We start from the raw sequence: 55,516 nt of genomic DNA on the forward strand, positions 1-55,516 counted from the left end.
AATACTGAGTGCGTTCAGTTGATTGATGGGCCAGCCTGGCTGGCCTCATCGCGGGGCAAGCCCGCTCCCACGATAGCGCACAGTAGCGCTGCCAAGTTGGCGCTAGATACAGATTGGCGTGGGAGGTGGCGGTGTGCCGACGTTCTGCCTGACTGAGTTTTCGCTGAGCGAATACTGAGTGCGTTCAGTTGATTGATGGGCCAGCCTGGCTGGCCTCATCGCGGGGCAAGCCCGCTCCCACGATAGCGCACCGTAGCGCTGCCAAGTTCGCGCTAGACACAGATTGGCGTGGGAGCGGGCTTGCCCCGCGATGAGGCCCTATCAAACGCCAGAGATCAGCGCCCGCCCGGCGAAACGATGATCTTCACATTCTCCTCCTTGTTGTTGACCAACTCCTCGAACCCCAGCTCGACAATCTGCTCCAGGCCAATGCGCCCCGTCACCAGCGGGCGAATATCCAGCCGCCCATCGGCAATGAAGGCAATCACATCGGCGAATTCGCCGTTGTAGGCCAACGCCCCAAGCACCTGTTTCTCGGTCGAGACCAGATCGAAGAAGTTGAACGCACTGGGCTCCTCGAAGATCCCCACCAGCACGCACTTGCCCGCTTTGCGAATGGCATCGATGGCAAGCTTGGCGGTGTGCTTGTTGCCGATACACTCAAAACTCACATCCGCGCCCAGCCCCGCCGTTAGCCCGCGGATCTCGGCCAGGGCGTCGCATTGGCTGGGGTCGAGCACGGCACTGGCGCCCACTTGCAGGGCCTTGGCCTTACGTGCCGAGGACATTTCCAGGGCGATCACCTGCGCCGCGCCCGCCGCCTTGGCGCACATGATGGTACACAGGCCGATGGTGCCCGCACCGACCACCACCACGTTCTGCCCCAGCAGGCTGCCGGCCTTTTTCACCGCATGCATGCCCACCGCCAACGGCTCGATCAACGCCCCCGCCTCACGCGGGAAACCTTCTGGCAAGCGGTACAGCAGATTGGCCGGTACATTCACTCGCTCGGCAAAGGCGCCGTTGTTCATCAGCCCGGTAAAAGCCAGCTGTTCGCAGATGTTGTACAAGCCATGGGTGCAGTAATAGCAGCTGCCGCAATGCTGGCAGGCATCGGCGGCCACCGCATCGCCGACGGCGTAGCCGCTAACCCCCTCGCCGAGCTTGGCGATCTCGCCGCAAAACTCATGACCCAGGATGCATTGCCCCTGGATCCCGGTCAGCGGATGCGGCGCCTCGACCGGTATGAACACCGGGCCTGCGACGTATTCGTGCAGGTCCGAGCCGCAGATCCCGCACCAATCCACCTTGATCTGCACCCAGCCAGGCGGCGGATCGTCCGGCAGTGGTACCTGTTCGACGCGAATATCATGGCGGCCATGCCAAACGGCGGCGCGCATATGGGTGTGGCTCAGGTCGTTCATTATTGTTGTCTCCAGGCTCACGTAAGTGACTCAGTGTTTGCGCAGGAACGCCTGCAAGGCTTGGTTGACCTGCTCGGCAGCCTCCATCTGCACCATGTGCCCAACCCCGTCGATCAGCAGCAATTCGGCTTCTACGCCTTGGCTGTGGCTGGCGGGGATGATCGCGTCCTGACTGCCCCAAACCACCAGGGCCGGATGCTGCCCAAGCACCCCGCGCAAGTCGTGACGCTGGCGATCGCCCTCGGCGATGCTCGCCGCCAGTTGCCGCAGGGCGCTGTCGACGCCTTCCAGGCGCTTGAACTTGAGCATGTCCTCGAGCATCTGCCGGGTCACCAGGCCCTGATCGGCAAACAGCTTGCTCATGTGTGGCTTGAGCGCATTGCGATTGCCCGCCTCGACGAAGCCCTGCAGGTACTGGCCATTGATCTGCGCGCCTAAGCCGGCGCTGGCGATCAGGCTCAGGCTGGCCACCCGCTGGGGTGCCAGGCGCGCCAGGTTGAGGCTGACCGCGCCGCCCATCGAGTGCCCTGCCAGGTGGGCGCGGGGAATGTCGAGGTGATCGAGCAGCGCCAGCAGCGCGTCACTCAATTCATCCAGATCGCCCCGTTGCAGGGCCTTGGCCGACTCACCATGGCCGGGCAGATCGAGCGCGATGACCCGACGCTCGGCCGCCAGCGCCGGGTGGTTGAACAGCCAGTTGTTCAGATCGCCAGCAAAGCCATGCACCAGCACCAGCGGCGTGCCGCCCTCGCCCAGCTCGAACCAGCGCAACAGCCGGCCGCCGACCTCGGCCTTCTGCGGCGTCGGCCCCTGGGCTTGATCGGCGCCGCCGTCGGCCACGAACTCGGCCTGAAAGCGTTGTACCACCGCATCGATCTCAGCCTCCTGCGCCTCGCCTTCGACCACCACCGCCAGCAGCGCACCGACCGGCAAGGTCTCGTCAGGCTTGGCTACTTGCCGGCGCAGCACGCCACTGAATGGCGCCTCGACGCTGCTGCTGATCTTGTCGGTCTCGACATCCAGCACTTCATCGCCTTTGTTGATCTGCTCGCCTTCCTGCTTGAGCCAGGTGTCGACCCGGCCCTCGGTCATCGACAGGCCCCATTTGGGCATGGTCAGGGTATGGATCTGGCTCATGCGGCGCTCCTTGCAGCTTCGATGACCTTGCGCACGGCAGCCTCGATCTTCGCCGCAGTGGGGATGTACAGGTCTTCCAACGCATCGGAGAACGGCACCGGGGTGTGCGGCGCGGTGACCATCTCGATCGGCCCCTTGAGCGATGAGAAGGCTTTCTGTGCCACCAGCGCGCTGATGTCGGTGGCCATCGAGCAGCGCGGGTTGGCCTCGTCGATCACCACCAGCCGACCGGTTTTTTCCACACTTTCCAGGATGCTGTCTTCATCCAGCGGGCTGGTGGTGCGCAGGTCCAGCACTTCGCAGTCGATGCCCTGGCGCGCGAGGTTGTTGGCCGCCTCCATGGCCAGGTGGACCATGCGCCCATAGGTCACCAGGGTCACGTCGTCGCCGTCGCGCAGGTAGTTGGCTTCTCCGAAGGGTACGGTGTAGAGCTCCTCGGGGACCTCGCCTTGCATGCTGTAGAGCAGTTTGTGCTCGCAGAAGATGACCGGGTCGTTGTCGCGAATCGCCTGGATCAGCAAGCCCTTGGCGTCATACGGCGAAGAGGGGCAGACCACTTTCAGGCCGGGGATGTGGGTCCACAACGAGGTGAGCATCTGCGAGTGCTGGGCGGCGGCGCGCAGGCCGGCGCCGACCATGGTGCGCATCACCAGCGGGGTCACCGCCTTGCCGCCGAACATGTAGCGAAACTTGGCCGCCTGGTTGAGGATCTGGTCCAGGCAGCAGCCCGCGAAGTCGACGAACATCAGTTCGCACACCGGACGCAGGCCCTGGGTGGCCGCGCCCACTGCAGCCCCGACGTAGCCGATCTCCGACAGCGGCGCATCCAGCACCCGACCGGGGAACTGGTGGTAAAGACCCTTGGTCACCCCCAGCACACCGCCCCAGGCATCGTCCTCGCCCGGCGCGCCGGCCCCGCCAGCCACGTCTTCACCAATGATGAACACGTTCGTGTCGCGGCGCATTTCCTGGGCCAGGGCCTCGTTGATGGCCTGCTGGTAGCTGATCTTTCTTGCCATGATGATTCTCCTGTCGTTGTTGTTGTGCCGGAGTCAGGGATAGGCGACGTAGACGTCGGTGAGCAGGTCGGCCGGTTGCGGCTTGGGGTCGGTTTTGGCGCGGCGCACGGCGTCCTCGATCAGGTCTTCGACCTGGGCATCGATGGCATCGAGTTGCTCGGCGCTGAGCACGCCGCTACGGGTGGTCTTGTTACGGAACTGCAGCAGGCAGTCACGGGTTTCGCGCAGGTTCTTCACTTCATCCGGGGCGCGGTAAGTTTGTGCATCGCCCTCGAAGTGGCCGTAATAGCGGGTCAGCTTGACCTCGATCAGCGAAGGGCCTTGGCCGGCACGGGCGCGCTCGATGGCAGCGCCAGCGGCTTCATGCACAGCGAAGAAGTCGAAGCCATCGATGGTGACCCCGGGCATGCCAAAGCCTGCCGCGCGGTCGGCGATATGGTCACAGGCCACCGACCAGTTCGACGCGGTAGCCTCGGCGTAGCCGTTGTTTTCGGCAACGAAGATGCACGGCAGGTTCATGATCGAGGCCATGTTCATCGCCTCGAACACCGCGCCCTCGTTGGAGCCGCCATCGCCGAAGAACGCCACCGAAACGTCATCGCGGCCCTTGAGCTTGGCCGCCAGGGCAGCGCCCGCGACCAGGGGCGCACCGGCCCCGACGATGCCATTGGCGCCGAGCATGCCCTTCTCCAGGTCAGCGATGTGCATCGAGCCGCCCTTGCCGCCGCACACGCCGGTCTTCTTGCCGTAGATTTCGGCCATCATCCCGTACACATCGACGCCCTTGGCGATGCAATGGCCGTGGCCGCGGTGGTTGGAGGCAATACAGTCGGAGTCGCGCAGGTGCGCCATGACGCCGGCCGCCGACGCTTCTTCGCCGGCGTACAGATGAACGAAACCGGGGATTTCGCCGGTGGCAAACTCCACATGCAGACGCTCTTCGAAGGCACGGATCGTGCGCATCACTTGATAGGCGTGGAGCAATTGCTCGGAACTGAGGTGAGTGGACATCTTGTTGTTCTCCAGGGTTGTCTCAACACAGGTTTGCAGGGAGCTGCCGGTGACCGCGCGGTACCGCCAGCAGGTGATGACGGGCGGCATGCGCCAGCACGGCCTCGACGTCGATGGTCAGCGGGCCTTGATGGTCGAGGGTGATGGTGGGGGTGTCGTGTTCGGCGAACTCGATCTCGCGTTCGCCATCCAGGGCCAGGGTGCCGCTGGATAGGCTCAATGAGTAGGCGACGCCGGGCGTGAGTGCGCCGCTGGCGGTGATCCCGCAGCCTTGCAGCAGGCCGGGGGCCAGCGGCGCCAACAGGGCCTGCTCAGCGCCGGGATGCAGGCGCACCCAGGCGCCTTCAGCGGCCTGGCGCGACACCGGGCACCACAGCCCGCAGAGCGCCGACAGGCCAATCGCGTGGGGTTCGGCGAAGCAGGCGAACACTTCTGCCAAGTCTTCGCTGCGGCTCAATGCGCGCGCGCCGACGAAACGTTGTGGGGAGACGGCCACTTCGACCAAGGCCCATTCGCACAGGCCTTGCTCGGGCACGCGCACCAGCAGGCGCTTGTTGCGACGTAGGCCGATGCTGGAGGGAATGCGACCACTGGCCACCAGGCCACCCGCAAGGCCGGCGCTGGTCGCCTCGCGCAGCTCCGGGAAGGCATTGTTGGTGCCGGTGGAAAGGGTCAACAGCGGCACGTCACCGGCCTCGGCTGCCACCGCCTTATGCGTGCCATCGCCGCCCAGTACCGCGATCAGGCTGGCGCCGCGCTCGACCATCCAGCGCGTGGCCAGACGGGTATCGGCGACCGTCTGGGTCAGTGGCAGATCGAGCACCTGCAGCGCCGGCCAATGCTGGTCGCGGGCAACTGGGCCGCCGCTGGCCTTGAGCACAGCGGCGGCGATCCCGGTCATATCGGTTGGCAACAGCACCTGGGCGATACCGGTGGCGCCGAAGGCTGCGAGCAGACGCTGGATGGCCGAAGCCTTGTCGGTACTGGAATAGAGCCCTGCGTTAGCGGTCAGGCGACGCAGGTCGCGGCCCGAAGCTGGGTTGGCAATGATCCCGACGATTGGCGCGGGTTGCGGCATGGCGCACCTCATTTTCTTGTTTGCCAGGGCTAGAGCAAGTGCGGTGCCAGCTTTGCAACTACACGCGCCAGATGCCGAGCCAGAGCGCTTCCAGCGCGACAAGACCCGCCCCTGCGCCAGCCGCTGCGAGACGCTGCGTACCGGTCAGGCCAGGCGCTGGGCGAGACGCTGAGACGCAGCGTCTCAGCGCCACCGGCAAGCACGTGGCGCTTGTCGCCGCTCGCCCACAAGCGCTTAATGGCCGCATAACGACAAGAACACGAGAACCGGAGGCCCCAATGCTTGCCGCGAACTCCCGAGCCCATGTCGACTGTGTCAGCCGGGTAGTGAAGAACGCCGATCGCCTGCCCCAGGCGCCGGTGCCTGCGCTGATCCTCGACTCCTGGCGTCGGTCCATGGACCTGTACCGTCTCGACCCCGGCTCCCAGCAAGGGCCACGCATCCTTTCGCAGAACCTGCTCAACGAATGCCGCGAGCGCGCCGAACTGTTCCTGCGTATCGCCAGCGACGCGGTAGCGCGCTTGCATGGCCGGGTGAGCGGTGCCGACTATTGCGTACTGCTCACCGACGCCCAAGGGCGGACCATCGACTACCGGGTGGAAGCGGCGATTCGCAACGACTGCCGCAAGGCCGGGCTGTACCTGGGCACCTGCTGGTCGGAAGGCGAGGAAGGCACCTGCGGGGTAGCGGCAGTGCTGACCAACAAGGCACCGGTCACCGTGCACAAGCGCGATCACTTTCGCGCCGCCTTCATTGGCCTGACCTGCACCGCAGCACCGGTTTTCGACCCACAGGGCGAGTTGCTCGGGGTGGTCGATGTGTCGGCCCTGCAATCGCCAGATGACCGCCGCAGCCAACATCTGATTCGCCAATTGGTGGAGCAGACCGCGCGGGAGATCGAAAACGCCTTTTTCATGCACAGCAGCCAGGGCCACTGGGTGATGCGCGCCCATGGCACGCCCGGCTATGTCGAGAGCCAGCCAGACTACCTGCTGGCCTGGGATGGCGATGGCCGCCTGCAGGCGCTCAACAGCCTGGCACGCCAGCACTTGCTCGAGCGCCACGGGCGGTTGCCGGAACATATCGGCGAGCTATTCGACCTCGATCAGCTACGTCGCGCCAGTGACGCCAGTGCCCAGCGCCTGCCCGGCTGGCAACTGTATGGCCGGGTCAGTGCGCCGCGCTGCCTGCGTCCACGCGCCCAGGCGCCGCAACACACCCAGGACCCCCGCATCGAGCAGCACCTGCGCCTGGCCACTCGGGTCAAGGACTGCAACCTGGCGGTGCTGGTGCAAGGAGAGACCGGCGCCGGCAAGGAGGTGTTTGCCCGCCAGCTACATGGACAAAGCCAACGCCGCACAGGCCCCTTCGTCACCCTCAACTGCGCAGCGATTCCGGAAAGCCTGATCGAAAGCGAGCTGTTCGGTTATGTCGCTGGCGCCTTCACCGGGGCATCGAGCAAAGGCATGCAAGGGCTGCTGCAGCAGGCCGATGGCGGCACGCTGTTTCTCGACGAGATTGGTGATATGCCGCTGAGCCTGCAGACTCGCCTGCTGCGCGTACTGGCCGAAGGCGAAGTCGCGCCCCTGGGTGCGGCGCGGCGTGAGCGGGTGGATATCCAGGTGATTTGCGCCACCCACCGGGATTTGGCGGCGATGGTCAGCGAGGGGCGCTTTCGCGAGGACCTGTACTTTCGCCTGGCCAATGCCCGCTTCGAGCTGCCGCCCCTGCGTGAGCGGGCTGATCGGCTCGGGCTGATTCATCGCATGCTGGCTGAGGAGGCGCAGGCTTGCGGCGTTGAAGTGATGTTGGCCGATGCCGCGTTGGAAGCGCTGCTGACCTATCGTTGGCCGGGTAATCTCAGGCAATTGCGCCAGGTCCTGCGCTATGCCTGTGCGGTGTGTGATGGCGGCCAACTGCGGCTTGAGGATTTACCGCAAGAGGTGCGTGGAGAGGTCGAACCTGCTGCCCAGGCCAGTGCTTCCAGCCCGGCGCGACAGGTGCTGCTCGATGCGTTGATTCGCCATCGCTGGAAGCCGGCGGAGGCGGCCCGGGCATTGGGGATTTCCCGGGCGACCCTGTATCGGCGGGTGCATGAGCACCGGATCGAGATGCCACGGATGAAGGTTTGACGGGTGTCAGTTACGGCCTCTTCGCGGGCAAGCCCGCTCCCACAGGGATTGCACAAAGCTCAAGGTCTGCGCGGTGCCTGTGGGAAATCACTCGACGCCCAGCCCACAGACACAGCGCAAAGCTAAAGGTCTATGCGTTACCTGTGGGAGCGGGCTTGCCCGCGAAGAGGCCGCTACAGCCTCACAGCGAAATCGGCCGACGCCCAGCGAAGGCATGGGCCAAGGTGCCGCCATCCACCAGCTCCAGCTCGCCGCCCAGCGGCACGCCATGGGCGATCCGCGAGGCCACCAGGCCCTTCTCATTGAGCAACTGGGCGATGTAGTGCGCGGTCGCCTCGCCCTCCACCGTCGGGTTGGTCGCCAGGATCACTTCACTGAAACTACCCTGTTCCTCGATCCGCGCCATCAACTGCGGAATGCCGATCGCCTCCGGCCCCAAGCCATCGAGCGGCGACAGATGCCCCTTCAACACGAAGTAACGCCCGCGATAGCCCGTCTGCTCGACCGCGTAGACATCCATCGGCCCTTCCACCACGCACAACTGGGTATCGTCGCGGCGCGGGTCGGCGCACTGCGGGCACAGCTCCTGCTCGGTCAGGGTCCGGCATTGGCGGCAATGGCCAACGCCTTCCATCGCCTGGGTCAGGCTCTGGGCCAGGCGCAGGCCGCCGCTGCGGTCGCGCTCGAGCAACTGCAAGGCCATACGCTGGGCAGTTTTCTGACCAACGCCCGGCAGAATGCGCAGGGCGTCGATCAGTTGGCGGATGAGGGGGCTGAAACTCATGGGAAAGGCCTGACAGTTCAATGAGAGGCGGTTTATACCGGCCAAGGCAGGCAGCGTCAAATCAGCTACAGCGCAGCGGCAACTGTCCTACCTGCTGTTGCAATTGACACTGGCTGCCCGGCCCGCGTTCACGCCAGGCCGGGCCTTTTCCACCGGCCGTCACTCAGGCCGACTTGACCGCCCCACGCAGGGCTGGGTCTTGGTCGTCGCGCTTGGGTGAGCGCACGGCCAGCACCGCAATCAGCGCGATAGTGACAGTGCCCAACAGATACAGGGCCACCGGTTGCCAGTCACCGTTGTAGCGGCTGAGCAGGTAGGTGGCGATCAACGGTGCGGTGCCGCCAGCCAGTGCTGCGCCCAACTGGTAGCCGAGGGTGATGCCGGTGTAACGCACGCGGGTGGAGAAGATCTCCGAGCTCATGGTGCCCAACACCGCAGTAATCGGCGCCCAGAGCACGCCGAAGGCGATGATCGTAGCGACCATCAGGCCCCAGGTGCTGCGCGTATCGAGCAGTTTGAAGTACGGCACGATGAACGCCGCCATCAGCAAGATGCCACCGATGTAGACGGCCTTGCGCCCGACCTTGTCCGACAGCCAGCCCATTAGCGGAATCATCAGCGAAGCCACGGCCGCGGCGATCATCACCGCATTCAGGGTGCTGACCTTGTCATAGCCCAGGGTACTTACCGCGTAGCTGACCACGAAGGTCGAGAAGATATAGAAAGGTGCCGTTTCCACCACCTTCAGGCCAGCGGCGATCAGCACTTCACGCCAGTGGTTGCGCAGGGTTTCCACCAGGGGCATCTTGGCGACGTTGCCCGACTCCTTGGCCTTCTTGAAGTCCGGTGTTTCATCCAGGCCGTGACGAATCCACAAGCCGAGGAACACCAGGCCAGCGCTAAGCACGAACGGCACTCGCCAGCCCCAGCTGAGGAACTGCTCTTCAGGCAACATGGCCATCAGGCTGACCGCCATGGTCGCCAGCAGCATGCCGACGGTAACCCCCACCTGCGGCACGCTGCCGAACAGGCCTTTACGCTTGGCCGGAGCGTATTCGTAGGCCAACAGCAGCGCCCCGCCCCACTCCCCGCCGATGCCCAAGCCCTGTACCACCCGCAGAGCGATCAGCAGGATCGGCGCCCAGACGCCGATGTGCTCGTAGGTCGGCAAGCAGCCGATCAGCACCGTGGCGCCACCCATCAAAGACAGGGTGATGACCAGGGTTTTCTTGCGACCGATACGGTCGCCGATGTGGGCGAAAATCACTCCGCCGATGGGCCGTACGAAAAAAGTCAGAGAAAACGACAGGTAAGCCAGCAACAACCCGACCACCGGATCGAAGTTGGGGAAGAACAGCTTGTTGAATACCAGCGCGGCGGCGGTGCCGTAGAGGAAGTAGTCGAACCATTCGATGGAACTGCCGGTAAGGCTGGCGACCAAAGCGCGGCCGCGCCCCTGGGTCGCGGTGGGGGTTGCACTGGACGGCGTCATGCGAGTCTCCGTTTTTTTGATGTTATGTCGGCGAGCACAGGGTGGAGCAAGGCAAAGAGCAACCAGGTTGCACCCATGCCAGCGGATCTTAGTGAAAGTTCTAAAAAAGGTACAACCCAGATTAAACGTTTAACCCGCAATTATTTTCAGAAGACAGTGGAAATGCGCTGTTTTGGTTCAAGTTTTACAGCGGAAATTGCGTATAGCGCCATAGCGGTGCGCACGACTGCGCAGTCACCGAGTTGCCAAAACCTCAACACTTTTTTGTTTTTGCTTTTTGTGGTTGCACCCAGTTGCACCCATATTTAAAAAGCCCTTACTCTGAAAAGACATCACAACAACAACCAAGGGGACTTGCCGGTGAAAACGCTGTTTATTGGGTATGGCCGCATGGGCGCTGCATTGGGCGATGCGTGGCTGGCCACAGGCTTGATCGAGCAGTTGAGCATCGTCGATCCGGGGCTAACTGGCGCTGGCGGCGACGGTCGTTATACGCGTCTGGCCGATGTGCCCGACGAGGCATTCGAGCTGATCGTGCTGGCCGTCAAACCGGCTTATGCCAGTGAGGCCCTGGCAGGGCTCAGCGATCGGCAATGTGCGCAAGCCTGCGTGATTTCGGTGGCTGCCGGGGTCACCCAGGCGACCTTGAGTGCAGCCCTGGGGCAGCGCTGCCCGGTGGTGCGAGCCATGCCTAATACTCCAGTGCTGGCCGGAGCCGGTTGCACCGGGCTGTATGCAGGCGATGAGCTTGAGGCGAGTCAGCGCGCCAGGATCGGCCAGTTGTTCGAGGCGGTTGGCTTGGCATCCTGGGTCACGACAGAGAGCCAGCTCGATGCGGTTACAGCCATCAGCGGCAGTGGCCCGGCGTATTATCACTTGTTAAGCGAGGCACTGGCGCAAGCAGGGGTCAAACTTGGACTTACTGCTGAATTAGCAGGCGCCCTGGCGGCACAAACTGCGTTTGGCGCAGCAACTTTGCAACAGCAGCGGCATGCCGATTTCACCGAACTTCGTCTGGCGGTTACTTCGCCAAATGGCACGACGGCGGCGGCGATTGAAGTGTTTGAGAATGGGGAGAAGTTGCGCGACTTGGTCGAAGCGGCAACTGCAGCGGCCTATCGACGATCCGTGGAGTTGTCGCAAAACAGCTGAAGTCAGTTTATTAACTAACCGTTCAAGTTAAAAACGTGCTGCGTTATCTTTTACGGGCACGTTGAGCGTGGCATCGTTGTTGGACGTTGTGACCCTATCGCGGGGCAAGCCCGCTCCTACAGAAATTGTGCAAACGTGTAGGAGCGGGCCTGCCCCGCGATGAGGTCAGATCAAACAGCGCATTTGCGCAACGCTGGATCAGAACGGCATCTTGAAGCCTGGCGGCAACTGCATGCCAGCAGTCATGCCACCCATTTTCTCCTGGCTGTTCTGCTCGACCTTGCGTACCGCGTCGTTGACGGCGGCTGCGATCAGGTCTTCGAGCACTTCCTTGTCTTCCTGCATCAGGCTGTCATCGATGCTGATGCGCTTGACGTCATGACGACCGGTCATCACCACGCTGACCAGGCCCGCGCCCGATTGCCCGGTCACTTCAGCGTTGGCCAGCTCTTCCTGCATCTTGGCCATTTTTTCTTGCATCTGCTGCGCCTGCTTCATCAGGCCGGCCATGCCACCTTTCATCATGGGGTACACCTCGATTGGGTCATGTGATGCGGCCAAGCACGCTGCCGGCCGCACGGATATCGGTTCAATCGCCCTGGCTGACCAGGGCCTCTACAGGCTCAATAGTATCCTGACGCACGGTCGCGCCGAACTGCCGGATCATCTGCTGGATGAGCGGATCACGCTCGATCGACACTTCAGCCTCATGCTGACGCTCCGAGCGCTTGCGCGCCGCAGCTTGCGCCGGGGTTTCCTGCTCGGGGCGGATCAGCTCGATGCGCAGCTGCAAGGTGCGGCCCAGGTGCTGGTTGAGCGCCTCGTTGAGTCGCCGCTGCTGGGTCGAGTTGAACAGTGCGCCCTGGGCTGGGTCCAGGTGCAGCAGCCAGTCATCGCCGTCGGCAGCGATCAGGGTACAGTTTGCCGCGATGTTGCCTGTCATGCCGGACACAGGCAACTGCGGGAATAATGCCAGCCATTGCAGCGCAAGACCGGTGGCCGGCTTGGAGGCTGGCAGAGGCTCGGCAACCGGGGCGGTTTCAGCCTCATGGACATGCTCAGCCAACTCATCCAGGTAGCTGAAGCCTGCCGGATCAGACTCGGGCGCGTAGTAATCTTCATCCAGCGGCGGCTCGTCGTCCCGATCCATGCCAACAGCGTCATAGGCAGAGGGATCGAACGGCGGCTGGTCATCGCTTGGCGGCCCGGCTTGCGGCGCAGGCGGCGCGACTGGCGCAGGCGCTTGCAGCACCGGCTCGGCCGGCACTGTCGCCTCCTCCCACGGCAGATCGACAACCTCTTCCTCAATTGGCGCAGGTTCTTGGACGGCAACCGGCGCCTCTGGCGCGGGCTCAGGCTCGATAACCGGCTGCGCGGCAACCGGCTCCAGCACCGCAGGCTGCGCCGTCACAGGCGCTGCAACGGGCTCGTGCGCCTCGACCGGCGCTGGCAGGGCCGGCGGTTCAGCGACCGACGCTGGCGCTGCCACCGGTTTTGCAGAATCAGCTGTGGCCTGGCTGATCCCCACTGGCTTTAGCACCGGGGTCGGCGCGTCGTCGGTATCGGCGGGGCGGAACGCGAGCATGCGCAGCAGGACCATTTCAAAGCCACCGCGCGGGTCCGGCGCCAAGGGCAAATCGCGGCGGCCAATCAAGCCCATCTGGTAGTAGAACTGCACATCCTCGGCGGGCAGCGCCGAAGCCAGGCTCAACACCCGCTCGCGGTCGCCCTGGCCGTTGTCCACCGCCTCAGGCAGCGCCTGGGCAATGGCTACGCGGTGCAGCACGTTGAGCATCTCGGCCAGCACGCCACTCCAATCCGGCCCCTGCTCGGCCAAATCACGCACCGCTTGCAGCAGCGCCCGCGCATCACCTTCGAGCAGCGCCTGCAGGACGCCGTACACCTGGCCATGGTCGAGCGTGCCGAGCATCGCCCGGACATCAGCGGCCAATACCTTGCCTTCACCGAAGGCGATGGCCTGGTCGGTCAGGCTCATGGCGTCGCGCATCGAGCCATCGGCCGCGCGCCCAAGCAGCCACAGGGCATCTTCTTCGAAGGGGACGTTCTCGGCACCGAGCACATGGCTCAGGTGCTCGACCACCCGCTCCGGGCTCATGTTCTTCAAAGAGAACTGCAAGCAGCGCGACAGGATGGTCGCCGGCAGCTTTTGCGGGTCGGTGGTCGCGAGGATGAACTTGACGTACGGCGGCGGCTCTTCCAGGGTCTTGAGCAGGGCGTTGAACGAGTGCGTGGAGAGCATGTGCACTTCGTCGATCAGGTAGACCTTGAAACGCCCACGGCTCGGCGCGTACTGCACGTTATCGAGCAGTTCGCGGGTGTCTTCGACCTTGGTGCGGCTGGCGGCGTCGATCTCGATCAGGTCGACAAAACGCCCTTCGTCGATCTCCCGGCACACCGAACAGGTGCCGCAGGGGGTCGAGGTAATACCGGTTTCGCAGTTCAGGCACTTGGCGATGATCCGCGCGATGGTGGTCTTGCCGACCCCGCGCGTGCCGGTGAACAGGTAGGCGTGATGCAGGCGCTGGTTGTCCAGGGCGTTGATCAAAGCCTTGAGCACATGGGTCTGGCCGACCATTTCGCGGAACGAGCGCGGACGCCATTTTCGTGCAAGAACCTGATAACTCATTAAAAAACCATCGCAAACTGAACGAGCGGAAGATCGCTAATGCTAGCGGAGCGGGGGCAAAATTGCACCCGGCCAATCTCGTCTAAGCTAAGCAACGCACGACTAGGCTCAGACCCTAGGGAGTAATCAGGGAGGAAAACCGTGCGGCGAATCCTGGCGATCCTGCTGTTGTGCTCCACTCACAACCTGGCCCAACAGCCGGTGCTGCGCTTCTCGGTCGCCGAAAGCTGGAGCATGCCACTGATCCGCATCGAGCACCAACAGCCGGTCGAAGGCATTCTGTTCGACCTGATGCAAGCCGCCGCGCGCGAGGCCGGGGTACGCGCCGAGTATCACCTGATGGCTCGCCTGCGCCTGCAACAGGCGCTTGAAGACGGCGATATCGACGTGCGCTGTTATGTCGCCACCCACTGGCTGATCGAACGGCCGGGCAACTACGTCTGGAGCGTGCCGTTGATCCAGCAGCGCGATTTGCTGGTCAGCCGCAGCGCCGACCTGGCCCCCATCAACCCAGAGCAATTGCCAGCACAGGCCATCGGCACGGTGCTGGGCTATCGCTACCCGACCCTCGATCCGCTGTTCAGCCAAGGCCGGCTGCGCCGCGAAGACAGCCGCAACCAGCAACTCGCCCTGCAAAAGCTCGAGGCCGGACGTTACCGCTATGCCGTGAGCAACCAATTGTCATTGCACTGGTTCAACCGCCAACTCCCTGCAGCGCAGCGCTTGCGCGCACAGAGCGTGCTCGAGGAGCAATCGTTGGGCTGCATGGTGCGCAACGATCCAACCCTGCCCACTCAGGCACTGCTCAGGGCGCTGGTGCGGATCAAGCAGTCCGGAGAAGTCGAACGGATAGTCCAGCGCTACACCAGCCAGGATGCTGCGGGTCAGATCGTCAGCGGCTCAACTCACTGAAAGCCCCAACGCACTGAGGTACAGGCCCAGACCAAATACGCCATGCGTGGCCAGGCTACGCAGGCAGTTTCGCAACGGTGTGGGAGTATTGTTGGCAAACAGACCTGCGCCAAACGCCGGCTGCACCACACACAACGGCACCAGCACCGAAGCCAAGCCGAAGCCCAATGCAGGCAGCAGGGACGGCGTGCGTAGCCAGCCCTCCCCGGCCAGGCCGACCAGCAGCGCTGCGAACAGCAACCCAGTCGCGTAGTGCAGCGCCCATCCCCAGGCCAACTCATGCCTGACCGGCGCAGCCTTGGCGATGGCCGGGTGATACACGCGCCCCTGCAGCAAATGCCCGGCCCAGCGCCCGACCATGGCGTAGTTGAGCGTGGCCACACCCAGCCGTTTGAGCAGCAGCGTCCACAGGTCCATGACCAACGTGGCACCGATACCGATCAGCGCAATGTAAGTAATGAAGGTAGTAGCAGTCATGGCGAAACCCTTGGCAGATTGACGGAAAGGCCCAATGCCGCGCAGCATAGAAGTTGAAGTCAACTTCAAGTCAAGGGACCACCCATGGACATCGCCGATGTCGCCAAACGCACCGGAGTACCGGCTTCGACGCTGCGTTACTACGAGAACAAAGGTTTGCTCAAGTCGCTCGCAGGCAAGGGCCAGCGCCGCCAGTTCGCTGCCGACGTGGTGGATCGCCTGGCGCTGATCGCCTTGGGCCAGGCAGCCGGGTTCTCGCTCGATGAAGTGGCGAGCATGCTGGTCGATTTGCAGGTGAACCGCGAAATGTTAGTGGCCAAGGCTGACGAGATCGATGCACGGATCAAGCGCTTGCAGGCCATGAGCAAGGGGCTGCGTCATGCGGCGGCGTGTCCAGAGGAAGACCATCTGGCGTGTCCGAAATTTCAGCGACTGCTGAAACTGTCGGCTGCTGGCGTGCTGGCTGTTGAGCGCAGTCAGATGCGGAGCTAGACGTTAGGGATGCCGTCGTTTGAACCGGCCACCTCGCAGGCAAACTTGCGAAAAGTCAGACACGATCAGCCACCTACCACGCAGGCAAGTGATGAAAATTCTTCGCAAGGAGGCGGCGAAAACACTATCAGGCCAAGGAGACGGAGCGTTTTCCGACCCCTGAAATGGAGGCGGCCCCACCAGCCACACCCCGGCACTCGATGTCCCCGCCTTGGCTGCTCCCTTCCGGGCCTGACCAGGTAAACGGGTAATCAATGCGGGGGGACCGATGGGGCCACCACTACGCTGCTCGCCATGTGACGAGCCGCGCCATTGTACCGGTCTGAGGCGAAGTTACAACCTCTGCCTCAAGAAAAAACCATCATTTCTCAATGACTTGTCCCGTCGGGCGGTCAGACGCTGATGCCCTGCTCGGCCAAGAAGGCGATAAACGCGTCTTCATCAAGCACCTTGACCCCCAGTTCGCTGGCCTTGGCCAGCTTGGAGCCGGCACCTGGGCCTGCGACCACGCAGTGGGTCTTGCCGGAGACCGAACCGGCGACCTTGGCCCCGAGGCTTTCCAGCTTGTCCTTGGCGATGTCGCGACTCATGCGCTCCAGGCTGCCGGTGAGCACCCAGGTCTGCCCGGCCAGGGGCAGCCCTTCGACCACTTTCTTCTCGCTGGCCCAGTGCATGCCAAATGCCTGCAACTGCGCTTCGATAGCACGCGCCAACTGTTGATTGGCCTCGCTCTTGAAGAACTCGCGCACGGCATCGGCCTGTTTGCTATTGAGGGCTTGGCGCAGATCGATGCCATCGGCTTGGATGATCTGGTCCAGGCTACCGAGTTTGGCCACCAGCTTTTCAGCGCCGGTCGGGCCGACCGAGGCGATATCGAGCTTGGCGATCATCCCGGCCAAGGTGGTGCTGGCGGCGAACTCCGCGGCCAGCTCGCCTTCTTCCTGCAACTGCATGCCGCTGGCGAGCAACTGCTGGATGACGTCGCGGTTGTGCTGGTCTTCGAAGAAGTTGTGGATCTCGTGGGCGACTTCCAGGCCGATGTCGGGCAGATAGGTCAGCACCTGCGGCAACGCCTGCTGTACGCGCGCCAGACTACCCAGCGAGCGCGCCAGGACCTTGGCAGTCTCCTCGCCGACATCAGGAATGCCAAGGGCATAGATGAAGCGCGCCAGGCTCGGCCGCTTACTGTTTTCAATCGCTTCGAGGAGTTTGTTGCTGGACACCTCGGCAAACCCTTCAAGCTCGACAATTTGCTCGAACTTGAGGGTGTACAGGTCGGCTGGCGAGCGGATCAGGCCTTCGTCGACCAGTTGCTCGACGCTCTTCTCGCCCAGGCCATCGATATCCATGGCACGGCGCGAAACGTAGTGAATGATCGCCTGCTTGAGCTGCGCAGCGCAGGCCAGGCGGCCGACGCAGCGGTACACCGCGCCTTCGCTGGTGGTTTCCTTGCCTTTGCTGCGCTTGACCAGCTGGGTGCGCTCGACCTGCGAGCCACACACCGGGCATTGGCTGGGCACCTGCACCGGGCGGGCATCCTCGGGGCGGCGTTCGAGCACCACCTGCATCACCTGGGGTATCACGTCGCCGGCCCGGCGAATGATCACCGTGTCGCCGATGCGCAGGCCCAGGCGGGCGATTTCGTCCATGTTGTGCAAGGTCGCGTTGGACACCGTCACCCCGGCCACCTTCACCGGCTTCAAGCGCGCGACGGGCGTGACCGCACCGGTACGGCCGACCTGGAACTCGACATCGAGCACTTCGGTAAGCTCTTCCATGGCCGGGAACTTGTGGGCGATCGCCCAGCGCGGCTCGCGGGCGCGAAAGCCCAGCTCACGCTGGGAGGCCAGGTTGTTGACCTTGAACACCACGCCATCGATCTCATAGGGCAGATCATTGCGCCGGGCACCGATGTCCCGGTAGTAGGCCAGGCACTCTTCGATGCCTGCGGCGTGCTTGAGCTCGCGACTGATCGGCAGGCCCCAGGCCTTGAGCTGCTCAAGAATGCCGATATGGCTGTCGCCGATAGTTTCCGACACTTGGCCCAGGCCATAGCAACAGAACTCCAGCGGGCGGCTGGCGGTAATTTTCGAATCCAGCTGACGCAGGCTGCCAGCGGCAGCATTGCGTGGGTTGGCGAAGGTCTTGCCGCCGCTTTCGGCTTGCGCGGCATTGAGCCGGTCGAAGCCGGCCTTGCTCATGAACACTTCACCACGCACCTCCAGCACCGCCGGCCAACCACTGCCCTGCAGCTTGAGCGGGATGTTGCGCACAGTCCGCACGTTGGCACTGATGTCTTCACCGGTGCTGCCATCGCCACGGGTAGCGCCCTGCACCAGCTGGCCATCGCGGTACAGCAGGCTGACCGCCAGGCCATCGAGCTTGGGCTCGCAGCTGTAGTCGACCGCGCCTGGCTGATCGAGACCTTCCACCACCCGCCGATCGAATTCGCGCAGGTCGGTTTCCTCGAAGGCGTTACCCAGGCTGAGCATGGGGATCTCATGACGCACCTGGCTGAATGCCGCCAGCGCCGCACCGCCGACACGCTGGGTTGGCGAGTCGGGGGTTACCAGGTGCGGGTGCTCGGCTTCCAGCGCCTTGAGCTCATTGAACAAGCGGTCGTATTCGGCGTCCGGCACGCTGGGTTCATCGAGCACGTAATAGCGGTAGTTGTGCTGATCGAGCTCGGCACGCAGTTCATGGATTCGGGATTCGGCGTTCATGGTCATCTTCTCTTGCAAAGCAAAAGAGCAGCCCCGGGGCTGCTCTTGCGCTTGAATCATTCGCGGGCGGGATCGAGGCAGGATCCGCCCGCTCGGGTGTTACAGCTTTGAGCGATCAGCGCTTCTGGGTCAGCGCGCGGCGCTCGAACTCGACGATGCGCTGGCGGTAGTGCTCGATGGTCTGCGCGGTCAGCACGCTGCGCTGATCGTCCTTGAGCTCGCCATTGAGCTCATGGGCCAGCTTGCGCGCTGCGGCAACCATCACATCGAAGGCTTGCTTGGGATGACGCGGGCCTGGCAGACCGAGGAAGAAGCTCACCGCCCGGGTGCTGAAGTGGTCGATGTCATCCAGGTCGAAGATACCCGGCTTGACCGCGTTGGCCATCGAGAACAGCACTTCGCCGTGGCCAGCCATGCTTTCGTGGCGGTGGAAAATGTCCATCTCGCCGAAGCGCAGACCGCTCTCAAGAATGTTCTGCAGCAGGGCTGGGCCCTTGAAGCCGCCTTCATCACGGGAGATGACGCTGATCACCAGCACTTCTTCAGCCGGCGGCAACTCTTTGACCGAGCTGTTGCTGGACGAAGACGAGCCACTGCTGCGGCTGTTCTCGGCGGCGTAGTCATCGTCGGCCTCGGCGAACAGGTCGGGTTCACGCGAGTCGGCCGCCAGGTTCAGGTCGCCCTGCTGTGGCTCGCTATGGGCACGTTTGCCGCGCTTGGCCGCCTTGGCCGGTTTGGCTTCGCGCTCACGCTCGCGTTCGCGCACCGGGGCGCTCATCGAAGGCAGGTCGGTTTCGTCCAGCTCGGGCTCTTTGTGCTGGCCTTCGAGCACGCGTGCAGGGCCGAGCACCTCGGCGCCGCCCTCTTCATCGGGCAGGTTGGAGTAGCTGCGATCCAGACGGAATTTCAACTTACCCTTGCCGCCACGCATGCGTCGCCAGCCGTCGAAAAGAATACCGGCGATGACAATGATGCCGATGACGATCAGCCACTCGCGCAGACCGATTTCCATGTAATCCCGTGCCTCTATAAAAAATATGCTTGAAAACAAAGGGTTCAAAGCCCTTTAACACGTGGCGCCAACTCTATGTTCTGACAGGCGTTTTACCCACGCAAAATACACGTGACATTAAGCTAGCACGACCAAAGGCAACTTTACACCGTCTGTCGCACATGACAGGGGGTTTTACCTACAGAAAACGCCCTATCTTCGCTCATCAGGTATCAACCATGGCCATTGCTTCCTCCACATCAACTGCAACAAGACGTGAACAGCCCGGTTCGTGCATGGTCACCCCCATCAGTTGATCGGCCATTTCCATGGCAATCTTGTTATGGGTGATGTAGATGAACTGCACGGTCTCGCTCATTTCCTTGACCAGCCGGGCGTACCGCCCGACGTTGGCATCGTCCAGCGGCGCATCGACTTCATCGAGCATGCAGAACGGTGCCGGGTTGAGTTTGAAGATGGCAAATACCAACGCCAGGGCGGTCAGGGCTTTTTCGCCGCCGGACAGCAAGTGGATCGTGCTGTTTTTCTTGCCCGGCGGGCGCGCCATGATCGTCACCCCAGTATCGAGTAAATCTTCGCCCGTCAGTTCCAAGTAAGCACTGCCGCCACCGAAAACTTTTGGAAAAAGTGCCTGTAAACCGGCATTTATCTGATCAAAGGTATCCTTGAAGCGGTTGCGGGTTTCCTTGTCGATCTTGCGAATGACGTTTTCCAAGGTGTCCAACGCTTCGACCAGATCGGCATCCTGAGCGTCCAGGTAACGCTTGCGCTCGGACTGCTGCTGGTACTCTTCGATGGCCGCCAGGTTGATCGCCCCCAAGCGCTGGATGCGCGCCTCGACCTGCTCGAGCTCCTGCTCGGTGCCCTGTTCGCTGGCGTCGGCTTCGAGGGTGGCGAGCACCCCTTGCAGGTCGAAGCCATCGGCGAGCAACTGCTCCTGCAGGGTGGTGCGGCGCAGCACCAGGCCTTGGGATTCCAGGCGTGACTGCTCAAGCTGGCCGCGCAGCAACTGGGCCTGTTGCTCGGCCTGGGTGCGGCGCTTCTCAGCGTCGCGCAATTCACGGTCGGCTTCGTCCATGTGCAGGCGCGCCAGACGCATTTCTTCATCGACGCTCATGCGCCGTTCGAGCAGCTCTTCGAGCTTCAGGCGCAATTCCTCTTGCGGCGCCTCGCCCTCCTCCAGGTTCAGGCTCAGTTGCTCCTGGCGCTCACTCAGGCGCGCGGCTTGCTGCTCGAGACGCTCCAGGGCCTGGCGGGTGGAGTCATGCTGGGCGCGCAACGAGCCCAGGCGCACCGCCAGTTGATGGGCGTGATCCTTGTGCTGGCGCGCTTCCTGGCGGACCCGATCGAGGCCTTCGCGCAAGGTATCGCGACGGGCCATCAACTGCTCGCGCTGCTCGGTATCCTGGGCCATCAGGTCCAGGGCCTCTTGCAGAATCAGCCGCGCCTCACCCAGCTGCTCATGCTCGATGGCGCGTTGTTCGCTCAACTCGGTGAGCTCTTCTTCGAGACGACGGCGGCGCAGTTCCAACTGTTCGGCGCGGGCGCGGCCAGCGGACAGGCGGGCCTTGAGCTCACCCTGCTGGCGGTTCTCATCCTGGCTGCGGCGGCGCAATTGCTCGCGCTGCTCTTCCAGCTCTCGCTGTTGCTCGCGCTGCCCCTGAAGCTGCTGCTCCAGCTGTTCGAGCAGGGCCTGCTGCTCCAGCTGCTCCTGGGCCAGGCGCTCGATTTCCTGCCCGCGAGCCAGCACGCCACCTTCGGCCTCACCGGCGCGGCTGACCCGCAAGAAATGCCGCCCCACCCAGTAACCATCGCGACTGACCAGGCTCTGCCCTTCGCTTAATCCGGCACGCTGAGCCAGTGCCTGCTCCAGGTTTTCTACCGGACGCACCTGCCCCAGCCAGGGGCTCAAGTCAGTGCGCCCCTCGACCTTGTCCAGCAGGCTGCCCGGCAGCCGCGCAGCCTCGCCTACAGCCAGCAGCAGGCGCAGATCGCCCTGCTCGAGCGCGGCGAAATCAAGCTGGGTGAAGTCATCCACCAGCACCGCTTGCAGGTCGGCGCCCAGCACAGTTTCCACCGCCAGCTCCCAACCCGACTCGACGCGCAGCCCCTCGGCCAGTCGCGGGCGTTGCTCAAGGCCTTGGCCGCGCAGCCAGTCGGCGGCGCCAGCGGCAGGCTCCAGGGCCGCTTGCTGCAAGGCTTCGAGAGACGCCAGGCGACCGCCCAGGCGCTGCTGATCGCCCTGCAACTGCTGATGTGCCTGAGTCGTTTGCTGGAGCTGCTCACGCACTCCTTCCAGGCGCTCGACCACCTCCTGCTCGGCCATCTGCAGCTCTTCGAGCAGCAGCTCGCTGCTGGCAACCTGCTCGGTCAGCTCAAGCGTAGCGGCGTCCTGCGGGTCGGCGCCAAGCTGGTCGCGTTCCTCGCCTAACTTGCGCTGGCGCTCAGAGAGCCGCTCAAGGCTGGATTCGAGTTGCTGCAAGCGCGACTGCTGAACCTCGGCCTGCCGCCGGGGTTCGGCCGAGCGGGTATTGAAGCTGTCCCACTGCTCCTGCCAGCCGTGCATGCCCAGCTCGGCTTCTTCCAGGGTGGCGGCGGCCTCCTCGGCGGCGGCCAGGGTCATTTCCTGCTCCGGCTCGAGCATCGCCAGCTCTTCACCGAGGGTGGCCAGCAAGGTACGGTCGTGGCCCAGGTGAGACTCGGTTTCCAGGCGGGTGCGCTCGGCTTCTTTCAGATCATCCTGCAACTGACGCAGGCGCTGCTGGCCGTGCTGGATGCTCTGCTCGACGCGGGCAATATCACCGGCCACCGAATAAAAACGCCCCTGCACCTGATTGAAGCGTTCGGACAGCTCATGATGGCCATCACGCAGGCGCTCGATACTCGCATCAGCATTGCGCTGCTCGGCCACCAGGGCCTCGAAGGCCACTTCCTGATCGCCGATGATGGTTTCACGCTGGCCCACCCGCTGGTCCAGATCGCGCCAGCGCAGGGCCGACAGGCGCGCTTTGAGCTGACGCTCGCAGGCCTTGTACTCGCGGTACTTCTCGGCGGCCTGGGCCTGGCGGTGCAGGCGTTCGAGCTGGCGTTCCAGCTCATCGCGCAGGTCGGTCAGGCGCGCCAGGTTCTCTTGGGTGCGGCGAATGCGTGTCTCGGTCTCGCGGCGGCGCTCCTTGTACTTGGAGATGCCCGCTGCTTCCTCGATGAAGTTGCGCAGTTCTTCAGGCTTGGCCTCGATCAGCTTGGAGATCATGCCCTGCTCGATGATCGAGTAGCTGCGCGGGCCTAGGCCAGTGCCAAGGAAGATATCGGTAATGTCACGCCGACGGCACTTGGTGCCGTTGAGGTAGTAGGTGTTCTGCGCATCGCGCGTCACTTTGCGCCGGATCGAGATCTCGGCGTAGGCGGCGTATTCGCCGACCAGGGTGTTGTCGCTGTTATCGAACACCAGCTCGATGCTGGCCTGGCTGACCGGCTTGCGGCTGGTCGAGCCATTGAAGATGACGTCGGTCATCGACTCGCCACGCAGGTTTTTCGCCGAGCTTTCGCCCATCACCCAGCGCACCGCATCGATGATGTTGGACTTTCCGCAGCCATTGGGCCCGACCACAGCGGCCATATTGCTGGGGAAGTTGACCGTGGTCGGGTCGACGAACGACTTGAACCCGGCCAGGCGAATGCACTTGAGGCGCATCGATCAGGTCCGCGCCAACGCCGCCAGCACCAGCTCGCAGCTGCGCTGGCAGTAGGCGACCAGCACCTCGCGGATGCGCGGCAGATCGCGCGCGACCACAGCCTCGAGCAGGCGCGAGAACAGCTCGAGGTAATCGAGCATGTTCGCCTGGCGCTGATCCAGGGCCAGGTAATAGGCGCGGCTCATGGCCGGCTGCAGGTTTTCTACGGTTTCTTGCAGGTACGGATTGTCGGCGAACGGATAGGCGGCGCGCATCACGGCAAAGCTTTCGGCGACGAAGGTCTTGATGTCGGTACTGCTGTAGGCCTGCTGCAGGCGCTGCTGAATCGCCAGGAACGGCAGCAGGTCGCTGTCAGTCCGCCATTTCTGCGCGACGGCATTGCCCAACAGGATGTAAAACTCGCCCATCAGCGCGCACAGGCTGCGCACACTGCGCTCGTCGAGTGTGGTCACATGGGCGCCACGACGCGGCAGGATCGCGACCAGATGGCGACGTTCGAGGATCAACAGCGCCTCGCGCACCGAGCCGCGGCTGACGTTCAGGGCCTGGGTGACTTTTTGCTCCTGGATGCGTTCGCCCGGCGCCAGCTCGCCGCGGATGATCCGCTCGGCCAGGTAATGGGCGATCTGCTCGGAGAGGCTGTCCGGCGCCTTGAACGTCATGGTTTTCCTTCAAAATCATTGAACTGGGTACAAGGGGCGGATTGTAGCGCACTTGCCTGGAGGGCGAGCAGAGGGGCGTGGCGGTTTATTCGAGCGGTTATTGCCGGTACGGGGAAGCGCTTGAAGGAGCAAGCCAAGCGCCTACCCGCCTCAATGGTCAGATGAATATTGTCCCGCGCAGATACAACGCGCCCTTGCCACTGATGATCACCCGGCCATTACCAGGCACCTGGCAGTGCAATTGCCCCTTGCGCGCGCCACCCTGCTCGCAGCTCAGGCTGCTCTGATCCAGGCGCTCGGCCCAGTATGGCGCCAGCGAGGTGTGGGCAGAACCGGTCACCGGGTCTTCATTGACCCCTACTCGCGGCCCGAACCAGCGGGTGACGAAATCATACCCACGGCCCGGCGCGGTCACCGCGATCCCGCGCACATCAAACCCGGCCAACGCGACGAAGTCCGGCGCCAGGGTTTCGATCAGCGAGGCATCGTCAATCACCACCAAATAATCGTCTGTGCGATAGACCCCGCGAGCGCGGCTCAAGCCGAGCGCTTCGAGCAAGCCCGACGGCGTCTCGACCGCCACCGGCTGTTTGGCCGGGAAATCCATCGCCAGCAAGCCATCAGCGCCACGGCTGACGCGCAACTCGCCGCTGCGGGTATTGAACCGCAACACCTTCGCCTGCTCCCCCAGCTGCTCGAACAGCACCCAGGCTGCCGCCAAGGTCGCATGCCCACACAGGTCGACCTCCACCGTCGGGGTGAACCAGCGCAAGTCATAGCCCGCCTGGTTTTTCACCAAATAAGCGGTCTCGGAGAGATTGTTCTCTTCGGCAATGCGTTGCAGCAGCTCATCGGGCAGCCAGTTTTCAAGGGGGATCACCGCTGCCGGGTTGCCACCAAAGGGCTGGGCGGAAAACGCATCTACCTGGAAGATCTCAAGTTGCATGCAAAAAGCTCCACGGACGGAAAACGAAAAAGCTCAAGGACGAACTGGGGTCAATACCGACTCGCCAGCGAAGAATGCCTGCAGGTTACGCAGCACCAGGGCCACGGTATCGCGTGCAGCTTCCGGCGATTGCCCGGCAACGTGAGGCGTCAGCACGGTGTTGCCCAGCGCCTTGAGCGCATCGGGCACTGCCGGCTCGTCATCGAACACATCCAAGGCAGCGCCCGCGATCGTGCCTTGCTGCAAGGCTTCGACCAGCGCCTGGGTGTCGACCACGCTGGCGCGGGCGATATTGACCAGATAGCCCTCGGCACCCAGCGCCTGAAGCACCTGCGCGTCCACCAGATGGTGGGTGTTGGCACCGCCCGGGGTGGCGACCACCAGAATATCGACCGCCTCGGCCAGGTGTTGCGGGCTGTCGTACCAGCTGTATGCAACGTCTTCACGCGGGGTACGACTGTGGTAGCTGATGGGCATGTCAAAACCCAGCGATGCACGCTTGGCAATCGCCAGCCCGACCGCACCCAGGCCGAGAATCCCTAAGCGCTTGCCCGACACCGAGGGGCTGATGACCCGGTTCCACTCAGCGCGGCGGGTACTGGCATCGGCGCGGGGGATATCGCGCAGCAGTGCCAGCAGCAGGGCCAGGGTGTGGTCGGCGACGGCAGGCGCATTGGCGCCAGCGCCATTGGTCACGGTAATGCCGCGCGCCGCTGCGGCAGGCAAGTCGACCTGCTCGTAGCCCGCGCCGATCACGCAGATGATCTGCAACTTGGGCAGGGCGTCTATTTCAGCGGCGGTCAGGCCCAGTGGCCCGCGGGTAAGGACTGCATCGATCTCGCCGGCATGGCGCACGATGGCGTCGGCGCGCAGTTGTGGCGATGGCGCGCGAATCAGGCGGTAGCCGGCCTGTTCGAGCAATGGCAGGTAATCGTCGACGGTTTCAACCAGTACTAGGACTGTCTTGCTCATGCACCCCTCCGGCTCAATGCGAGGGGGGATTATGCGCGGTTAGTGGTCAGTACAGTCAATTGGAGGTTAGCGAATTCTAGCAGGCCAATCCCGGCCTCATCGCGGGGCAAGTCGCAGCGGCGCACCGCGATGAGGCCGGGACTGACACCCTATTGGGCGAAGGCACGCCCCAGGCCTCCGGGCACGCCACTGCTATCGGTCTCCTGCCACGGCCCATCCGGGCTCAGCGACCAGCTCCAGCCGCCGTCATAGCGGTAGTAGGTGCGCTGGCGGTAGAAGGTGTTGGGTTTCTTCTCCAGCACATACACGCCCAGCTTCGGATCCCAGTGGCTGGCGCCGCCCGGTGGCGGTGCGAAACTGGCCGAGGTACGCGGCATCGGCTTGGGAATCGCCGCTGGTTTGCTCGGCTGGGTACCCGGCTGACTGCCCGGTAGCGGCTTGACTGCTGGGCCTGGACGCGGCGGTACGCTTTCGATCGGTGGCAATGGCTGCTCGACCGGCTCGCGCACCGTACACGCAGACAGACCCAGGGCCAGGGTGATCAGGGTCAAGCGGACGGTGCTGTTCATGACGGGGTTCTCTTAGCGGTCGGGGCTGTCGATGGTCAGGTGCTGAGTGCCGGCAGTGCGGTTGCTCAGCGGCGCGCTCTGGCCAACCCATTCACCTTGGGTCGGTTGGCCTGCGCGCGAGACGCGTGCAACCAGTTGGACTTCGCTGAAATCGGACAGTTTCATCTGCGGCATCATCGCGTCGGCATCGGACAACTCGACGTCGATTGGCAATTGCGCAATGGTCACCCGCTTGGCCGCGACCGGCATGGGCGGGCCTTTGCTGGCGCGGGCAAAAATGAACACGGTATCGCCCGGCTGGACTTTGTCCTTGAGCGCCGCGGCCAGTTCAACTCGCACTTTCAAACGCGCTGCAGGCGCCGCTTGCGCAGGCTTGCCAACACTCGCGGAAAGTTTCTCGGCGGCGCGATCGATCCCCCCTTGTAACGCCGCTCGCGAGGCATCACCCTCGGGCAGTTGCGCCAGCAAGCGCTGCCAATAATCGATAGCCTCCTGATAGCGCTCGCCCTCGAACGCAGCGATGCCACGCAGCCCCAGGCTGGTCACTTCTTTTGGATCAGCTTTGAGGGCTTCGTCGGTCAGCGTCTGCACCTGCGCGCTCCACTGCTTGTCAGCCGCGAAATACAAGGCTTGCGCCCACTGCCCCAGCAATTCGGGCTGACGGCCTGCCAAGGCTACCGCGCGCTCGAAGGTTCGCGCAGCGTCCGCCGGGCGCTGATCGGCCATATAGGCGCGACCGAGGAAATACAGGCCCTCGGCAGAATCCGGCTGCGCCTGAACCGCTCGCTCCAGACGGCTGGTCATCTCCTGCATGGACTTGGGCGCCTCGGCGAATTCGCGGGTCAGCTCGACCTGCTCGGCAGCGCCGAAATGCAGATACAGCCCCAACCCCATCACCGGCACCAGTACCGCCGCCAGCAGCGGCAGTGCCTTGCCCAGATGGCCCTGGGGCGGCGCTTGGGCCTCTTCGGTATCGGCCAGCAGCTCGCGCGCCGCTTCATCGCGGCCGCTCGCCAGTTGCTCGGCATCGAGCACGCCGGCAGCCTGTTGTGCAGTCAGTTCGGCAACCCGCTCCTGGTACAGGGCCACGTTGAGGGCGGTGCGGTCTTCTTCCTCCTGGCGACGACGGCCACGCAGGATCGGGATCAGCAAAAAGCCGAGGGCAGCGAGCAACAGCAGGCCCGCGCTAAGCCAGAATTCAGTCATGGGTACGTTCTTTTTCCAGCAGTTTGGCGAGACGTTCGCGTTGTTCGGCAGACAGCTCCTGGGAGCCAGCGGCCACTGGGCGCCGACGCCGACGGACGATCACCGCCAGCACCACGAAGCCACCGAGCAGAAGGATCCCTGGGCCGAACCAGAGCAGCCAGGTGCGCCCGCTCAGGGCCGGTTTGTAGCGCACGAAGTCGCCGTAGCGGTCGACCATGAACTCGACGATCTGCTGATTGCTCTTGCCTTCGCCGAGCATGCGGAAGATCTCCCGGCGCAGGTCGGCGGCGATCGGCGCGTTGGAGTCGGCGATGTCCTGGTTCTGGCACTTGGGGCAGCGCAGTTCCTTGGTCAGTTGCTGATAGCGCTCGCGCTCGGCGTCGTCACGAAACTGATAGGTATCGATGGCCGCCCTGGCCACCCCGGCCAGGCCCAAGCCCAGAAAGAGCCCCAGCACAGCGGCTGCCAGCCCCCGCTTCATGGCTTGGCCTCATCAACCAGGCCCTGGTACAGCGGCGCCAACTGCTCGCGCCACACCGTGGCATCGACGACGCCAACATGCTTGTAGCGAATGATGCCCTTGGCATCGATCAGGAAGGTCTCCGGCGCGCCATACACGCCCAGGTCCAGCCCGAGGCTGCCCTGCTCATCGCGGATGTCCAGCTGATAGGGGTTGTGGAATTCGGCCAGCCATTTTAGCGCGGCGGCGTTGTCGTCCTTGTAGTTGACGCCATGAATCACCACGCCCTGCTCGGCCAACTGGTTCAGGTACGGGTGCTCGACCTTGCACGATGGGCACCAGGTGCCCCACACGTTGACCAGCGCCGGGCGGCCCAACAGATCCGCCTGGGTCAGGGTTCGCTCGCCCTGCACCGAGGCCAGGGAGAACGCCGGGAACGGCTTGCCGATCATTGCCGAAGGCAGTTCGTCGGGCTTGAGGAACAGCCCCTTGTAGAGAAACACCGCCATCAGCAGGAACACCGCCAATGGCACGACCATGATCCAACGCTTCATGCAGTTGCTCCAGACACGCCCAGGACATCACGCACCCGGGTCTTGACCTTGACGCGGTAGCGCCGGTCGAAGGCCGCCAGCAAGCCGCCCAGGCCGGTCAACAGACCGCCCAGCCAGATCCAGCGAACGTAAGGCTTGATGTGCACCCGCACCGCCCAGGCGCCGTTCTCCAACGGCTCGCCGAGGGCGACATACAGGTCACGGGTGAAGCCGGCATCGATGCCGGCCTCGGTCATCATCGACTGCTGCACGGTGTACAGGCGCTTCTCGGGATGCAGCACGGAGATCTCCCGACCATCACGCGAGACCCGCACAGTGCCCTTGTCGGAGATGAAGTTCGGCCCCTCGAAGTGCTTGGCGCCTTCGAACAGGAAGTGATAGCCGCCCAGCTCGACACTCTCGCCCGGCGCCATGCGCAGGTCGCGCTCGGCGCTGTTGTTGCTCGACAGCACCACGCCCAGGGCGCACACCGCCAGGCCCAGGTGCGCCAGGTGCATGCCCCAGTAGCTGCGCGACAGGCCGCGCAGGCCCTTGCCCAGGCCTTTGTGGCGGGTCTTGTCGAGGATGTCGCGCAGCCCGGCCAGAACCACCCAGGCCGCCAGGGCGAAGGTCGCCAGCGCCGGCCAGTCGAAGTCGTCGGCGATAAACCCTGCGACCGGCGCGAGGATCGCGCTGCCAATCAGTACCGGGGTCAGCATGCTTGCCAGCCACTTGCCGGGGGTATCTTTCCAGCGCACCAGTACGCCGACACCGAGCACCACCATCAGCAGCGCCATCAACGGCAGGAACAAGGCATCGAAATACGGCGGGCCGACCGACAGCTTGGCGCCGGTCAGGGCATCGAGCACCAGTGGGTAGAGGGTGCCGAGCAGGATCATCGACGCGGCCACCACCAGCACCAGGTTGTTGGCCAGGAGCAGCGTCTCACGCGACCACAGGGCGAAACCTACGTGGCTCTTGACCACTGGCGCGCGCAGGGCGAACAAGGTCAGCGAGCCGCCGACCACGAACAGCAGGAAGATCAGGATGAACACGCCGCGTGAAGGGTCGGCGGCAAACGCGTGCACGGAGGTCAGCACCCCGGAGCGAACCAGGAAGGTGCCCAGCAGGCTCAGCGAGAAGGCGGCAATCGCCAGCAACACCGTCCAGCTCTTGAACACCCCGCGCTTTTCCGTGACGGCCAGCGAGTGGATCAGCGCCGTGCCGACCAGCCAGGGCATGAACGAGGCGTTTTCGACCGGGTCCCAGAACCACCAACCGCCCCAGCCCAACTCGTAGTAAGCCCACCACGAGCCCAGGGTGATACCGACGCCGAGGAAGGCCCAGGCGACGATGGTCCACGGCCGCGACCAACGCGCCCAGGCCGCATCCAGGCGGCCGCCGAGCAAGGCGGCGATGGCGAAGGCGAAGGCCACCGAGAACCCGACATAGCCCATGTAGAGCATCGGCGGATGGACGATCAGGCCGAAGTCCTGCAGCAAGGGGTTGAGGTCGCGACCATCGGTCGGCACCTGCGGCAACAGGCGCTGGAACGGGTTGGAGGTGATGATCAGGAACGACAGGAAGCCGACGCTGATCATGCCCATCACCGCCAGCACCCGGGCCAGCATCACCTGTGGCAACTGGCGCGAGAACACCGATACGGCAAAGGTCCAGCCGCCGAGGATCAACGCCCACAGCAGCAGCGAGCCCTCGTGCGCGCCCCACACCGCGCTGAACTTGTAGTACCAAGGCAAGGCGCTGTTGGAGTTGCTGGCGACATAGGCGACCGAGAAGTTGTCGGTCATGAAGGCGTGGGTCAGGCAGGCGAAGGCAAAGCTGAGGAAGGCGAACTGGCCCCAGGCCGCCGGGCGCGCCAGGCTCATCCACAGGCTGTCGCCGCGCCAGGCGCCGAGCAGCGGCACGCTGGCCTGCACTACGGCAAAGCAGATCGCCAGGATCATCGCCAGCTGGCCCAGTTCAGGGATTACCAAGGCTGCGTTCATGGTTTGCGCTCCACGCCATTTGCCGCCTGGCCGCTTTCCTTGAGGGCTTTGGTGACCTCTGGCGGCATGTATTTCTCATCGTGCTTGGCCAGTACTTCGTCGGCCACCACCTCGCCCTGGGCATTGAGTTTGCCCAGGGCGACGATGCCCTGCCCTTCGCGGAACAGGTCAGGCAGGATGCCGCGGTAGGTGATTGGCACCGACTTGTTGAAGTCGGTGACCACGAAGCGTACGTCCAGCGAGTCGGACGAGCGCTGCACCGAGCCTTTCTCGACCATGCCGCCAGCGCGGATGCGGGTGTCCTGTGGCGCTTCGCCGTTAGCGATCTGGGTCGGTGTATAGAACAGGTTGATGTTCTGCTGCAGGGCACTCAGGGCGAAGCCAAGGGCGATGCCGACACCGACCAGCAGGCCGAGGATGAGCAACAGGCGTTTCTTGCGCTGCGGATTCACTGGTTGTTCTCCCGGCGCAGACGGCGCGCCTCTTCTTGCAGGTAGCGACGTCGGGCCAGCAGTGGCGCCGCGACATTGAGCGCCAGCACGGCCAGGCAGATGCCGTAGGCCGACCAGACGTACAGGCCATGGTGGCCCATGGCGAGAAAATCGCCGAACGAGGCAAAGCTCATCGCACCGCCCTCTGACCCAGACTGTTCAACACTTCCTCCCTGACCCAACTGGCGCGCGCCTCGCGCTTGAGCACTTCAAGGCGCATGCGCAGCAGCAGCACCGCGCCGAAGAAGCAGTAGAAGCCCAACACCGTCAGCAGCAACGGCAGCCACATCTCGACCGGCATGGCGGGCTTTTCGGTAAGGGTGAAGGTCGCGCCCTGGTGCAGGGTGTTCCACCACTCAACCGAGTACTTGATGATCGGAATATTGACCACGCCGACGATCGCCAGCACCGCGCAGGCCTTGGCCGAGCTGTCACGATTGCTGATCGCCTGGCCCAGCGCAATGATGCCGAAGTACAGGAAAAGCAGGATAAGCATCGACGTAAGGCGGGCATCCCAGACCCACCAGCTACCCCAGGTCGGCTTGCCCCAGATCGCCCCGGTCAGCAATGCCACCGCAGTCATCCAGGCGCCAATGGGCGCCGCGCACTGCAGGGCGACGTCGGCGATCTTCATCTTCCATACCAGGCCGACGATGCCGGCCACCGCCAGCAGCACGTAGCACGACTGCGCCAGCATGGCAGCAGGCACGTGGATATAGATGATGCGAAAGCTGTTGCCTTGCTGGTAGTCCTGCGGGGCGAACGCCAGGCCCCAGGTGATGCCCACCGCCAGCAGCGCGATGGCAGCGATGGTCAGCCACGGCAGCATGCGGCCGCTGATGGCATAGAACCATTTGGGGGAACCGAGCTTATGGAACCACGTCCAGCTTATTTTCATCAGGGTACATCCGGTCTTGGCTGGGCTTTAGGCGTCAATCCGTAGGCCCAGATCTCGTTATTCGCCGACGCTGATCTTCAGGCCGGCCGCTATCGCAAAGGGTGCCAAGGTCACAGCCAGGGCAGTCAGGCTGGCCAGCCACAGCAAATGGCCGGTCGCTGGCATATTCTGCAACGCCGCATGCAAGGCGCCACTGCCCAGGATCAATACTGGGATATACAACGGCAAGATCAGCAACGCCAGCAGCAAACCGCCGCGCTTGAGACCGACCGTCAGCGCCGCGCCCACCGCACCGAGCAAACTCAGTATCGGCGTGCCCAGCAGCAGCGAGGCGAGCAACACCGGCAGGCAACTCGATGGCAGACCGAGCATCAGTGCCAGTAGCGGAGCCAACAATACCAGCGCCAGCCCGGAAAAGATCCAGTGCGCCAGCACCTTGGCCAGCACCAGCATCGGCAACGGATGCGGCGACAGCACCCATTGCTCGAGCGAGCCGTCCTCGAAATCACTGCGAAACAGCCCGTCCAGCGAGAGCAATACCGCCAGCAAAGCGGCGACCCAGACCAGCCCCGGCGACAAGGTTTGCAACAATTGTGTCTCAGGGCCGACCGCCAGTGGAAACAAGGCGACCACGATCGCGAAGAACACCAAGGGGTTGGCCAACTCCGCCGGGCGGCGGAACAACAAGCGGGCCTCGCGCCGCAACAACAGGACAAATACGCTCATGCCGCCCACTGCCCCACATTCAGTTCACGATAACCGGACGGCTTGCGCTCGAGGGTGTGATGGGTGGTCAACACGACCGTGCCACCGGCTTCGCAGTGGGCCGCCAGATGCGCCTCAAGCTGAGCCACACCCTGTTTATCCAGGGCAGTGAACGGTTCGTCGAGGATCCACAGCGGTGGGCTGTGCAGATACAGTCGAGCCAGCGCCACGCGGCGCTGCTGGCCGGCCGACAAGGTGTGACACGGCACATCCTCGAAGCCGCGCAGGCCCACCGCTGCCAGCGCCTGCCAGATAGCCTCGGGGGTGGCGGGCTGGTGCAGGGCGCACAGCCAGGCGAGGTTCTCTTCGGCAGTGAGCAGGTCCTTGATGCCAGCGGCATGGCCGATCCACAAGAGGATGCTGGCCAGGGCATGGCGCTGCTCGGTCAACGGCTGGCCATTGAGCAGGATCTGTCCGGCAGTCGGCTGCATCAACCCCGCCAACAGGCGCAGCAGACTGGTCTTGCCGCTGCCGTTAGGGCCGCTGACCTGGAGCATGTCGCCAGGGCGCAGCTGAAAATCCAGGTGCTCGAACAGCAGGCGCCAGTCGCGCTCGCAGGCCAGGCCAGTGGCTTGAAGGTCCAGGGTCACGGTTTCGCCTTATTCTGTGTCGGGTCTCGGCCAATATCTCAAGTCACCCCCTGCCCTGCCGTTATAGTGGGCAGTGGCGGGCGGCGCGGGCGGCATTATTACATGCGACGACTCGCTGCCAAGAGGGCTGGCTCCACAGGTTGTATACAATCATGACCGAAATCAATAGTCTCGGCGCACAAACCGCGCTAGGCCCGCAAGCGGCCAAGGCCGCCATGACCGGCGAACTGCTGCGCCTGCTGCAGCCGCAGCCCGGTCTCGTGCCGCCTGGCGAAACGGCCAAGGCCGAGGTAATGTCCTTGCGCCAGCTGGGCGTCGACTTCCAGTTGCTGCTGCGCCTGACCCTGGCCAACGGTACCCAGAGCCAAGTTCAGACCACTGCCAGCCAGCCACTGCCACCCGGCACTCAGTTGATGGTCAGCCAGGCTGACGGCAACCGCCTGGCGGTCATGGTGCAGCAGGCCAACGCCAGCAACGTCAGCACCCTCACCCGCCTGGACACCGCACAAATACCGGTGGGCGCCCTGCTGCAAGGCAAAGTGCTGACTAACCAGGCGCTGCCGGTCAATCCGGGCGAGGCGGCCAGTTTCCGTTCGCTGGTCAGCCTGCTCAACAGCAGCCAGGCCGGCGCCACCTTGAGCATCGAAAGCCCCCGGCCACTGGCGGTTGGCAGCCTGCTCAGCGCCTTGGTGCAAAGCGATCAATCTTTGCGTTTCGTGCCGCTGAGCGGTCGTCAGGATCAATTGCTGGTCTCCCAGCAGCTGGCCTCGCAACAGAGCCGACAGGCATCGCTGCCAGGGGTATTGAACGCGCTGCAACAATTGACCAGCAGCCCTGGTGGCACTGGCGAACTGCGCGCCAGCGCCGAGCGCCTGTTGGCCAGCCTGCCGCAGGCCAGTCAACTGGGCGATGCCAAGGCAGTGGCGCAAGCGCTGAACAACAGCGGCGCATTTCTCGAGGCGAAACTGCTGGGCGACTTGAGCGCAGGCATCGTGCCCGACCTCAAGGCGCAGTTGGTCAGGCTGGTGGCGCAAGCTTTGCCCGGCGTGCCGGGCAACCCAATGCTCAATCCGACCATTGCCGCTAACACCCTGGCCCAAGTGCTGCCTGGCATGGCGCGCAGTGCCTTGGGGATGCTCGACAAGGTTAGCCCGCGGCCACAACCGGGTAGCTTTCCGCTGCCCTCGCGCCTGCTGCAAAACCTTGAGCAGGAGGCCGACCTGCAACAGCTGCTGCGCCTGGCCGCCGCCGCCATCTCGCGCCTGCAAAGCCATGCCCTGTCCAGCTTGCAGCAGACCGGTACGCTGGATAACGGCAACCTGCAGACCACCTGGCAAACCGAGATCCCCGTGCGTCATGGCCAGGACTTCATCCCCTTGCAGGTCAAACTGCAACGCGAGGAGACGCCGCAGCAGCAAGCCGACCCGCAGCGTGAGCAACGTGATCCACAGCAATCGCTATGGCGCATCGAGCTGGCATTCGACCTGGCCCCGCTTGGCCCGTTGCAGGTGCAGGCGCAACTGAGCCAAGGCCGGCTGTCCGGGCAGTTGTGGGCGGAGCTACCGCGCACCGCCGAGCTGATCGACAGCCAACTGGGCCACCTGCGAGAGCGTCTGCTCCAGCGTGGCCTGGATGTAGGGGATCTGGAGTGCCGCCCCGGTATCCCGCCGCAAGGCCCTCGGACCCGACTGGAGCAACGCTGGGTGGACGAAACCGCATGAGCAAGCAACCGCCACGTCAGGCCATCGCCCTGAGCTATGACGGCCAGCAGGCGCCCACCCTCAGCGCCAAGGGCGATGACGCCCTGGCCGAAGCGATCCTGGCGATCGCCCGCGAACACGAAGTGCCAATCTACGAGAACGCCGAGCTGGTCCGCCTGCTGGCACGCCTGGAACTGGGCGAGCAGATTCCCGAAGCGTTGTACCTGACCATCGCCGAAATCATTGCCTTCGCCTGGCAGCTACGCGGCAAGGTCCCGGCGGGTTTCAATGATGACGCGGCCAGCGAGCGCGATATCACCCCACCGCTGCTGGGCCTGCCGAACGGGCGTAGCACTATCTAGCACCTGCTGGCCTGGGTCTTGGCCGAACCTGCAGTTTTCCCAGCTCAGGTTCAGCTAGCCATGCCTTATCTCAACCCCTCTCCCGCTGACCTAGTGCGCGAAGCGCTCGACGGCTTCCCGCGCCCGGACCAGCATGCCGAAACCCTGCTAAAAGACTGGTTGCACGAGCGCGGCGTATCCACCGCCCCGCGCGACATCGATGTGGTCACCCTGCACTACCAGAGCGCGCCCAATAGCCGTGACTCGGGATGGCATGACAATGCCGTGGTCAGTCAGAAAATGAACCTGGTCGAGGCGCTGCTGAGCAACTGGCAAGGCGAACCTGCCGAGGGTTACCACGGTTTCCATTACGGCGATTGGGCTGGGCTTGCGCCAAGTCACACGGCCAGGCTGGTCGACCATCTGCATCGGCCTGGGGCATTGTCCAACTACTCCGAGTACCTGGTGTTCAATGGTCTGTACACGCACCGGGCAGAGACCGAATATAGCCCAAGCAACCATATAGGCATCCGTGCCGAAGATTTCCAGGACTTTATCTGGAACTTGGATTTTCATCAGCACTTCAAGCAGAGTCTCGACCGCTATTGGCAGCATCGCCTGCCTCTGTACCAGCGTGCTCTGAAGATCAGCTTGATAGCCGCCTGCAACAAACAGGTCGAGGAAGGCAGCCTGTCGGAACAAGGGCGGCGCCTGGCCTGGCAGGCGCTGGGGTTGATTCGCCAGCGCGGCGCAACACTGCAGGCGTCGCTGCTCAACGTCTACGGTTACACCGCCACCGCGATCCTCTGCCTGAAGCATTCGAACAGTGATTTCACCCTGCTGTACCTGCCCGGCAACGCTTCTCCTTTGCACGAGTTCGCCGACCAATCGGCCATGAAGCACTGGTTTGCCCAACAGTGTCAGGACTCCGCTCGACGCACCGCGCTACTCGATTGCTTCGCCCGCGCCGACTGGCCCGATGGTCTGGACTTCAGTGGTCTTGAGACTGCTCTGCAAGGGCTTGGCCTGTACCCCAAGCCGCACCGACTGAGCAGCAACCACAGCGGCCTGGCCACCAGCGGCTTGTGGCAACCCAATGAGATGATCAACTACAAAGCCGATAAGTACAGCCCGCCGATCCAGGGCGATTTGTTCGAGTACCTCGCCAAACGCTACAAGGATCGCGCTTATCAGGATGCCGACCAGCAGATCATCAGCAATCAGCAGATCGACAAGGGCAAATGGGGCCGTTATCTGAATGTCGCGATAGCCTTGCTGGCACCTGTAGTGCTAGTGGTGCCGGAGCTTACACCGCTACTGGTGGCCGGCGGTCTGGCGCAGTTCGCCCTGGGTTTGGATCAGGCCATCAATGGCAAGATGCTCGCCGATAAAGCCGAAGGGGTGGTTAACCAGACATTCGGCCTGTTCAATGCGCTGCCCCTGGCCGCAGGCATCCTGAGCGGCCCCGAGGCAATCTTTCGCTACCGTCGGCCAGGCTGCTACATGTCGCCACGGCTACGCGAGCTGCTTGAACAGGCCCCGCGCACCAGTAGCCCGCCCGCCGAGCTCGAACTGCCACCGGCTGAACTCGCCTTTCGCCAGGATGAAGTGGTGAGTGCCACCGCTGGGGCGGCGCTGAGCACTCACATTGACGCCGAGTTCACCCCGCGCTTTTCGGCGCTGCTCGATGAGGCCACCGGCCCGGTGAACGCTTGGGTCTACTACGACCTCGATAGCGACAGCTTCATCAAGGTTGACGAGCTGGCCCTGCTCAACCCACCCAGATGGATCACCACTAGCAATACCGCCAGCGCCCTGGTAAGGCGACCTGCCGGACGCACCGTCACCGACCGACAGCGCATGCGCAGCCTGCATGCATTAGGTATTCGACTGGATCTGCCGATCGAACTTGCGCCTCCCGATAACGTCACCCGCACAGCTATTCCTCGACTGATCTCCAGCCTTTGGGTCGGTGATCGCATTCTCGACGGGGCATTTCTTGCCGCCCTGCAACACAACGCCCAGGTGGTGAGCGCAAGCCACTACCGCTATCAACTGTTCCTGTCACGGATGAATCCCCAGGCGTATCAGAACAACCGTGCACTGCTCATGGCCAAGGCGCCAAATCTTATCGTGCGCCCCCTGGAAGACGAACCGTTCTTTCAGCACTTTGAGCGCTCGCTCTACTTTGCCCAGTACCAAGCGGCTATCGAAGGTAATGGCGGTGCTGCAACCAATTTCAGCTCGGCCAGCGACATTCTGCGTTATCGACTACTCAACGAGATCGGCGGGATCTATCTGGACGCTGACGATCGCCTACTGCCGTCGCCCTCGGTCAAGGGCCGCGAACATTTGCTGGGACAACTTGAGCTGCGTGCCAGTGCGCGAGAGCTGCTGCTCGCCCCACCGGTATCGAACGACCAGCTGGGCATGTACTTCAAGTACAACAACAGCCTGATTGGCAGTCATCCGGGCAACCCAACGCTGGAAGCGATCTCCGAGGAGATCCTGCGGCGCTATGCACAAGACCCCACCTTCTACGATGTACGGCCTGACCCCGATCTGCAGCCGATGGCATTCAACGCTTATGCCCGCCGCCTTAGCCGCCTGACCGGACCGGCGGTCCTGAACGATGTAATCGACCAGCAGCTGCCGTCATTGCGCCAGCTGCGCGAACTGTGCGTACTGGTCACCTCACCGCTGCGCGATCTGCACCAGACCCTCGATCTGAGCCAGTTCGTCAAACTGGTGCACAGCCAATTGCCACTGGGCAAGCTTGCCGAGATTGGCCATGCGCACAGTTGGCGGACGGCCTGAGACACACGCACTTAACAGATCGCGGGTGGCGAGCATTATTTACCGCTGCGGCACCCACCAGATCGGCAAACCTGTCGGCTCACTTTCCAACCCGGTGACCGACATGCCCGTACCTTTCATCAGCAGCGCTGGCGTACAGTACGTACGCGACCACTTGGCGAACTTCCCTCGTCCTGACCGTGAGGCCGCTCAGGCCATACGCGACTGGGCATCGAGCAACGGCCAGGCCCTGGATCCAGACCGGATCGATGTGGTTACCTTGCACTATCGCCCTGATGGCCCGCAGCGCTATCAGGCGCTGATCACGCAGCGCCTGAGCCTGACTCAGGCGGTGCTGGGCAACTGGCAAGGCGAATCCAACAACGACGCCATCGGCGCCCTGTTTTCGGCCCCCTGGGCGGGCACTTTGCCCAATGGCCCAATCAAGATCGTCGAGCACCTGGCGCCGCTCGGGCCGTTCGATAACAGCGCCGCGTTTGAAGTGTTCAATGGGTTGTTCCGCCGCACCGACCCGATGCGCTACGAGCCCGCCACACAGGTACACATACCCGCGGAAAAATTCCAGCGCTTTATCGAAAAGCTCGATTTTCACTCCCGCTATCGAGCGCAGCTCGACCGTTATTGGCAACAACATCTGGACAGTCATCGCCTGTCCAACAAGCTCAACTTCATTGCTGCCTGCAATAAGCAAGTCAGCGAAGGTAGTCTCAGTGACACGGCACGCAAGCTGGTCTGGCGTGCCGCGAGGCTGATACCACGAGGACGCAAACTGCGCTTGAGCACCTTGACCGTTTACGGGTATGCCGCAACAGACCTTCTGTTCATCAACGACGGCGAGACTGACCTGAGCCTGCTGTACCTACCCGGCAACAGTTCGCCGTTTCTGGAGTTTGCCAACCAAAACCTGCTCAAGGACTGGTTCGGCGAACAGTGTCAGTCCTCCGCCAAACGTCAAGCGCTCAAACAGTATTTCAACCTCGCCGATGGACCAGATGGCCTCGACTTCAGTGGCCTTGACACAGCCCTGGCGGGCATGGGCGATTACCCTGCCGTCCATCGACTGTCTTCTGATCGACCAGGTTTTACTACTGATGGACGCTGGTCGCCACGCGACTATGTCAACTACCGACCGGTAAAGTACAACCCACGGCTAACCGGCGATCTGTTCATGGCTGTGACGCTGCGACAACAGCAGCGCAGTTACGCCGATGCCGACTTCATCATCACCAGCAATAGCGAGGTCACCAAGGCCAGATGGCGTGGCTATCTCACCTCTGCGCTCAATCTGCTACTGCCAATGACGTTTGTAATACCTGGCCTGGCCCCGCTGCTCGCGCTCGGTGGCATAGCCCAGCTAGGCCTGGGGTTGGATCAGGCGATCAATGGCAAGACGCTGGAGGCGAAGGCCGATGGCGTCAGCAACATTGCTTACGGTTTGTTCAATGCCACGCCCTTGGCAGTGGAGGGCCTGACCAAAAGTGCAGAAGTCTTCCGGGTCAAAGCCGATGGTTTTGTCTTGCCGAGCCGAGTCAACGACCAGATAGGCTACCCACTGGGCCCGAGCGACCCGCCGCGGCTGCCCGAACTGGATGTCGCGCCCTACTTCCACAGCCCCGATCCCACTGCCCCACTGGATGAGCTGCCCTCTGGAGCAAGTCCGGTTTCACGCATTCCTCAGTACACAGGTATGCCCGACCGGCTGAGTGCTGTGGAGATCATTGAAGGCAACTTCCTAGTCGAGCTGGAGCTGGTCTATGACATGGAGTTCGATCTGTTCATTGAGCAAAGCCGCCTCAATGAGGTCGACGCATCCTACTACCAGGCTACTCCAGGTGAATTCGACGTCAAACGCGCTGACCCACATGCTCGAACCGTCACCAATCCGATGCGGATCACCACCCTGCGCAGTCTGGGGGTAGACCTACCTATACCGCTAGAGCTACCTGTGCCAATACGTGGCGAGGCGATTCCCAAGACAATCACCTCGCTCTGGGTCGGAGACAAGGTCATCGATACAGAGCTGTTGGAAAATATTGCCAAGAACACCAAGCGGCTCAAGGGCGGCGCCTATCAGTATCGGTTGTACCTGTCCAACGCAGACGCCGTCGCGCACACGGAAAACCTGCGTCTACTCAAGAGCAAGGCCCCTGACCTGCAAGTTCATACACTGGAGGAGCAACCTTTCTTCATCTCATTCAAGCAAAGCAAGTATTTCGCTCAGTACCAGGACGCTTTGGATGGCAATGCAGGAGTTGCCACCAACTACCCGTCAGCCTGCGATGTACTGCGCTACCCAATGCTGCACCATGAGGGCGGTTTGTACATGGACCTGGATGATGAGTTACTGGCCGCAAGCGGCAATCGCTTGGGCTGTATTGGCGCCGGAGCGTGCGTGGCAGAGGCGATCGATGAAGTGGAGCTGGCGACCAGCAAAAACGGCTTGCTGCTTCATCCGGCGATGTCCAATGAAAAACTAGGGATGCACTTTCAGTACAATACCAGCATGATCGGCAGCCACCCAGGTAACCCGACCTTGGTGGCCATTTCTGATGAAATGCATGCACGCTATCAGAATGAACCGGATTTCTATCGTACAAAGCCAAGCCTGGCTGAAGACCCAACAGGATTTTATGAGTATGCCAGTCGCTTGAATCGCCTCACCGGGCCGGCCCTGTTCACCGATGTGGTTGACCGATTGCTCCCCGATCTGTACCGACTGCGCCAGGTCAGAAAGCTGTATGGCATGCCCCGCACCAAAAGCTGGTTGTACGTGAATCTACAGGCTTGGATGCTCGTTGAAAAAGAGCTATTGCCCCTCAGCCGCTTTGCCAAAGTCGGTGGCCAGCATGCGTGGATCAATACCTAAATGAAAACAGGCGACCCTGGTCGCCTGTTCTGCTCACTCGCCACGGTGCAACTTACTCATCAGTTGCGCCTCGGCCTGGGTCAAGCCGCAGGTTTGAGTCAGCTCCTCGACGCTGGCGCCCATTCCCACCAGCTTGGCCGCCTGCGTGAAGGTCACGTCATTCGGGTCACGCTGCTCCAGCTGCTGGAGTTTATCCGGCAGCGGCGCAACCACCGCACGCAGCTCATGGAGCGCTTCACCCATGCGCACCGTGCCATTCTGGTAGTCGTCCAGGCGCTTGGCCAGGTCCTTGATGCGCTGGTCGCGCAGCGCATCACCTTGAGCCTGCTGGGCGGCCAGCTCACGCTGACGCTTGCTGTAGTTGAGAAAAAACCACAGGCTCAGCGCCCATAACAGCGCCAGGAAGATGACAGCAACCTCGAAAATCAACTCAGATGTTCTCCAGCTCGGACCATTCTTCCTCGGTCATCATCTTGTCCAGCTCGACCAGAATCAGCAGCTCGCCATTCTTGTTGCACACGCCCTGGATGAACTTGGCCGACTCTTCGTTACCCACGTTTGGCGCGGTCTCGATCTCCGACTGACGCAGGTAGACAACTTCCGCGACGCTATCGACCAGGATGCCGACCACTTGCTTGTCGGCCTCGATGATGACAATACGGGTGTTGTCGGTCACTTCGGTCGGCACCAGGCCAAAGCGCTGGCGGGTGTCGATCACGGTGACCACGTTACCGCGCAGGTTGATGATGCCCAGCACGTAGCTCGGCGCACCCGGAACCGGAGCGATCTCGGTGTAACGCAGGACTTCCTGTACCTGCATGACATTGATGCCATAGGACTCGTTGTCCAGGCGGAAGGTTACCCACTGCAGGATCGGATCTTCGGAACCTTGTGCGGACGACTTTTTCATTCCCCTACCCCTCAAAATCCGCCATCGGCGGTGTGCTCGGTGTGGCCGCGGCAGCAGCGGCCGTCATTTATTAGTGTTTGGCGTGCAACTGCTTGACGGCGCCGCTGGCGATCAACTCGGCCAGTTCAGCGACATCGAGCAAGGCACACATGTGTTCGATCACCGTGCCGGCCAACCACGGACGTTGCCCGCGCTGGCTGCGCCACTTGATCTCGTTCGGGTCCAGGCGCAACGAACGGCTGACCTGATGCACCGCCAGCCCCCACTCATAGCCCTGGACAGAAATCACGTACTGCAAGCCCTGGCGCAAGTCATCGCGGTAGCGGTCCGGCATCACCCAGCGCGCGGTATCCAGCACCTTGAGATTGCCCGCCTGGCAGCTGAGGATGCCGAGGAACCAGTCCGGCTGGCCAAACAGTGGCGTCAACTCCTGGCCGGCCAGGCTATAGATCGACCCCAGGCATACCAGGGGTACCGCCAGGGTCAGCCCGGCGACATCGAACAGCAAGCATTCGAAAGGCTCGGCGGCCCACTGCGGCCGGCCGTCAACCGTCGCTGGCGGCGCTGGAACGTTGGGCGCAGGCAGGTGCACTTCGACCAACGGCGCGACTGGCTCAGGCGCCTGAACTTCGGTGAGCACCGGAATACTGGCTTCGACCACCACCTGGGCCTCGACCACGGTGACCACAGGTTCTGCCACTGGCGCGGCAGGCGCCAGCACCGTGGCGAGCACCTTGGGTTGCGGCTCGGCAAAAGGCCGTGAGGCTAACGTTGGCGCAGGCTCGACCTGACGCTGGGCGTCGCGGGCCTGCTCTTCGCGTACCGCAGCCTCGAAGTCTTCGCTCGGCGCAGGCTCTGCAGCGGGCGCCTCGAACGTCTCGGTAGCTTCCTGCAGCAAGCCGTCCAGATAGGACTGCAAGGCCAACTGCGGCTTGCTGGTAATGGGCCGGGCTGAGTTCATCAGGCCACCTGCAGTGCGGATTTGTAGGTGAGCAAGTGCTTGAGCAAGGCGCGATAGGCAACCACCCCGCGGCTCTTGCCGTCGAACTGCGAAGGCGTGACGCCCGCCCGGCTAGCATCGCGCAGACGCGTGTCGACCGGGATATAGCCCTGCCAGACGTTCTCGGCGTAGGTATCGCGCAGCACTTTGAGCGTGCCCAAGGAAGCCTGGGTACGGCGATCGAACAGGGTCGGCACGATCTGGTAGGGCAGCGCCTGCTTGCGCGAGCGGTTGACCATGGCCAGGGTGCCGACCATCCGCTCCAGGCCTTTGACCGCGAGAAATTCGGTCTGCACCGGAATCACCAGCTGCTGACTGGCGGCCAGGGCATTGACCATCAGCACGCCGAGCAAAGGCGGGCTGTCGATCAGGGCGAAGTCGAAATCCTGCCACAGCTGCGCCAGACTCTTGGCGATAACCAGGCCCAGGCCACTCTGCCCTGGCGACTGGCGTTCGAGCACGGCCAGCGCGGTACTCGAAGGCAGCAGGGAAATACGCTCATCACTGGTCGGCAGCAGCAATTGCCCCGGCAGCCCATCAGGCACCGTGCCCTTGTGCAGGAACAGGTCATAGCAGCTGTGCTCCAGCGCATCGGGATTGTGCCCGAAATAGCTGGTCATCGAGCCGTGGGGGTCAAGGTCGACCACGACCACGCGCTTGCCCGCCTCGGCCAGCAGCCCGGCCAGAGCGATGGTAGTGGTGGTCTTGCCGACGCCACCTTTTTGATTGGCTACTGCCCAGACTCTCATGGTGCCTTGCTTCCTCCCGGTATGGCCGCCTGCCCTGCCGGGAACGGTGTGAATGTGGGTGACGGGGATTTGACGGGGCTAGCCCCCTCCCGCCGCTGCAGGCGTTGCAGGTGCACTTTGTGTGCCAGCGCGGCGCAACGCAGAATCCGGCGTGGCATTGGCGCTGCCGGTACCGGTGAGGCTGCGGCGCACTTCCAGGTTGCGCGAAATCACCAGCACCACCCGGCGGTTACGCGCACGCCCTTCGGCGCTGTCGTTGCTCGCCACCGGTTGGTATTCGCCATAGCCCACCGAGGCCATCCGCCCAGGGTTGACGCCGTTCATCGCCAGCAGGCGGACGATGCTCGCCGCGCGCGAGGCCGACAGTTCCCAGTTGGTTGGGTACTGGGCAGTCCGGATCGGCATGTTGTCGGTAAAGCCTTCGACATGCACCGGGTTGGCGAACGGCTTGAGGATATTGGCCACCTTCTCGATGATCTCGAAGGCAACGTCGCTGGGCATGGCATCGCCACTGCCGAACAGCAACGCCGAGTTGAGCTCGACCTCGACCCACAGCTCATTGCCACGCACGGTCATCTGGTCAGATTTGATCAAGTCGCCAAACGCTTCGCGCACATCGTCGCTGATGGTCTGCAAAGGATCGTTGCTGGTTTGCGCCAGGCCCGCGTCGGTCTGCTCGCTGTCCTTGATCAGAGGCTCGGCCGGCCTCACGCTCAGCGGCTGCTCATCGCCGATCGGGATCGGCTTCATGCTCCGCTCAGGGTCGTTGAACACCCCGAGCAGGGCCTGGGAAATGACCTTGTACTTGCCCTCGTTGATCGAGGAGATCGAGTACATGACCACGAAGAAGGCGAACAGCAAGGTAATGAAGTCGGCATATGACACCAGCCAACGCTCGTGATTCTCGTGTTCCTCGGTGTGACGACGGCGACGCATGGCTTACTCCATGAAGCCTTGCAGCTTCAGCTCGATCGAGCGTGGGTTTTCGCCTTCGGCGATCGACAGCAGGCCTTCGAGGAGCATCTCGCGATAGCGCGACTGACGCATGACGATGGCTTTGAGCTTGTTGGCGATCGGCAGCAGGATCAAGTTGGCACTGGCCACGCCGTAGATGGTGGCAACGAAGGCCACGGCGATGCCATTGCCCAATTGCGAAGGATCGGCCAGGTTGCCCATCACATGGATCAGGCCCATCACCGCGCCGATGATGCCGATGGTCGGCGCGTAGCCGCCCATGCTTTCAAATACCTTGGCGGCCTGGATATCACGGCCTTCCTGGGTCAGGAAGTCGACCTCAAGGATACTACGAATAGCCTCCGGCTCAGCGCCATCGACCAGCAACTGCAAGCCCTTGCGCGCATACGGATCAGGTTCGCCATCGGCCACCCCTTCCAGCCCCAGCAGGCCTTCCTTGCGAGCGGTGAGGCTCCAGTTGACTACCCGATCGATACCGCCAGCCAGGTCTACCCGCGGCGGGAAGATGATCCAGCGGACAATCTGCAGCGCGCGCTTGAACGACGACAACGGCGCCTGCAACAACGCCGCCGCCAGGGTGCCGCCCAGCACGATCAGCGCCGCCGGGCCATTGAGCAGCGCACCCACGTGGCCACCCTCGAGGAAGTTGCCACCGACGATGGCGACGAAGGCGAGGATCAGGCCAATCAGGCTCAAGACATCCATCAGACGCAGGCCTCGACCAGGTGCTTGCCGATCTCGTCCAGGCTGTATACCGCATCGGCCAGGTTGGCCTTGACGATGGCCATGGGCATGCCATAGATCACGCAGCTGGCTTCATCCTGGGCCCACACGGTGCTGCCGCCTTGCTTGAGCAAACGCGCGCCTTCGCGGCCGTCCGCGCCCATGCCGGTGAGTACCACCGAGAGCACTTTGTCGCCGTAGGACTTGGCTGCCGAGCCGAAGGTAATGTCCACGCAGGGCTTGTAGTTCAGACGCTCGTCACCCGGCAGGATCTTCACCGTGCCACGGCCGTCGACCATCATCTGCTTGCCGCCCGGGGCCAGCAGCGCCAGGCCTGGGCGCAGCACATCACCGTCTTCGGCTTCCTTCACGCTGATCTTGCACAGCTTGTCGAGGCGTTCGGCGAAGGCCTTGGTGAAGGCTGCCGGCATGTGCTGGATCAGCACGATCGGCGCCGGGAAGTTGGTCGGCAGCTGGGTCAGCACCCGCTGCAGGGCCACCGGGCCACCGGTCGAGGTCCCAATCGCCACCAGTTTGTACGGCTTGCGCTTGGGCGCGGGCGAGTGCGTTGCAGCGGGAGCCGCGGCGCTACGCCCAGGTGCAGGTGCAGGCGCGGCAGCACGCACCGGAGCACTGCTGGCAAAGCTGCTGGAAGGCGCGTGGCTGCTCGACGCTGGGCTTGCAGCCGGCGCAGGCGCGGCGTAGCTGCCCAGGCGGCGGTTGCTGCGCGAAATGGTGTGGACCTTTTCGCAGAGCATCTGCTTGACCTTGTCAGGGTTGCGCGAGATGTCTTCGAAGTTCTTCGGCAGGTAGTCCACCGCACCGGCATCCAGCGCATCGAGGGTCACCCGGGCGCCTTCATGGGTCAGCGAGGAGAACATCAACACCGGCGTCGGGCAGCGCTGCATGATGTGGCGCACGGCGGTGATGCCGTCCATCATGGGCATTTCATAGTCCATGGTGATCACATCGGGCTTGAGCGACAGCGCCTGGTCGATTGCTTCCTTGCCATTGGTCGCGGTCCCCACGACCTGAATGGTCGGGTCGGCCGAGAGAATTTCCGAGACACGGCGGCGGAAGAAACCGGAATCATCCACCACCAGGACCTTGACTGCCATAAACACTCCATTAGGCGGCGCAACCGCCAGGCTGCGCCACCGAAATCAATAACGCTTGGCGGCGTAACGCTTGAGCATGCTCGGGACGTCGAGGATCAACGCGATGCGGCCGTCGCCAGTGATGGTGGCGCCAGACATACCCGGCGTGCCCTGAAGCATCTTGCCCAACGGCTTGATCACCACCTCTTCCTGACCAACCAGTTGGTCGACGACGAAGCCAATGCGCTGGGTGCCAACCGAGAGAATCACCACGTGGCCCTCGCGTTGCTCCTCGTGCACCTGGTCCTGGACCAGCCAGCGCTTGAGGTAGAACAGCGGCAACGCCTTGTCGCGCACGATCACCACTTCCTGACCGTCGACCACATTGGTGCGCGACAGGTCGAGGTGGAAGATCTCGTTGACGTTGACCAGCGGGAAGGCGAACGCCTGGTTGGCCAGCATCACCATCAGGGTCGGCATGATCGCCAAGGTCAGCGGCACCTTGATGACGATCTTCGAGCCCTGGCCCTTGGCCGAGTAGATATTGATCGAGCCATTGAGCTGGGAGATCTTAGTTTTCACCACGTCCATGCCCACGCCACGGCCAGACACATCGGAGATCTCGGTCTTGGTCGAGAAGCCCGGGGCGAAGATCAGGTTGTAGCAGTCCGACTCGCTCAAGCGATCGGCTGCGTCCTTGTCCATCAGGCCCTTTTCCACCGCCTTGGCGCGCAGGATGTTCGGGTCCATGCCCTTGCCGTCATCGGAGATCGACAGCAGGATATGGTCGCCTTCCTGCTCGGCCGACAGCACCACCTTGCCGGTGCGCGCCTTGCCAGAGGCTTCGCGCTCGTCAGGCATTTCCACGCCATGGTCGACTGCGTTGCGCACCAAGTGCACCAGCGGATCGGCCAGGGCCTCGACCAGGTTCTTGTCGAGGTCGGTTTCTTCACCGACCAGCTCCAGGTTGATTTCTTTCTTGAGCTGGCGCGCCAGGTCACGGACCAGGCGCGGGAAGCGGCCGAAGACCTTCTTGATCGGCTGCATGCGGGTTTTCATCACCGCAGTCTGCAAGTCGGCGGTGACCACATCGAGGTTGGACACAGCCTTGGACATGGCCTCGTCGCCGCTATTGAGGCCCAGGCGCACCAGGCGGTTACGCACCAGCACCAGTTCGCCGACCATGTTCATGATCTCGTCCAGGCGCGCGGTATCGACCCGCACGGTGGTTTCCGCTTCGCTGACGTGCTTTTCGCCAGTTGGGGCCGGGGCACGGGCTGGGGCGGCCGGTTTGGCAGCAGCAGGTGCAGGCGCTGCAGCGGGCGCCGGGGCTGGTTTGGGCGCAGGCGTTGGTGCAGGCTGAGCTTGGGCCTTGGCCGCTACCGGTGCGGCAGCAACGGCAGCCGCTGGGGTTTCGGCAGTGGCCGTGTCGCCAGAGAACTTGCCCTTGCCATGCAACTGGTCGAGCAAGGCTTCGAACTCATGCTCACTGATCTCATCGCCCGACGCCGCAGGCGCGCCAGCAGCGGCAGGCGCCGCCGTGGCTGGCAATGCATCGGCGGCGAAGGTGCCCTTGCCATGCAACTGGTCGAGCAGCGCTTCGAATTCGTCGTCGGTGATTTCATCGCCAACCGGCGCCTGAGCAGCGGCCTCAGCAGCGCTGGCCACGACCTCAGGCGAGAACTGGCCCTTGCCATGCAACTGATCGAGCAGAGATTCGAACTCAGCGTCGCTTATTTCGTCGCCTTCAGCGCTGGGTGCTTCGCCCTGCAGCTGTTCGGCAGCGGCCGCTTGGGCCTTGACCGCATCGAGCGAGTCGAGCAGTTGCTCGAATTCGGTGTCGGTGATGTCCGGTTCGGCGGCGGGTGCCTGGGCCACCGGGGCTTCTTCGACGACTGTCGCCACGGGCTCAGCGGCGCCGGGCTCAGCCAGACGCGACAAGGCCGCCAACAGCTCAGGCGTGGCCGGGGTGACTTCGCTACGCTCGCGAACCTGGCCGAACATGCTGTTGACCGTGTCCAGCGCTTCGAGGACCACGTCCATCAGCTCGGCGTCGACCCGACGCTCACCTTTGCGCAGGATGTCGAAGACGTTCTCCGCGATATGGCAGCACTCCACCAGCTCATTGAGCTGAAGGAAGCCGGCGCCCCCTTTTACAGTGTGAAAACCGCGGAAAATTGCATTGAGCAGGTCGGCATCATCCGGTCGGCTTTCCAGCTCGACCAATTGCTCGGACAGTTGCTCAAGAATTTCGCCGGCTTCTACCAGGAAATCCTGAAGGATTTCTTCATCGGCGCCGAAGCTCATTAAACGTGCTCCCTAAAAACCCAGGCTGGACAGCAGATCATCGACATCGTCCTGACCGGACACGACGTCTTCACGCTTATCGGCATGAATCTGCGGACCTTCACCCCGAGTCGGATGTTTTTCTTGATCTTTTTCAGCGCGCAGCTGTTGGTGGTCATGTTCGATACCGGCGAAGCGGTCGACTTGACTGGCCATCAGCACGAGCTTGAGCAGATTGCTTTCTACTTCGGTGACCAACGCGGTGACGCGCTTGATCACCTGCCCGGTCAGGTCTTGGTAGTCCTGAGCCAGGAGAATGTCGTTCAGATGCCCGGAGACCTTGCGGTTCCCTTCAGCGCTGTGCGTCAGGAAACTGTCGACCCGCTTGACCAACTCGCGAAATTCCGGCGCGGCCACTTCGCGGCGCATGAAGCGCTGCCAGTCAGCGCTCAGCGCCTGGGCTTCGCTGGCTAGATCGTTGAGCACCGGTGTGCTCTGTTCGACCAGGTCCATGGTGCGGTTGGCGGCGCCCTCGGTCAGCTTGACCACGTAGGACAAGCGCTCGGTGGCATCGGTGATCTGCGAGACTTCCTCGGCCTGCGGCATGGCCGGGTCGATCTGAAAGCTGACGATCGCGCTGTGCAGCTCGCGGGTGAGTTTGCCGACTTCCTGATACAGGCCGCGGTCGCGCGTCTGGTTAAGCTGATGGATCAGCTGCACCGCGTCGCCAAACCGGCCGCGCTCAAGGCTCTCGACCAGTTCCTGGGCATGCTTCTTCAGGGTCGTTTCGAACTCACCCAGAGACGTGTTGTTTGACTCCATGGCGCCCCCTGGCGTGACTTAGCCGTTCACGCGTTCGAAGATCTTTTCGATCTTTTCTTTGAGCACCTGGGCTGTGAAAGGCTTGACCACATAGCCATTGACGCCGGCCTGGGCCGCTTCAATGATCTGGTCGCGCTTGGCTTCGGCAGTGACCATCAACACCGGCATGCCCTTGAGGCGCTCGTCGGCCCGCACCTGGCGCAGCAGGTCGATCCCGCTCATGCCCGGCATGTTCCAGTCGGTCACCAGAAAGTCGAAGTGCTCGCTGTGCAGCATCGGCAGCGCGGTGACGCCGTCATCGGCTTCCTTGACGTTGGTGAAGCCCAGATCACGCAACAGATTCTTGATGATCCGCCGCATCGTCGAGAAGTCGTCAACGATGAGGATTTTCATGTCTTTGTTCAAGTAGACCTCCAAGCAGTCTTAAACGCGCTCGGCCCCCGAGCGCGCATTCAATCAATTCAGTACAACGTGAAAACGACTGCAGCGAACCCCGGTTACCGCGCCCGCCATTCACCCAAGCGACTGCGCAGACGCGCCGCGCACTGGCTATGCAACTGGCTGACACGCGACTCGCTGACCCCCAGCACCTCACCAATTTCCTTGAGGTTCAGCTCTTCGTCGTAGTACAGCGCCAGCACCAGGCGCTCACGCTCCGGCAGATTGGCGATCGCATCGGTCAGCGCGGCCTGGAAGCGCTCGTCTTCAAGGTCACGCGACGGCTCGATCTGGCCGCTGGCTCCATCCTCGTGCAGGCCTTCATGTTCGCCGTCCTGCAACAGGTCGTCGAAACTGAACAGGCGGCTGCCCAGGGTATCGTTCAAAATCCCGTAGTAATCATCGAGACTCAATTGGAGTTCGGCAGCAACCTCGTGATCTTTAGCGTCGCGACCGGTTCTTGCTTCAACGGCGCGCATCGCGTCGCTGACCATGCGGGTGTTGCGGTGCACCGAACGCGGCGCCCAATCGCCCTTGCGCACCTCATCTAGCATGGCGCCACGGATGCGGATGCCGGCGTAGGTTTCGAAGCTAGCGCCCTTGCTGGCGTCGTATTTATTGGCCACTTCCAACAGGCCAATCATGCCTGCCTGGATCAGGTCTTCGACCTGCACATTGGCCGGCAGACGCGCCAGCAGGTGATAAGCGATGCGCTTGACCAGCGGCGCGTAGCGCTCGATCAACTCATACTGGGCATCTTTGGACGCCTTGCTGTACATCTTGAAACCGCTTGCACTCATAGGACGGGTCCCGCGCTGGTGGGCTGCACCAGTCGCTCGACGAAAAACTCCAGGTGCCCACGCGGGTTGGCAGGCAACGGCCAGCTGTCGACCTTCTGCGCAATGGCCTTGAATGCCAATGCACACTTGGACCGTGGGAAGGCCTCATAGACCGCGCGCTGCTTCTGCACCGCCTTGCGCACACACTCGTCGTACGGCACGGCGCCGACGTATTGTAGGGCGACGTCAAGGAAGCGATCCGTGACCTTGGTCAACTTGGCGAACAGGTTGCGCCCTTCCTGCGGGCTCTGCGCCATGTTGGCCAGGACGCGGAAACGATTCATGCCGTAGTCGCGATTGAGCAGCTTGATCAGCGCGTAGGCGTCGGTGATCGACGTAGGCTCATCGCACACCACCAGCAGCACTTCCTGGGCGGCGCGCACGAAGCTCACCACCGAGTCGCCGATGCCGGCAGCGGTGTCGATCACCAGCACATCGAGGTTGTCGCCAATCTCGCTGAACGCCTGGATCAGGCCCGCGTGCTGTGCTGGCTGCAGGTGGACCATGCTCTGGGTGCCGGAGGCGGCGGGGACGATGCGCACGCCACCTGGCCCCTGCAGCAGCACATCGCGCAGCTCGCAGCGGCCTTCGATAACGTCAGCCAGAGTGCGCTTGGGCGTCAGCCCCAGCAGCACGTCGACATTGGCCAGGCCCAGGTCGGCGTCCAGCAGCATGACGCGACGACCCAGCTCGGCCAACGCCAGGGACAGGTTCACTGAAACGTTAGTCTTGCCGACGCCACCTTTGCCACCGGTCACGGCGATCACCTGTACGGGATGCATGCTACCCATATTTGTTCTTTACCTTGTCTCGCTTGGACCGAGGCCACATGTGGGGCTGTTCTCGAAGCCCTTGATGTAGGTATTTTGCATTACGTTCTCCCTCAACCCGCGCGTTTGCCAGAGTTGTGGTAGAGATCAGCGAACATATCGGCCATGGCCTCTTCGCTGGGGTCTTCCTGCATTTGCACACTGACTGCGCGGCTGACCAACTGGTGCTTGCGCGGCAGGTGCAGGTCGTCAGGAATGCGCGGGCCATCGGTGAGATAGGCAACCGGCAGTTCATGACTGATGGCCAGGCTCAATACTTCGCCGAGGCAGGCCGTTTCATCGAGTTTGGTCAGGATGCAACCGGCCAGGCCACAGCGCTTGTAGCTGTGGTAGGCAGCGGTGAGCACCTGTTTCTGGCTGGTTGTGGCCAGCACCAGGTAATTCTTGGCGGCAATCCCGCGCCCTGCAAGTGTTTCAAGCTGCATGCGCAGTGCCGGGTCGCTGGCTTGCAGGCCAGCGGTATCGATCAGCACCACGCGCTTGCGCAGTAGCGGCTCCAGCGCCTGGGCCAGCGACTCGCCAGGATCGACGTAGGTCACCGACACGTTGAGGATCCGCCCAAGGGTCTTGAGCTGCTCCTGGGCGCCGATGCGGAAGCTGTCCATGCTCACCAGAGCCAAGTTGCTGGCGCCGTACTTGAGCACATAACGTGCGGCCAGCTTGGCCAGCGTGGTGGTCTTGCCCATGCCGGCCGGGCCGACCATGGCGATCACCCCGCCCTCCTCGATCGGTTCGATCTCGGGCACATCGATCATCCGCGCCAGGTGCGCCAGGATCATCCGCCAAGCCTGGCGCGGTTCGTCGATCTCGGCCACCAGGTCGAGCAGCTCGCGGGCCAGTGCGCCAGACAATCCGACGCGTTGCAGACGCCGCCAGAGGTTGGCCTGCATTGGCTTGCTGCCTTGCAACTGGCTCCAGGCCAGCGAGCCGAGCTGCACTTCGAGCAGCTCGCGCAGACCGGAAAGCTCCGAGCGCATGGCATCGAACAGGCGCGGATCGACTGGCGCCGGCGCGGGTGCGGCGGCAGCCGGCGGCACATCGACGTGCGGCTCGATCAACGGCTCGGATGCGGTCAGCGACAGTCCCGCGAACAACTGGCGGTTGCCTTCATCGGTATCGTTGCGGCTGCTCAGCTCGGCCTGGGCGGTGGCGATGCGCGACTGGGTCTTGCGCAGCTCATCTTCAAGCTCGGCATTGGGCACGCGCGGGGCCAGCGCGGACAGTTTGTAGTCCAGCGCGGCCGTCAGCTCGACACCGCCGGCAATGCGCCGGTTGCCGATGATGGCGGCATCGGCGCCCAGCTCATCACGGACCAGCTTCATGGCCTGACGCATATCGGCGGCGAAAAAACGCTTAACTTGCATAACCCACTACCTCAGCCGTTGGGGCCCACGGTGGCAACGATGGTGACTTGCTTGTTGTCAGGTATTTCCTGATACGCCAAAACATGCAAATTCGGTACAGCCAGGCGACCGAAGCGCGACAGCATGGCGCGGATCGGGCCGGCCACCAGCAGGATAGCTGGCTGGCCTTGCATCTCCTGACGCTGGGCCGCTTCGATCAACGAACGCTGAAGCTTCTCGGCCATGCTCGGTTCAAGAAGAACACCATCTTCCTGACCTTGCCCGGCCCTTTGCAGACTATTGAGCAAAATCTGTTCCAACCTTGGCTCCAAGGTGATCACAGGCAGCTCGGACTCAACGCCGACAATGCTTTGCACGATGGCGCGACACAATCCGACGCGCACTGCGGCAACCAGCGCGGCGGTATCTTGACTCTTGCCGGCGTTGTTGGCGATTGCCTCGGCGATACTGCGGATGTCACGCACCGGCACTTGCTCGGAAAGCAGTGCTTGCAGGACCTTGAGCAGCCCCGACAAGGAAATGACGCCCGGCACCAGCTCCTCGGCAAGCTTGGGCGAAGCCTTGGACAGCACCTGCAGCAACTGCTGGACCTCTTCGTGGCCGATCAGCTCGTGGCAGTGCTTCTGCAAAATCTGGTTCAAGTGGGTGGCGACCACGGTACTGGCGTCGACCACGGTGTAGCCCAGCGACTGCGCCTGGGCGCGCTGGGCGACATCGATCCACACCGCTTCCAGGCCGAACGCCGGGTCGCGCGCAGCGATACCATTGAGGGTGCCGAAGACCTGGCCAGGGTTGATCGCAAGCTCGCGATCCGGATAGATCTCCGCCTCGGCCAGGATCACCCCCATCAGGGTCAGGCGATAGGCACTGGGTTGCAGGTCGAGGTTGTCACGGATGTGCACGGTAGGCATGAGGAAGCCCAGATCCTGCGAGAGCTTCTTGCGTACGCCCTTGATCCGCGCCAGCAACTGCCCGCCCTGGTTACGATCGACCAGCGGGATCAGCCGGTAACCGACTTCAAGGCCGATCATGTCGATCGGGGTGACGTCGTCCCAGCCCAGCTCCTTGGTTTCCATGGCACGCTGCGGCGACGGCAGCAGGTCTTGCTGACGCTGCACTTCCTCCTGCGCCTTGACCTTGGCCGCCTGCTGCTTGCGCCACACCAGGTAGGCGCCACCGGCACACATCAGGCCAAGGCTGATGAAGGCGACATGCGGCATGCCCGGCACCACGCCCATTACCAGCATGATGCCGGCCGAGACCGCCAATGCCTTGGGCGAGTCGAACATTTGTCGATTGATCAGCTTGCCCATGTCCTCGGAACCCGAGGCACGCGTGACCATGATTGCGGCAGCGGTCGACAGCAGCAGCGATGGCAATTGCGCCACCAAACCGTCACCGATGGTCAGCAGCGCGTAGATCTTGCCTGCTTCGCTAAAGCCCATGTTGTGCGAGAACATGCCGATCAGGATGCCGCCGATCAGGTTGATGAACAGGATCAACAGACCGGCGATTGCGTCGCCGCGGACGAACTTGCTGGCACCGTCCATCGAGCCGTAGAACTCGGCCTCCTGGGCTACTTCGGCACGGCGCGACTTGGCCTGTGCCTGGTCGATCAGGCCGGCGTTGAGGTCGGCGTCGATGGCCATCTGCTTGCCAGGCATGGCGTCGAGGGTGAAGCGCGCGCTCACCTCGGAAATCCGCCCGGCGCCCTTGGTCACGACCACGAAGTTGATGATCATGAGGATGGCGAACACCACCGCACCGACCACGTAGTTACCGCCGATCACCACTTCGCCGAAGGCCTGGATGACCTTACCTGCCGAGCCGTGGCCTTCGTGGCCATGCAACAGCACCACCCGGGTCGAGGCGACGTTCAGCGCCAGGCGCAACAGCGTGGCCACCAGCAAGATGGTTGGGAAGGCGGCGAAGTCCAGTGGGCGCAAGGCGTACACGCAGACCAGCAGGACCACGATCGACAGGGCGATGTTGAAGGTGAAGAACACGTCGAGCAGGAACGGCGCTATCGGCAACATCATCATTGCCAACATCACCAGCAATAACAGCGGCACGCCCAGGTTGCCCCGGCCGAGTCCGGCCAGGTTGTTGCGGGCGTTGCTGATTAACTGAGTGCGATCCACCGCGAGTCCTCTTCAAGCAAAACTTTGACGCGTTAAGGGCGCCTGGCGCTGCCTTTGCAAGAAGCTGTCCAACTTTTTCGTTAGGTGGGAGATTGCGGGGGTTTGGGTTTGGGTTTGGGTTTGGGTTTGGGTTTGGGTTTGGGTTTGGGTTTGGGTTATTTGAGCTTATCCGTTTGATGTGGCGATGCCACTGGCCCCTTCCGCCCTTACGGCGGCTTACTTTTCTCTTGGGAAAAGTAAGCAAAACCGCTCGCTCCTACATACGGCCCTACGCTGCGCTTCGGGTCCCTTCGCGCCGGCGCCTTCCGGGCCCGCGCGGCCTACGATTTGCTG

At 63.0% G+C, this 55,516-nt stretch carries 48 protein-coding genes and 1 other RNA gene; 8 read left to right on the plus strand and 41 right to left on the minus strand.

What is annotated here, in order from left to right:
• Nucleotides 1-335: 335 nt before the first annotated feature.
• The 5 genes from AAZU54_RS22280 to AAZU54_RS22300 are packed head-to-tail and all read right to left on the minus strand — an operon-like array spanning nt 336 to nt 5,669.
• A complete protein-coding gene (locus AAZU54_RS22280; protein ID WP_368972496.1) occupies nt 336-1,400 on the minus strand; it encodes a 2,3-butanediol dehydrogenase in 1,065 nt (354 codons plus the stop codon).
• A gap of 54 nt (nt 1,401-1,454) precedes the next feature.
• Nucleotides 1,455-2,561 (minus strand): acetoin dehydrogenase dihydrolipoyllysine-residue acetyltransferase subunit, encoded by a 1,107-nt coding sequence (locus AAZU54_RS22285; RefSeq protein ID WP_434727687.1) that lies wholly within the window; start codon nt 2,559-2,561, stop codon nt 1,455-1,457.
• On the minus strand, nt 2,558-3,580 hold the full coding sequence (locus AAZU54_RS22290) for an alpha-ketoacid dehydrogenase subunit beta (RefSeq protein ID WP_405129298.1): 1,023 nt from the start codon (nt 3,578-3,580) through the stop codon (nt 2,558-2,560). Before AAZU54_RS22290 ends, AAZU54_RS22285 begins: the two co-directional genes overlap by 4 nt.
• A 33-nt stretch (nt 3,581-3,613) precedes the next feature.
• Nucleotides 3,614-4,591 carry a thiamine pyrophosphate-dependent dehydrogenase E1 component subunit alpha gene (locus AAZU54_RS22295; RefSeq protein ID WP_405129299.1) on the minus strand — a complete coding sequence of 326 codons (978 nt, stop codon included), beginning with the start codon at nt 4,589-4,591 and terminating at the stop codon, nt 3,614-3,616.
• 22 nt (nt 4,592-4,613) lie between these two features.
• Entirely contained in the window at nt 4,614-5,669 is a 1,056-nt protein-coding gene (locus AAZU54_RS22300) for an ATP-NAD kinase family protein (RefSeq protein ID WP_405129300.1), read from the minus strand.
• A 278-nt stretch (nt 5,670-5,947) separates the two neighbouring features.
• Between AAZU54_RS22300 and AAZU54_RS22305 the strand changes: the two genes are divergently transcribed.
• The gene (locus tag AAZU54_RS22305; RefSeq protein ID WP_434727688.1) at nt 5,948-7,801 is read left to right on the plus strand and encodes a sigma-54-dependent Fis family transcriptional regulator; all 1,854 of its coding nucleotides are present in this window, start codon (nt 5,948-5,950) and stop codon (nt 7,799-7,801) included.
• Nucleotides 7,802-7,982: 181 nt separating this feature from the next.
• On the opposite strand, the gene recR is transcribed toward AAZU54_RS22305, so the two are convergent.
• Both recR and AAZU54_RS22315 read right to left on the minus strand, forming a co-directional pair.
• Complete coding sequence (gene recR / locus AAZU54_RS22310; protein WP_264235009.1) at nt 7,983-8,585, minus strand: recombination mediator RecR; 603 nt, start codon at nt 8,583-8,585, stop codon at nt 7,983-7,985.
• Nucleotides 8,586-8,748: 163 nt separating this feature from the next.
• Nucleotides 8,749-10,077, minus strand: coding sequence for an MFS transporter (locus AAZU54_RS22315; protein ID WP_434727689.1), 1,329 nt, complete (start codon nt 10,075-10,077; stop codon nt 8,749-8,751).
• A gap of 360 nt (nt 10,078-10,437) precedes the next feature.
• Between AAZU54_RS22315 and proC the strand changes: the two genes are divergently transcribed.
• Nucleotides 10,438-11,229: a pyrroline-5-carboxylate reductase gene (proC, locus tag AAZU54_RS22320; RefSeq protein WP_434727690.1), complete on the plus strand. Its 792-nt coding sequence runs from the start codon at nt 10,438-10,440 to the stop codon at nt 11,227-11,229.
• Nucleotides 11,230-11,427: 198 nt separating this feature from the next.
• Here the strand turns inward: proC and AAZU54_RS22325 are convergent, their stop codons facing one another.
• Nucleotides 11,428-11,754, minus strand: coding sequence for a YbaB/EbfC family nucleoid-associated protein (locus AAZU54_RS22325; protein ID WP_186556024.1), 327 nt, complete (start codon nt 11,752-11,754; stop codon nt 11,428-11,430).
• 64 nt (nt 11,755-11,818) lie between these two features.
• Complete coding sequence (gene dnaX / locus AAZU54_RS22330) at nt 11,819-13,876, minus strand: DNA polymerase III subunit gamma/tau (RefSeq protein WP_434727691.1); 2,058 nt, start codon at nt 13,874-13,876, stop codon at nt 11,819-11,821.
• A gap of 141 nt (nt 13,877-14,017) precedes the next feature.
• Here dnaX and AAZU54_RS22335 point away from each other — a divergent pair, with 141 nt between their 5' ends.
• Nucleotides 14,018-14,788 carry a substrate-binding periplasmic protein gene (locus AAZU54_RS22335; protein ID WP_434727692.1) on the plus strand — a complete coding sequence of 257 codons (771 nt, stop codon included), beginning with the start codon at nt 14,018-14,020 and terminating at the stop codon, nt 14,786-14,788.
• On the opposite strand, the gene AAZU54_RS22340 is transcribed toward AAZU54_RS22335, so the two are convergent.
• Nucleotides 14,777-15,265, minus strand: a complete 489-nt coding sequence (locus AAZU54_RS22340; protein ID WP_405129304.1) for a DUF2938 domain-containing protein — start codon at nt 15,263-15,265, stop codon at nt 14,777-14,779. The genes AAZU54_RS22335 and AAZU54_RS22340 overlap by 12 nt on opposite strands.
• 84 nt (nt 15,266-15,349) lie before the next feature.
• Here AAZU54_RS22340 and AAZU54_RS22345 point away from each other — a divergent pair, with 84 nt between their 5' ends.
• Nucleotides 15,350-15,757 carry a helix-turn-helix domain-containing protein gene (locus AAZU54_RS22345; protein WP_312155091.1) on the plus strand — a complete coding sequence of 136 codons (408 nt, stop codon included), beginning with the start codon at nt 15,350-15,352 and terminating at the stop codon, nt 15,755-15,757.
• 174 nt (nt 15,758-15,931) lie between these two features.
• Here the strand turns inward: AAZU54_RS22345 and ffs are convergent.
• The 17 genes from ffs to ccmA form a co-directional block, all read right to left on the minus strand.
• An RNA gene (ffs, locus tag AAZU54_RS22350) (signal recognition particle sRNA small type) lies at nt 15,932-16,028 on the minus strand.
• A gap of 121 nt (nt 16,029-16,149) precedes the next feature.
• Nucleotides 16,150-18,480, minus strand: a complete 2,331-nt coding sequence (gene ligA / locus AAZU54_RS22355; RefSeq protein WP_434727693.1) for an NAD-dependent DNA ligase LigA — start codon at nt 18,478-18,480, stop codon at nt 16,150-16,152.
• A gap of 115 nt (nt 18,481-18,595) precedes the next feature.
• The gene (zipA, locus tag AAZU54_RS22360) at nt 18,596-19,492 is read right to left on the minus strand and encodes a cell division protein ZipA (RefSeq protein ID WP_434727694.1); all 897 of its coding nucleotides are present in this window, start codon (nt 19,490-19,492) and stop codon (nt 18,596-18,598) included.
• Nucleotides 19,493-19,697: 205 nt separating this feature from the next.
• On the minus strand, nt 19,698-23,186 hold the full coding sequence (gene smc / locus AAZU54_RS22365; protein WP_434727695.1) for a chromosome segregation protein SMC: 3,489 nt from the start codon (nt 23,184-23,186) through the stop codon (nt 19,698-19,700).
• 3 nt (nt 23,187-23,189) lie between these two features.
• Nucleotides 23,190-23,849 (minus strand): GntR family transcriptional regulator, encoded by a 660-nt coding sequence (locus AAZU54_RS22370; protein ID WP_186556016.1) that lies wholly within the window; start codon nt 23,847-23,849, stop codon nt 23,190-23,192.
• 157 nt (nt 23,850-24,006) lie between these two features.
• Nucleotides 24,007-24,795 (minus strand): PhzF family phenazine biosynthesis protein, encoded by a 789-nt coding sequence (locus AAZU54_RS22375; RefSeq protein WP_186556015.1) that lies wholly within the window; start codon nt 24,793-24,795, stop codon nt 24,007-24,009.
• 33 nt (nt 24,796-24,828) lie between these two features.
• Nucleotides 24,829-25,767: a 2-hydroxyacid dehydrogenase gene (locus tag AAZU54_RS22380; protein ID WP_186556014.1), complete on the minus strand. Its 939-nt coding sequence runs from the start codon at nt 25,765-25,767 to the stop codon at nt 24,829-24,831.
• Between the two features lie 149 nt (nt 25,768-25,916).
• The gene (locus tag AAZU54_RS22385; protein ID WP_186556013.1) at nt 25,917-26,336 is read right to left on the minus strand and encodes a hypothetical protein; all 420 of its coding nucleotides are present in this window, start codon (nt 26,334-26,336) and stop codon (nt 25,917-25,919) included.
• A 12-nt stretch (nt 26,337-26,348) separates the two neighbouring features.
• Complete coding sequence (ccmI, locus tag AAZU54_RS22390) at nt 26,349-27,542, minus strand: c-type cytochrome biogenesis protein CcmI (protein WP_434727696.1); 1,194 nt, start codon at nt 27,540-27,542, stop codon at nt 26,349-26,351.
• The gene (locus AAZU54_RS22395; RefSeq protein ID WP_186556011.1) at nt 27,535-28,023 is read right to left on the minus strand and encodes a cytochrome c-type biogenesis protein; all 489 of its coding nucleotides are present in this window, start codon (nt 28,021-28,023) and stop codon (nt 27,535-27,537) included. The genes ccmI and AAZU54_RS22395 overlap by 8 nt, the downstream gene beginning before the upstream one ends.
• Nucleotides 28,020-28,556 (minus strand): DsbE family thiol:disulfide interchange protein, encoded by a 537-nt coding sequence (locus tag AAZU54_RS22400; protein WP_186556010.1) that lies wholly within the window; start codon nt 28,554-28,556, stop codon nt 28,020-28,022. The genes AAZU54_RS22395 and AAZU54_RS22400 overlap by 4 nt, the downstream gene beginning before the upstream one ends.
• Entirely contained in the window at nt 28,553-30,541 is a 1,989-nt protein-coding gene (locus tag AAZU54_RS22405) for a heme lyase CcmF/NrfE family subunit (protein ID WP_186556009.1), read from the minus strand. Before AAZU54_RS22405 ends, AAZU54_RS22400 begins: the two co-directional genes overlap by 4 nt.
• On the minus strand, nt 30,538-30,993 hold the full coding sequence (ccmE, locus tag AAZU54_RS22410) for a cytochrome c maturation protein CcmE (protein WP_186556008.1): 456 nt from the start codon (nt 30,991-30,993) through the stop codon (nt 30,538-30,540). The genes AAZU54_RS22405 and ccmE overlap by 4 nt, the downstream gene beginning before the upstream one ends.
• Nucleotides 30,990-31,166 carry a heme exporter protein CcmD gene (gene ccmD, locus AAZU54_RS22415; RefSeq protein ID WP_084858204.1) on the minus strand — a complete coding sequence of 59 codons (177 nt, stop codon included), beginning with the start codon at nt 31,164-31,166 and terminating at the stop codon, nt 30,990-30,992. Before ccmD ends, ccmE begins: the two co-directional genes overlap by 4 nt.
• Nucleotides 31,163-31,930 (minus strand): heme ABC transporter permease, encoded by a 768-nt coding sequence (locus tag AAZU54_RS22420; protein ID WP_186556007.1) that lies wholly within the window; start codon nt 31,928-31,930, stop codon nt 31,163-31,165. Before AAZU54_RS22420 ends, ccmD begins: the two co-directional genes overlap by 4 nt.
• Before the next feature lie 57 nt (nt 31,931-31,987).
• Nucleotides 31,988-32,656, minus strand: a complete 669-nt coding sequence (ccmB, locus tag AAZU54_RS22425) for a heme exporter protein CcmB (protein WP_312151499.1) — start codon at nt 32,654-32,656, stop codon at nt 31,988-31,990.
• Complete coding sequence (ccmA, locus tag AAZU54_RS22430; RefSeq protein WP_186556005.1) at nt 32,653-33,285, minus strand: cytochrome c biogenesis heme-transporting ATPase CcmA; 633 nt, start codon at nt 33,283-33,285, stop codon at nt 32,653-32,655. Before ccmA ends, ccmB begins: the two co-directional genes overlap by 4 nt.
• A 152-nt stretch (nt 33,286-33,437) precedes the next feature.
• On the opposite strand from ccmA, the gene AAZU54_RS22435 reads away from it, so the two are divergent.
• The 4 genes from AAZU54_RS22435 (at nt 33,438) to AAZU54_RS22450 (ending at nt 41,009) form a co-directional block, all read left to right on the plus strand.
• Nucleotides 33,438-35,006 carry a flagellar hook-length control protein FliK gene (locus tag AAZU54_RS22435; RefSeq protein WP_434727697.1) on the plus strand — a complete coding sequence of 523 codons (1,569 nt, stop codon included), beginning with the start codon at nt 33,438-33,440 and terminating at the stop codon, nt 35,004-35,006.
• Nucleotides 35,003-35,347, plus strand: a complete 345-nt coding sequence (locus AAZU54_RS22440; protein ID WP_186556003.1) for an EscU/YscU/HrcU family type III secretion system export apparatus switch protein — start codon at nt 35,003-35,005, stop codon at nt 35,345-35,347. The genes AAZU54_RS22435 and AAZU54_RS22440 overlap by 4 nt, the downstream gene beginning before the upstream one ends.
• A gap of 60 nt (nt 35,348-35,407) precedes the next feature.
• Nucleotides 35,408-38,143: a dermonecrotic toxin domain-containing protein gene (locus tag AAZU54_RS22445; protein ID WP_434727698.1), complete on the plus strand. Its 2,736-nt coding sequence runs from the start codon at nt 35,408-35,410 to the stop codon at nt 38,141-38,143.
• Nucleotides 38,144-38,246: 103 nt separating this feature from the next.
• The gene (locus AAZU54_RS22450; protein WP_434727699.1) at nt 38,247-41,009 is read left to right on the plus strand and encodes a dermonecrotic toxin domain-containing protein; all 2,763 of its coding nucleotides are present in this window, start codon (nt 38,247-38,249) and stop codon (nt 41,007-41,009) included.
• A gap of 33 nt (nt 41,010-41,042) precedes the next feature.
• Here AAZU54_RS22450 and AAZU54_RS22455 read toward each other — a convergent pair whose 3' ends face one another.
• The 14 genes from AAZU54_RS22455 to flhA all read right to left on the minus strand — a co-directional run bounded on the left by AAZU54_RS22455 (nt 41,043) and on the right by flhA (nt 55,183).
• Entirely contained in the window at nt 41,043-41,438 is a 396-nt protein-coding gene (locus tag AAZU54_RS22455) for a DUF2802 domain-containing protein (RefSeq protein ID WP_186556001.1), read from the minus strand.
• Between the two features lies 1 nt (nt 41,439).
• Nucleotides 41,440-41,919: a chemotaxis protein CheW gene (locus AAZU54_RS22460; RefSeq protein WP_119143286.1), complete on the minus strand. Its 480-nt coding sequence runs from the start codon at nt 41,917-41,919 to the stop codon at nt 41,440-41,442.
• A 70-nt stretch (nt 41,920-41,989) separates the two neighbouring features.
• Complete coding sequence (locus AAZU54_RS22465; RefSeq protein ID WP_186556000.1) at nt 41,990-42,880, minus strand: CheW domain-containing protein; 891 nt, start codon at nt 42,878-42,880, stop codon at nt 41,990-41,992.
• Nucleotides 42,880-43,668 carry a ParA family protein gene (locus AAZU54_RS22470; protein WP_186555999.1) on the minus strand — a complete coding sequence of 263 codons (789 nt, stop codon included), beginning with the start codon at nt 43,666-43,668 and terminating at the stop codon, nt 42,880-42,882. The genes AAZU54_RS22465 and AAZU54_RS22470 overlap by 1 nt, the downstream gene beginning before the upstream one ends.
• 78 nt (nt 43,669-43,746) lie before the next feature.
• Nucleotides 43,747-44,604, minus strand: coding sequence for a flagellar motor protein MotD (motD, locus tag AAZU54_RS22475; protein WP_186555998.1), 858 nt, complete (start codon nt 44,602-44,604; stop codon nt 43,747-43,749).
• A gap of 3 nt (nt 44,605-44,607) precedes the next feature.
• Complete coding sequence (locus tag AAZU54_RS22480; protein ID WP_186555997.1) at nt 44,608-45,348, minus strand: flagellar motor protein; 741 nt, start codon at nt 45,346-45,348, stop codon at nt 44,608-44,610.
• Entirely contained in the window at nt 45,348-46,484 is a 1,137-nt protein-coding gene (locus AAZU54_RS22485; RefSeq protein ID WP_392463004.1) for a protein-glutamate methylesterase/protein-glutamine glutaminase, read from the minus strand. Before AAZU54_RS22485 ends, AAZU54_RS22480 begins: the two co-directional genes overlap by 1 nt.
• Before the next feature lie 45 nt (nt 46,485-46,529).
• Complete coding sequence (locus AAZU54_RS22490) at nt 46,530-48,770, minus strand: chemotaxis protein CheA (RefSeq protein ID WP_186555995.1); 2,241 nt, start codon at nt 48,768-48,770, stop codon at nt 46,530-46,532.
• A 12-nt stretch (nt 48,771-48,782) separates the two neighbouring features.
• Nucleotides 48,783-49,571: a protein phosphatase CheZ gene (locus tag AAZU54_RS22495; protein ID WP_186555994.1), complete on the minus strand. Its 789-nt coding sequence runs from the start codon at nt 49,569-49,571 to the stop codon at nt 48,783-48,785.
• An 18-nt stretch (nt 49,572-49,589) separates the two neighbouring features.
• A complete protein-coding gene (locus tag AAZU54_RS22500; protein ID WP_186555993.1) occupies nt 49,590-49,964 on the minus strand; it encodes a chemotaxis response regulator CheY in 375 nt (124 codons plus the stop codon).
• Between the two features lie 104 nt (nt 49,965-50,068).
• Nucleotides 50,069-50,809 carry an RNA polymerase sigma factor FliA gene (gene fliA, locus AAZU54_RS22505; RefSeq protein ID WP_186555992.1) on the minus strand — a complete coding sequence of 247 codons (741 nt, stop codon included), beginning with the start codon at nt 50,807-50,809 and terminating at the stop codon, nt 50,069-50,071.
• Nucleotides 50,806-51,639 carry a flagellar synthesis regulator FleN gene (gene fleN, locus AAZU54_RS22510; protein WP_186555991.1) on the minus strand — a complete coding sequence of 278 codons (834 nt, stop codon included), beginning with the start codon at nt 51,637-51,639 and terminating at the stop codon, nt 50,806-50,808. Before fleN ends, fliA begins: the two co-directional genes overlap by 4 nt.
• A gap of 92 nt (nt 51,640-51,731) precedes the next feature.
• A complete protein-coding gene (gene flhF / locus AAZU54_RS22515) occupies nt 51,732-53,042 on the minus strand; it encodes a flagellar biosynthesis protein FlhF (protein ID WP_186555990.1) in 1,311 nt (436 codons plus the stop codon).
• 11 nt (nt 53,043-53,053) lie between these two features.
• Entirely contained in the window at nt 53,054-55,183 is a 2,130-nt protein-coding gene (gene flhA / locus AAZU54_RS22520; protein ID WP_186555989.1) for a flagellar biosynthesis protein FlhA, read from the minus strand.
• Nucleotides 55,184-55,516 lie beyond the last annotated feature (333 nt).

Source organism: Pseudomonas sp. Je.1.5.c (assembly GCF_051129895.1).
Classification (GTDB): Bacteria; Pseudomonadota; Gammaproteobacteria; order Pseudomonadales; family Pseudomonadaceae; genus Aquipseudomonas; species Aquipseudomonas urmiensis.

Coding starts and splice junctions, on each gene's coding strand:
- smc (WP_434727695.1), bottom strand. CDS start 23,186: ATGCGCCTCAAGTGCATTCGCCTGGCCGGGTTCAAGTCGTTCGTCGAC.
- ccmI (WP_434727696.1), bottom strand. CDS start 27,542: ATGACTGAATTCTGGCTTAGCGCGGGCCTGCTGTTGCTCGCTGCCCTC.
- AAZU54_RS22420 (WP_186556007.1), bottom strand. CDS start 31,930: ATGAAAATAAGCTGGACGTGGTTCCATAAGCTCGGTTCCCCCAAATGG.
- zipA (WP_434727694.1), bottom strand. CDS start 19,492: ATGGAAATCGGTCTGCGCGAGTGGCTGATCGTCATCGGCATCATTGTC.
- ccmB (WP_312151499.1), bottom strand. CDS start 32,656: ATGAGCGTATTTGTCCTGTTGTTGCGGCGCGAGGCCCGCTTGTTGTTC.
- AAZU54_RS22370 (WP_186556016.1), bottom strand. CDS start 23,849: ATGACGTTCAAGGCGCCGGACAGCCTCTCCGAGCAGATCGCCCATTAC.
- AAZU54_RS22485 (WP_392463004.1), bottom strand. CDS start 46,484: ATGGCAGTCAAGGTCCTGGTGGTGGATGATTCCGGTTTCTTCCGCCGC.
- AAZU54_RS22440 (WP_186556003.1), top strand. CDS start 35,003: ATGAGCAAGCAACCGCCACGTCAGGCCATCGCCCTGAGCTATGACGGC.
- AAZU54_RS22480 (WP_186555997.1), bottom strand. CDS start 45,348: ATGGATGTCTTGAGCCTGATTGGCCTGATCCTCGCCTTCGTCGCCATC.
- AAZU54_RS22280 (WP_368972496.1), bottom strand. CDS start 1,400: ATGCGCGCCGCCGTTTGGCATGGCCGCCATGATATTCGCGTCGAACAG.
- AAZU54_RS22435 (WP_434727697.1), top strand. CDS start 33,438: ATGACCGAAATCAATAGTCTCGGCGCACAAACCGCGCTAGGCCCGCAA.
- AAZU54_RS22445 (WP_434727698.1), top strand. CDS start 35,408: ATGCCTTATCTCAACCCCTCTCCCGCTGACCTAGTGCGCGAAGCGCTC.
- recR (WP_264235009.1), bottom strand. CDS start 8,585: ATGAGTTTCAGCCCCCTCATCCGCCAACTGATCGACGCCCTGCGCATT.
- AAZU54_RS22375 (WP_186556015.1), bottom strand. CDS start 24,795: ATGCAACTTGAGATCTTCCAGGTAGATGCGTTTTCCGCCCAGCCCTTT.
- AAZU54_RS22315 (WP_434727689.1), bottom strand. CDS start 10,077: ATGACGCCGTCCAGTGCAACCCCCACCGCGACCCAGGGGCGCGGCCGC.
- motD (WP_186555998.1), bottom strand. CDS start 44,604: ATGCGTCGCCGTCGTCACACCGAGGAACACGAGAATCACGAGCGTTGG.
- AAZU54_RS22305 (WP_434727688.1), top strand. CDS start 5,948: ATGCTTGCCGCGAACTCCCGAGCCCATGTCGACTGTGTCAGCCGGGTA.
- fliA (WP_186555992.1), bottom strand. CDS start 50,809: ATGAGTGCAAGCGGTTTCAAGATGTACAGCAAGGCGTCCAAAGATGCC.
- AAZU54_RS22325 (WP_186556024.1), bottom strand. CDS start 11,754: ATGATGAAAGGTGGCATGGCCGGCCTGATGAAGCAGGCGCAGCAGATG.
- AAZU54_RS22340 (WP_405129304.1), bottom strand. CDS start 15,265: ATGACTGCTACTACCTTCATTACTTACATTGCGCTGATCGGTATCGGT.
- AAZU54_RS22285 (WP_434727687.1), bottom strand. CDS start 2,561: ATGAGCCAGATCCATACCCTGACCATGCCCAAATGGGGCCTGTCGATG.
- AAZU54_RS22405 (WP_186556009.1), bottom strand. CDS start 30,541: ATGAACGCAGCCTTGGTAATCCCTGAACTGGGCCAGCTGGCGATGATC.
- AAZU54_RS22300 (WP_405129300.1), bottom strand. CDS start 5,669: ATGCCGCAACCCGCGCCAATCGTCGGGATCATTGCCAACCCAGCTTCG.
- flhF (WP_186555990.1), bottom strand. CDS start 53,042: ATGCAAGTTAAGCGTTTTTTCGCCGCCGATATGCGTCAGGCCATGAAG.
- AAZU54_RS22465 (WP_186556000.1), bottom strand. CDS start 42,880: ATGAACTCAGCCCGGCCCATTACCAGCAAGCCGCAGTTGGCCTTGCAG.
- AAZU54_RS22385 (WP_186556013.1), bottom strand. CDS start 26,336: ATGAACAGCACCGTCCGCTTGACCCTGATCACCCTGGCCCTGGGTCTG.
- ccmD (WP_084858204.1), bottom strand. CDS start 31,166: ATGAGCTTTGCCTCGTTCGGCGATTTTCTCGCCATGGGCCACCATGGC.
- AAZU54_RS22380 (WP_186556014.1), bottom strand. CDS start 25,767: ATGAGCAAGACAGTCCTAGTACTGGTTGAAACCGTCGACGATTACCTG.
- AAZU54_RS22470 (WP_186555999.1), bottom strand. CDS start 43,668: ATGAGAGTCTGGGCAGTAGCCAATCAAAAAGGTGGCGTCGGCAAGACC.
- AAZU54_RS22400 (WP_186556010.1), bottom strand. CDS start 28,556: ATGAAGCGTTGGATCATGGTCGTGCCATTGGCGGTGTTCCTGCTGATG.
- AAZU54_RS22495 (WP_186555994.1), bottom strand. CDS start 49,571: ATGGAGTCAAACAACACGTCTCTGGGTGAGTTCGAAACGACCCTGAAG.
- ligA (WP_434727693.1), bottom strand. CDS start 18,480: ATGAACGCCGAATCCCGAATCCATGAACTGCGTGCCGAGCTCGATCAG.
- dnaX (WP_434727691.1), bottom strand. CDS start 13,876: ATGAGTTATCAGGTTCTTGCACGAAAATGGCGTCCGCGCTCGTTCCGC.
- AAZU54_RS22500 (WP_186555993.1), bottom strand. CDS start 49,964: ATGAAAATCCTCATCGTTGACGACTTCTCGACGATGCGGCGGATCATC.
- AAZU54_RS22395 (WP_186556011.1), bottom strand. CDS start 28,023: ATGAAGCGGGGGCTGGCAGCCGCTGTGCTGGGGCTCTTTCTGGGCTTG.
- fleN (WP_186555991.1), bottom strand. CDS start 51,639: ATGGGTAGCATGCATCCCGTACAGGTGATCGCCGTGACCGGTGGCAAA.
- AAZU54_RS22290 (WP_405129298.1), bottom strand. CDS start 3,580: ATGGCAAGAAAGATCAGCTACCAGCAGGCCATCAACGAGGCCCTGGCC.
- AAZU54_RS22460 (WP_119143286.1), bottom strand. CDS start 41,919: ATGAAAAAGTCGTCCGCACAAGGTTCCGAAGATCCGATCCTGCAGTGG.
- AAZU54_RS22295 (WP_405129299.1), bottom strand. CDS start 4,591: ATGTCCACTCACCTCAGTTCCGAGCAATTGCTCCACGCCTATCAAGTG.
- AAZU54_RS22345 (WP_312155091.1), top strand. CDS start 15,350: ATGGACATCGCCGATGTCGCCAAACGCACCGGAGTACCGGCTTCGACG.
- AAZU54_RS22450 (WP_434727699.1), top strand. CDS start 38,247: ATGCCCGTACCTTTCATCAGCAGCGCTGGCGTACAGTACGTACGCGAC.
- AAZU54_RS22490 (WP_186555995.1), bottom strand. CDS start 48,770: ATGAGCTTCGGCGCCGATGAAGAAATCCTTCAGGATTTCCTGGTAGAA.